The sequence below is a fragment of the Stenotrophomonas sp. C9D9 genome, from assembly GCF_056491205.1.
This window is the reverse complement of sequence record NZ_JBSZIF010000005.1, coordinates 1-56805: the sequence shown is the minus strand read 5'-3', so window position 1 is coordinate 56805 and position 56805 is coordinate 1. Positions and strand designations below refer to the sequence as shown.

The following is a 56805-nucleotide window of genomic DNA, read 5'->3' as shown; positions in this document are numbered from 1 at the left end:
TCGCGGAACCAGCGCGCTTGCAGGCGCCCAAGCAGCGTATCAATGAGGTCGGCAGCGTTCATCGTGCCGCCTCCTTTTTGGTGCGGGATTCGGTGCGATCGATCTCGATTTCCGCCGGTGCCTCGAACGCCAGGCGTACCTGGCCGTTCCTGATTTTCGGCGACAACGATGCGGATGTTCTCGCCGATGACGATGGATTCGCCGGGGCAGCGCGTGAGGATGAGCATGTGGGTTCTCCAAATTCCATGGAGCCGGCCGCCGGTGCGGCCGGCGTGTCAGACGTAGCGGGTCAGACGGAATGCCTGCTCGAGGGCGTCGAACAGTGCACCAACCTCGCCGACCTGCAGCACGAATCGGGCGTCGATCTCTGCGCGCCGGCTGTCCACGTCAGTGACATCGAGCTGATCCACAGCTCCCTCGAGGAAGCGCAGCTTGCGAACCGTCAGATCCTCACCGAGGAGGAACGACAGCCGATCTCTGAACACGAGCCCCAGTTTGGTCACCTGCTTCCCCGCGTCCAGGTGCTTGTCGATCTCGTCGCAGCGCAGCTCCTGGTTGTTGCACTTCACAACCGCGCCGCCCTGCACCGGATCGCGCAGCTCCGCTTCCTCGCCGAGGGTCATTCCGTCGGGCAGCGGCTCGCCGGCGATCCAGCCGGTCATCACGGCACGGGGGGAGACCTCAGCGTTCAGCGGCATCGCGGGGAAGGTGCCCAGAGCACCCCGGATGGCGGACATCATGTTCTCGCCGGTCTTGCGGCTGGACGTGTCTACAAACACGACGCCGCGCGCGTGGTCGAGGTACATGTCGTTCCGCCGGTAGGTCACGAACGCCTTGGGCAGCAGCTCGTGCAGCAGATCGTCCTTGATGCGCTTCCGCTCGCGGCCGCCGGGGCGGCGCCCCTCGCTTTCTTCGATCTCCGCGAGCCTACGCTCGAGCATCTGATTGATGACGGCTGCCGGAAGGATCTTCTCCTCCTCCCCGATGGTCAGCCACAGCGCGCCAGCAACTTCGTGGGAAATCGGCTGGCCATCGCGCGGCCGAAAGGCGAGACGAAGCCAGCGGAGTTGTACTCCAGCGGGCCGACCGGCTTGAGGGCCGATGCCTCGAGGCCATCCTGCAGCTCGAACATCGTGATCTGCGGTGCGCGGAACATGGTCAAATTACGAAAGAACATGCGCTTCTCCTTCTCGCCCCATCAGGCGTTTTCGTGGTCGGCCATGGCCCAGTGGATGTCTCGGCACGCCACCATGTCGGCGTGGGCTGTATGTGCGCTATCGAACTCGCGCCCCAGGAAATGCCGGTGCGCGTCGATCAGCTTCGGATTCGTGGTCATGCCCATCAGCGCTTTGGCCACCTTGGCGGTGCACTGCGCGGGGCCGGCCTTCCACTCGTCCGCGACTTCTGCGGTTGCGTAGCGCTTCAGGGCGATGCGCATGATCCGGGCATCGAACGATTCGACATGGCCAATGCGGACATCCGCCAACCGCCACATGTCGAGCACCAGCTCGGTCACAAGGCTTTCGTCCAGGCCACACTGCTCGGCCTGTTCGGTCGTGATCCCGTGGATTTGGGTTACTTCGTCGGGGATGGCCCAACCGTCGGGCTTCACGAGCACATCGATGGACGAGATCACCCTCCGGCTGGTCGCATCCACCAGCGATGCCGCGACCTGCACCAGGTGCGGCTGGTGAGGAGCGTCGGACGGCTCGCTGAACGCTGGGAGGCCGGTGGTTTCAGTGTCGTAGAAGAAAATCAGGGACATCGTTGATCTCCGATCAGGCGCGGAAGCGCCAAAGGGGTTTGAGGGAACAGTTGGATGAGGCCGCCGGGGCTGCGCCGGCTTTCTCGATGCGCTTCTTGATCGATGCGCGCTTGGTCACGGCGCCCCAGCTCCGTGCGTCTGGTGGCGGCGGCAGCCCGTTTGCTTCTGCCCAGCGCCTCGCCTCCTCGATGAGGAAGGGCTCGGCGTGCTGGCGGGCGAACGCGACCAGCAATCCCAGTGCCTGCCCGCTCCACTCGCTTTCAACCCGGTTGGCGTGGTTGACCGCGCGTTCCATCCCGAGCTGCGCGCGTTCAGACGCTGGAGTGAAATCAATCGCGAGCTGTCGGCACGCTGGTTCGTGGTTTCGCATGTGATACCTCGTGTGCGCAGGAAGGGGCTATGCGGTGGCGCCGAGCCAGACAACATCGACGCCTTTGCCGAGGTCGGGGCGCTCTTTCAACGTGCCTGCGACGATCACCGTGTCGACATGGCCTTCCGTCACCAGATGATCCATCCAATCCAACGCGTCCCCGCGCGCCAGTGGTGAAAGCACGTCGAAGCGGTCGAGCATCAGGATGCGGGCACCGGCGAGCTGCGCGATGGCGGCTGCGAACATGGCGTCAGCTCGCCATTGCTCAGATTCGGAAACCAGCGCGTAGGGGCGGCCGCCGTAGGTCAGGGTGATGTCGCGGGTGACCGCTGCGGGTCGCCAGCCGGCGACGGAAGCGGCCGCGGCAAGAGTGGCGTTCACCGGGTCCAGCGCTCGAGCCAGCAGGATCGAGGGAATGCCTTCGGGCGCCAGGTTCTCCTCGGCCAACTTCCATGCGGCCGCATCGAGGTGATGGCGCGCGGCCTGTTCAGTGCGGTGCTTCGCGCGCTCGTGCTGTGCCCGAGCATCGAGGAGGGCGCGGTGTGCGCGTTCGTGCTGTTGCAGCAACTGGTTCACATCAGCCAGCAGATCCGGTGCGCGCAGCTCCTCGTCGGTGGGAGCTTCTGGAAGGTTGGCCAGCGTGGACGCGGCGGCCTGTGCGCAGGCGAGTGCCCGGCGGGCAACCTGCAGTTGTGTGTTGGCGTCGTGGGCCCGCACCTTGGCGGCGGCGAGGTTGTTGAGCACCTTCTGCGTGTCGGTGCCGTCGGGCTCGCTGGCGACGACGAGGCGCTGCCCATCGATCCGGACCGACTTTCCGCAGCATGGGCATGGGATGCCGCCAGTAGCACCGGCCTGCAGTTGGGCCTGCAGCTTTGCAACCTCCTCAGCAGCATCGTCGTACGCCTGCTGGGCCATGGCGAGGTCGCCCTCGGCCTTGCCCTGACCGTCTGCCTGCGCCTGCAACTCCGCCAGCTTGTCCGGTGGCAGCATGGCTTCCACCTTGGCAATCGCAGCATGCAGCGGAGCCACGCGCGCCCGGAGATCAGCGATGGCAGTGGCGTGCTCGTCAATGGCAGCCTGGTTGGGCTCCTCGACCTCAACCGCTGCGGTCCAGCCATCTGCCTTGGTGGAACCATAGTTCTCACCGCTCACCGCACGCCAGGCGCCGCGCGCTTCAGTTGCCTTGTCCCGCGCGTGAGCCGCCGCCGCCTCGAACCCGGCGCGGAGGCGTGGCAACAGGTCTTGAATGATGTCAGCACGAATGCCCTGAGCCTTCATCTGCTCGGAGACAGCTTCGCCATTTGCCTTTACCCCGGCGATGGCAAAGAGCAACTTCCGGCGATCTTTGTCATCCAGTCGTGCGAACTGTGAGGCCTCGAGGCAGAGGTCGAGGTGCGGGCTTTCCGGAGCATCGCCCGTGAGCTTTGCCGTGGACACGGTGCGGCGCACCGGGTTTCCGTCGACCTCCACCTGGACATAGCCCTTGCTGGCACCCTCGGTCAGCAGCAGGTTGCGGTCCGCAACCTTGGTGACGCCTCGGGGCATTGCGCCGGTCAAGGCGAAGCGTACGGCCTGAAGCAAGCTGGACTTGCCGTCGCCATTCCCGCCAGCGACGAACAAGACAGGCTCAGTAAGCGAGTGCTGAAAGTGGGGCAGGCCAAGGAAGTTGGATACGGTAATTCCGGTGATGCGCATAATTGCTCCTGCATTTTGTAGGTTGAATATGTGAAACCTTGTGGGCGCAGTTACTCAATGATTCGTCGTGTTCTGCGCGCTTTCGGCTGTGCATCGTTGGTTGGCGCTGTGTCGGTCGGAGGCGCGAAGACTCGTCCTTCGGCGGGCGATCTTGGCTCCGCAAGATCAATGTGCGCGGCAGCGCTGCGTGCACGATCCGCAAGTTCATCAAGCAGGCCGGGCATGCCCCGGTCGTGGTCGTGTTCGATGACAGGAGAGGGGGGATTGGCGTGCGTAACCCGGAGCATTCTCGAGATAGTCCAGCTCCTCGACCGTGTGCAGACCGAGCGTCACGTCGCTGGCGTTCGTGCGGGACCAGAAGGAAGCGGCGCGATACTGGAACATCTGGTCGCGGAGCGTGTTCCACTTCGATTTCTGGCTGCCGTTATCGCGGTCCCAGCCTTCGCCGATGACCATCGCCCAGTCCACCCACGTGCCCTGCAGGACATCGCCGGTTTCGATCTCGGTCGCGTAGGCACGGCAGCCGTAGTCGCCAGTAGGCTGCCCGGTGCCGTCGTCGGGGAACCACGCCACTCGAACTTGATTCGACTGAACAGGGGGCACGCGTTGATGAGGCCGATCAGGAATGCGCCGCGCAGTCCCGGCCGGCCTTTCACCACGTCCATGTTCTGCATCAGCATCACCGGCGACACGCGCAGACGTGCGGCGTAGTCGATGGCGATCAGGCAGTTGGAGGGATTGCCCTGATACGGGGCTGGGATCACCGTGGAATCCGACAGCATGCTTGCCATCTTCACGGCCAGGTTGAATGCGTTGCCGTGGCTGAAGACGGTGTGCACACCTTCGAAGCTGGTGGCGTCCATGGCCAAACCACGCTCGATGCTGGCGGCTTCTCGGGCTGGGGAAAGCGCAGTGGATTGTGTGGAATCGGTCATGCTGCCTCGTCGGTGCCGTAGTAGGCGTAGCTGGGGAGGGAAATCTGTCGGAAGCTGGTGGCATAGCCCGGCCAGCGGTCGGTACGCAGACACTCGGCCTGGACGCGCATGCGTCGCCTACGCACCCCATGCCGCGCTGCTCGGCCATGGGATCGAGGTAGTAGGGCTGGCACACGTACGGCGGGGTGTCTTCGCAGGCCAGAAAGATGAAATGCTTCACTGGGGTGCCGCATGCGGAACCTCCCGCGCAGTAGTGAGCGGCCTGTTGGTCGTACTGATAGTTGGCGATGGAGCGTGCAAAGGCCTCCTCGCTGGCGTCACGGGTTTTCTTGAGGTCGAGCATGAACAGGCCTGGCTCGTAGTTGTCGATACGCGCCTTGCACGCGAGGCCAGTGTCATCGTCCTGCCACCGCAATGTCGCCTGGCGAATCCCGCCAACCAGTAGGCCTGCCACTTCATCAGAGTGGGAGCGAATGCTCTCGGCCATGCGCTGGCAGCGGTCGTAGTCATCAACGCTGACCAACGTGCGGCCTTCGTTGCCGGCGAGAAACATCGCCCACCAGTCGAGCGCAGCGCGGCTTTCGCGACCGGGCGACTTCGCATTGAGTTGCCGCGAAGTGGGGCGGGCGGGTGCGCCTGCAGGGATCACCGCATAGGTGCGATTGAACACGTCCGGCTCCAGCGTCGCGCAGTGGAATGCTCTACCGAACGCGAAGTCCTTGGTGTCGGCATCGGACTGAGGGTTTTCTACCCAGTACCGGAAGTGGGCGGGGGAGCGCCCGATATGGCACAGGCCGGTGTGGTTGGCCACGTCCAGGCTACGTGCGTAATACGTGCTTGGCGCCTCGTCAGGAATGAGACGAGCGCCCTCGATTGGTGGCGTCATGGTTCGCAAGGTTCAACATGTGACACCTGCGACAATACAGCTTTCCGCGAGCGTCAACCCCCCGGCTCGATTTTTCTAAATCAGATCCCGACGCGCCAGTGCCGAGGCGAAGCTGGCGAGGGTCTTGTCGGATACGTCCGGGGTGTCCATCAACACGTCATACAGGCCGGCCACTACCTGGGCCAGGTCGGCGTGCTTGCCGCTGTCCGGTAGCGCGGCGGCGAGCGCGCGCTCGAGCGCATGCGTATCCAGTCAAACGGTGGAGGCAACCTTCGCCTTCTGCGGTCCGCGTCCGCTCGAAATCCACTGGGCCGAGAAGCCAGTAACCGCCTCGATGGCGAACAGGTTGTCGTTGGTGGGGTTCTTCACGCCATCGCGTTCCCACTGGCTGACCAGCGACTTCGTAACGCTGGACCCGCCTGCCTTGTTCACCTGCATACCCAGTTGCTCCTGGGACAGGTTGGCGTTGATACGGGCGAAGCGTATGCGTTCCCCTTGGGTGCGGGGATTCGACGGCGCAGCGGTGCGCAGGGGTCGGCTCGTGGTCATAGGTAGCAACGATACGCCGGGTAAGGTGCGACATGTTGACACCTAGCGACAAGCGTGCTTTCCTTTCCGGCATGTCAACGATCCTTCGCACCTCAAATGTGCTCGCTTACTTCGGCGGCAATCGCGGCGAAGTCGCGCGCGCCTTCTCTCCACCCTTGACCCGCCAGGCCATTCGGCAGTGGGGCGAGTTCGTGCCCGAGTTGCGGGCGCGGCAGCTCCTCGAAAAGCACCCGGACCTGCAGGCAGCAGTGCTGGACCCAGATACGGGGCGGACCCGCATGGAAGCGATGCAGGACCGCCTCGGAACCCCGGTTGCGGGGAAGTGAACGCAGTGAGCAACGCATTGTTGATCCGTCGCCGAGTCCGCGACGTGTCCCAGCGTGCCGTAGCGCGCCAACTCGGGTGTTCGGCTGCCACGGTCGGCCGAATGCTGCAGGGTATCGACCAGTTCGCCGCGCTGCTGGCTGCCCTGAACATCCACGCAGTTGTGCGAGCGGAATGACATGGCTGGCGACTGGATCAAGGTACGCACCGGGCTTGGAAGGCATCCCAAGGTTGTCCGCATGGCGTCCGCATTGAAAACGGACAGGTTGCGGGTAGTTGGCGGGCTGCATGCGGTGTGGTGCCTGTTTGACGAACACACCACCGATGGCGTGCTCGAGGGCTACACGTTGGAGCTGGTGGATGAGCTGATCGGCCTACCCGGCATGGCTGGTGCCATGTTGGATGTCCGTTGGCTGGACGACGAGCAAACCGGGATGCCTTGTGCTGCCTGAGTTCGACACGCACAACGGCGCATCGGCCCGGCGCCGAGCGCAGGACGCCGACCGGAAGCGCGCCGAGCGGAGAGAGTCCGCAGGCGGTGCGGACGGAAAGCGGACCAGAGGAGAAAAGAGGAGAGGAGATTCTTCTACTCCAGATGGTAACCAGCTACCCCTTGGGGGGCTGGACGATCCGCCACCACCACCGCCACGCGAGGGCTACTTCGAAGGGCACGCGGAAGACCAGGCCCCCGTTCTAAGCCCTGCGGCGCCGATGGCCATCGCGCTCAACCGGCTTGGCTTCCGATGCACCAGCTACACACCCGACCTGATCGCAGCGGCTGCCGAAGGTGTCACGGTCGAGCACGTTCTGGAAATCGCCGGGTGGGCTGAGTGCCGCGGGAAGCCAGCGACCTATGTAGTCGCTATCGCACGGCGTGAGAACGCCGAACGCCAGAATCCACCTCCACAGGGAGTGAGCCATGCAACGAATCGGAGAGGTAGTGCCGTCGAACGGATCGAGGCGGCAGTTCGCGCGGGACGCGAGGGAGATCAGCAGCGAGGCTGGGGCGCAGACGGCTACATCGAAGGCCGCGCCGACCGTATCGAATGACCTCGTTGACTACCTGTGGCTCCGAATGGGCGGCCTGTACGGCGCAACCTGGGAGCGAGAGTACGGCGCCAACCCTCGGTCATCGGCCGGGCGTGAGTGGGGGCTGACTCTCGCCGGTATGTCGCGGCAGCAGATCGATGCTGGCTTGGAGGCCTGCCGGGTTGAAGGAAGTGACTTCCCCCCGTCCGCACCGCGATTCCGCGCGATGTGCCTGGGCGTGCCCAGCCTGGGGCGGGTGAAGTTCGAGTTGTCGAAGCAATTCAAATTCCGCTCCGCGTTCACTCGCGCGGTTTGGCGGTACCTGGATGTCTATGCCTACCGCGCTGCATCGGCACGTGACGCCGAGCGGATGCTGCGTGACGCATACGACGTGGCGAAGGAAGCGGTAATGCGGGCGAACCCCTGCCGCACGTGGTGGGCGAATTGGAAGCGCCGAAAGGCCGGCCGCACAAGCCGGCAACCAGAGAGCAGATGCGCAAGCACCTTGCTGACATCAGCGCCACGCTTGGCCTGTCGCCGAGCGAAGCTGAAAGCATGGGCAAAGATGGATTATTGCGTGCCGGCGATTCGCGTGGTGATTCTGACTGAGCACTGCTCGGTCGGTGCCACTGCGCACGGCAAATTCCAAGGAACCAACAGACAGGGGTAGTACCGTATGAACAACGCAATTGAGCACCCACCATCGTTCAAGCTCGGCAATATCTGGCTGGTCGCGGCCAACCTCGCCCGCACTGCTGCGGATCTCGGGGGCGGGGCGCCCATGGTGGTGACGATTGACGCGGATGGCATGTTGGAGGCCGTGGGCCCGGACCACCCTGACTACAGCCAGCTCCTGACAGCTCCTGGCTTTGTGTGCACGGTCAGCGCGGCATCGAGCAATGAGCGCATCGCGGGGCGTATCCGCGCAGCCGCTACCGCGTTGGAGATCAGTAGTTGATCGGTGGAAACACGATGCGAGGAGGCGCGGGCACTCGCCCGCGTCACCCGGAAGATGCGCATCAGAAAGCGTTGTTCGATTGGGTCGCGGCGGCGAGCGCACAGCTATCTGACCTGCAGTACCTGATGCACGTTCCGAACGGCGGACGGCGAGGGAAGCTCGAGGCGGTCAGGTTGAAAGCACAGAGGCGTTCGCGCCGGCTACCCCGATCTGGTTCTCGATGTGGCGCGAGGTGGGTATCACGGTTTGCGCATCGAGTTGAAGGCGACGCGAGCGGACCTGGGAAGAAAGCCCGAGGTCTCAGCGGTGCAGCGAAGTTGGTTGACCAGGTTGCAGCAGCAGGGGTACCGGGCAGTGGTATGCGAAGGCTGGTTGGCAGCACGGGAGGAGCTGCTCTTTTATTTAGCCCTCGAGGTTTAACATGCAGCACCTATAGCGAGTGGGGATCATGCGGAATTTCAAGAAGAAGCGGCGCCCTGGCAACAGGGCGATGAGAAAGTCGGAGGCTGCACGCGTCGATGAGGCAAAAGTGACGGTGTGCATTCCGTGCTTGATCTGGGCGGAAATGGGGCGCATGCCGTTTGAGCACGTGGCAACCTGCAGCGACTACAACCACGTGAAGTCGGGGAACATCCGCATCAGCCATGCGCACGGTTACGCCGGATGCCTCTGGCATCATCGCGGGCGCATCGAAGTGGATGGTTGGACGCACGCCCGGATGCGCGAGCATTTCGGCCCGAGTCTGGCCGAAGGGTCACGCACGTTCCACCAGACATTCGGCAGCGACGACTACCTCATCGCGCGCCAGACGGCGCTGTTGACGGGAGAGGCGGCGTGAGCAGGAATGTCGGAAAGACCATGGCGAGGCTCAGCCACAGTCTGCCGCTGCAGGTGGCCGGGTCACGCGGTACGGGCCAGCCGGAACTGACCGCCATCGACATCGCGAACGCGCTGGCAGTTGCCGGCGGCGATCACCGGAAAGCACTGGCAGTGGATGTGCTGTGCCTGCGGTGGTGGCCTGCGAGGATCGAAGGGCCTATGCGCGTGGTCGGCCATCGAGAGGTGAAGCGACCACTGCCACCAGTCGACGGCAAGCCCCGCTTCTACATCGAGCGAATGCCGGTAGAGAAGCCCAGCGAAACACAGGCATTCCTTGGCATCGCATCGCTACTGGCGCGGGCACTGTCCGGTCGTGCGCGCAAGGTGCTGGCGCCCAAGACCCTTGCCAAGGTGGGGGAGCCGCGTTTCTCCAACGATGGGCGAGGGCGGTCATCGATGAGTACAGGAACCCGCATCATTGCCCGGTGTGTCGCGACTTCGGCCGACCAGGTGAGGTAGCGAAGCCGGTATTGCAGGAGGGCAAGGTGGTCGGTTTCGAGTGGCATCTGTGCGAAGACTGCGAGGGCACAGGCGTGCAGCCCTGGGGAAAGCATCGCCGGGCCAAGGCCGTGCAGATCCGGGAGGCTACGTTCCGCGACGAGTTGAATCCGCTGCATGAGGGCGCTTTGGCATTGTTGCGAGAACTCGAGCACAGAGGGGCGCGCATGGTTAATGCAAAGCTCCGCGATGACTGAATGCGCGTGCGATAAAGAAAATTAGGTTTAACATGTTGACACCGCCAAAAAGGCGGCGTAGTCTGCGCAGCAAGCCCGCCACGGAGGCGGGTTTTAACAGACCATGAGGTTTAACATGTCGAACCATGAGGCTTCCCCGACTGCCGCTGCGGAACTGCTGGCAAGCATCCGCTCACAGGCCACCACCAATCACTTCCAGCACGCCGACGACGCCGCCTTCATGGCAGAGCGCGATCTCACCGCAGCGGGGAAGTACCAGATCCGTGAGCGGATCCTGATCGAGCGCGCAGTGATCCGTAAGGCGGTGTCGGACCTGATCGCCGAGGGTTACGCGATTCAGGTTCACAACGGTGAAGAACTCGCGGTGACCGGCACCCGTGACGTGGGCACGGTGATGGCGGCGATCATGCAGACCGATGAGGATCGCCTGTACCTGCTGAACATCGAAGGCCCGGCGTATGCGCCCAAGATGACCCGCGCGGGCTGGGTCCACCTTGTCTACGGCAACGATGGCTGGGACGTGATGAGCGACTACACGACCAACCTGGGCGACGCGCTGACTGGCGCGGGCGATCTTGCTGATGCACTCGGGGAGACGCTGTGATGGGCATCGCCGTCTACCTGCATGCGGAAGAGACCGCCACCATCCTCGCCGCGCTGCGTTACTACCAGAAGCATGGCCAAGGCAGCCCGGAGAACCGTAGCGACGAGATCCACGAGATCGCCACCGGTGGCGATGAAGGCCTTACCTCGCTGGATGACGAAGGCATCGATGACCTGTGTGAGCACCTGAACATGGGTGACGACAACTGGCAGACGATCATGGCGGCACGCGACCGGCTGCATGAGGTGTTGCATGACCCCGATGGCGGCGACCTTGGGGACGAATGCGATGCGGCCGGCAACCTCGTGGACGCACTCGACGCGTTCCGCGCCTCCCACGGAGATCCGTGATGACGGATGACTCGAAGGCTGCGACCTGGATCACGCGGTACGTGTGGGAGATGGCCGCGGTATTCGGCCTGATCGGCCTTGGCCTGGGCTTCGTGCTCGGCTGGGCAATAGGGGGGCTCGATGACACCCCCACCACCACCACCCGGCGCCGCCGGGATCGCTTCACCTCGCCGGGCACCGGCCCGGACCCACCATCACACGCCCATGAGGTTCAATATGCGACACCCTCCCGCGTTGACGCTCGCTCAGGCGACCAGGTTGGCCAACCTTGAGGCCGGCTTGGCACGAGCCATCGATCAATCCCACCGTGAAGGCGACGTTGCACCATTCCGCGCCTTCGAAGTGGCCCACTCGCCGGAGCTGGAACTGCTGCGCGCCGGCGCCGCCGGCGTCGACATCGACGTGCAGGAAATCGACGCGCAGCGCTGGAAAGACCAGCTCAATGTGATGCAGCCAGCCCGGCACGTGGTGCTGGACGTGGAGAACATCGAGACGTTCACCCCGCGCGAGCCTTACAGCGGTGGACTCTTCCACCGCTATGTGCGCATCGGCAGGCATTGCTACCAGCTCGTGGCCCACCAGCTCGAATCGCTCGAGAGCATGGTCAAGCGCATTAGCGACTACGAGGTGGCAAAGGCGGGCGTCGCTGCCCAGGGCGGTGCCGCATGAGCCGCAGCGGATACAGCGACGACTGCGACACCTGGCCGCTGATCTGCTGGCGCGGCGCCGTTGCTTCGGCGTTGCGGGGCAGGCGCGGGCAGCAGTTCCTGATCGAGCTGCGTGACGCGCTGGACGCGATGCCCGAGAAGCGCGTCATTGCCGAGGAGCTGCAGGATGCCAGCGGCTGCCACTGCACGCTCGGTGTCATCGGCGCCAAGCGTGGCCTGGACATGACCGGGCTGGATCCATCCGACCGCGCCGCAGTGAGCCAGGCCTTCGGGATAGCGGAGGCGATGGCGGCGGAGATCGTCCACGAGAACGATGATGGTGAGTGGCGCAGGGACAAAGAGACGCCCGAGGCCCGGTGGACCCGGATGCGTGAGTGGGTCGAAGCACAGATCACGAAGGCAGGTGAGCCATGAGTGGCCCGAACATCGAGCGCTTCGTCAACGCCATCGCTTCGGACCTCGAGGAGGGTGGGTTCCGCGAGGTCACCGGCACCAGGCTGCGCCGGAATTTGACCACCGCCGTCGAGGCGGCCCTGCCGATGTTGAGCGAACAGGCCAACGGTACTGAACTGTTGGCCACGGCCTCCCCAGCCTTACAGGCGGATCGCGCGCAGTTCGATGCGTGGATGAAGTCTGCGGGCTGCTATAGCAGCTACGGATTCAACCGCATCGAGAATATGTGGGAGGCCTGGCAGGCCGCGCAGTCCGTGGCCACTGTGCCGCAAGGCTGCGACGCATGTGATCGAACTGGTATCCGCCAGAACGATGAGGGCCGCAACATCTTCTGCCCGGACTGCGACTTGGGCAGAGCCTGCGAAGGCCTTGGCCCGCGTCAGCAGGTGGGGCAGCCCATCGGCGAAATCGTCTATTCCGGCGAAGGGGGCCTGCAGATCGAGTTCTACGATGGCAAGCCGTTGGCTCCGATGAAGCTCTACGCCGGCCCGGCCGCGCAGGCCATGGTGCTCGAACGCTACGACGCCGGCCTGCTGAGCGACGTGGGAGGGGGTGACACCGCGTGGTGGCTCGACTACCTGCGGTCGGAGCTGGCCCGCGCCCACGATCACTACCAGCACCAGGTGAACCCAGCAAAGGAGGCCGGCCATGGTTGAGTCGGCCCTGCTGCTGATCGCGGTGGTGATCGGCCCGGCCGCTGCCGGCGCGCTGCTGTACCACCTGTGGACCACCCGCCCGCGCCGACCAACGCACACGCACCAAGCCGTGGGCCAGATACCGGTGGCCCGCCGCCGCCGGCAACAGGCGCTGCGGCGCCACGTGGAGGTGAGCTGATGGACCGCGAGATCAACCTGCCGCTGTACGAGGCGGCCCGGCCCGTGCCCGAGGGTGGCTGGTACGTGACGTGGGGCTATGGGCAGAAGCCCATTGTCAGGTACGCCAGCCAAGGCCTGACCCAGTGGCGCGATGGCATGCGCGCTATCCCCATCACCCACTACGCCGGCCCGCTGCCGGAAAGGAAGACGCCATGAGCGGTCACTACAAGCTCACGACCAAGCCATACGCCTCACTCGGCAGGGCGACGCACACGATCACCTCGGCTGGCGGCATTGTCTGTGCACACGTCCACGGTGACGAGCTGCTGCCCCATGCCGAGCGACTGCTGGCCGATCTCAACGGCGTCCCGAATCCGTCCGCATCGCCGTCCGCATCCGAACCGGACGCGTCCCCTGTGTCCATCCGTGGGGTGCTGCAGGCGATGCTCAACGGGATGGCCAAGGCCCATGGTGCAGATGCACCCGCCACCCAGTTGGTGCGCAATGCCATCACCGATGCCGACCGTCTGGCCCTGGCCGCTGAGCAAGCCAAGGCCTACCTCGCCAGCAACGGCAGCGGCCCCGCACGCGACAAGGCATACAGGGATTTGCGTGCGGCCCTGCCCAGCTACAGGGGGGCGCTGTGATGGCCGGGCTGCAGCTCACGTACATGGGAATGCCGGTGCTGGTGTCCCACTTGGCGACGAAGACCGAGCCAGTCCGTCCGCACATGAAGGGGAAGCACTCGCCCAGCTACCACCGACGCATCAGCAAGAAGTGGCTCAAGCGGTTCGGTACCAAGCAGGTGCCGTGTCTCTACATGGTGGCTTCCCACCAGGTGGGGGTGCTGTCCTCCCCTGACACCGTAGTAGTTCATCCGGCCCTCTTGGACCGAGTAGCGGAGGCCGCTCGCTATGGGTAAGACCACCCTTGGTGTACCGCTACAGGATGCCGACGACGTTGATTTCATTGGAGCTTTGACCAATGGCGCCCGACTCTTTGACGGGATTCCAATGGTGATGCCGCTCGCCCCGGCGCGCGCCGACACAGGTAAACCGTTGGTGCCCACCTCACGTGTGCGCGAGGAGGCCGCCGATGAACAAGCCTGACGCCCGCCAAGGCTACGACTCGAGCAGCGCTCACACTCGCGACCTGATCCAGCGGACGGGCCTCACCTACGCAGCGGTGGCACAGCGCCTCGGTTGCAGCGTGCGGTCGCTCGAGCGATGGGCGGGGCAAGGCGGGTCCATCCCGTATCCCGAGCACTACCTGCTCGAGTGTCTGGCCGACCGCCGCGTCGCCAAGCCGAAGAAGGCAGCACGCTTGCCCAAGGGCGCACCGGCCCGCAAGGCGCACCCGCTGGCCGGTTTGCTTGGCCGGTAGGTTCAACATGCTTGACCTGGCGCACCCCTATCCATTACGTTTCCCCACGCTGGCGTAGTTCCCCCTGCTGCCAGCTTCCCCAACCCTCGGTCAGTCTGCGCTGGCCGGGGGTTTTTCTATTAGCGGGATAGAGCAGCCCGGCAGCTCGACGGTTTCATACGCCGTAGGTCGGTGGCTCGAATCCACCTCCCGCTACCACGTTCTTCGGCCAGCGCCCGGTAGTCACGGTCGCGGCGATACCCGCGCATTGGCCGTCGTGAGACGCGCCGCGTGGGTCCAGCCTCTCTCCACTCGCAAGGTGATGCACAGCTCCGCTGACGCAGCGGACCGTGCCGGGCGCTGGCCGAACTTCCTCGAGGTCCACATGAAATCCATCGCAACCTGGCTGCGGCGCTGGCAGGAGCCGGTCGTCTGGCTGCCGGCCTTGGCCGTGATCGCTATCGCTGCATGGGTGGTGCTGGGCGCACTGGACCCGGCCTCCACCGTCGATGTCGTAGCTCGCTTGATCGAGCTTCCGATCCAGACCGCGTACGCGATCGCTGCGCTCGGGCTGGCCTGGCTGGCTCGCCGCCGCCAGCGCCGCCAGCTCACCAAGGAAGAAGGCCAGGAGCTGTGGGCCGGCATCGTCGCCGGCCGTCGCGGTCCGCTGATCGTCTACATCACCGACACCATCGTGTGGATCGCATGCGTCGTTCTGCTGCTGCACTTCTTCTCGCCCTGAGCCTGGGCAGCGCGCACGGCGCGCAGCGGGTGCTCGATGAGGTGCCATCGGCCATGGTCCGTGCGCGGGAAGCGGTGCAGTCCATCGTCCCGCCGGCGCCGCTGGTGCCGGAGCAGGTGTCCGACGCGGCCGTGGCCCACATAATCCGCTGGGAGATCACCAGCGCACGTCACTACGAGCAGCGCCTGCGCTGGCCGGTGTGGCCGGGCGGTGCGTCTGGCATCACCTGGTGCGTGGGCTACGACGGCGGCCACCAGACACCGGCAGTGATCGGCCGCGACTGGGCAAAGCACTACGCGGTGCAGCGCCTGAGCACCACCGCCGGCATCACCGGCCAGGATGCACGGGCTGTCCTGCCGCGCTACCGCGACATCACCACGCCGTACAGCTACTGCGAGCAGGTGTTCCGCGCGGTGACGCTGCCGGCGTACCACCGGCTGGCGAAGCGGACGTTCTCCAACGGCTGGGATCGGCTGCCGCCGGACGCGCAAGGCAGCCTGACGGCAACCGTCTACAACCGTGGCGCCAGCATGGCCGGCAGCCGCCGCAGCGAAATGCGCGCACTGCGCGACGTGTGCGTGCCTGCGGCCGACGTGGCCTGCATGGCGCGCCAATACCGCTCCATGTGCCGCCTGTGGCGTGGGACCGTCAACGAAACCGGGCTGTGCAACCGCTATGAAGATGCGGCCCGGCTTGCAGAGGGCCGCGCCCGATGAGCGACATGCAGATCCACCGCGACATGGGCCGAATGGAAGCGACGATCAAGGCTCAGGGAGAGCAGATCACGACGCTGGTGCAGCAGCAGAAGGAAATGCAGGCCCAGGTGCAGGAGATCCACGACGTGCTCACCGAGGCGCGCGGGAGCTGGAAGACGCTGCTGATGGTCGGCGGCCTGTCGTCGTTCATCACCGGCCTGCTGTTCAAGATCGCCACGGTGTTCAGCAAATGATTGCGCGCCTCGAGGCCTGGTGGGCTGCATGGAAGTGGGTGGCGATCCTCGCCGCGCTGAGTCTGGTGCTGGCCTCGCTCAACGTCTGGCAGGCCTACCGCGCCGTGACGGCACCGATGCGGTTCGAGAACGAGGCGTTATCGGCCAGCCTGCGCGCTGTCACCGGCATTGCCGAACAGCGCACACGCGACGACGCGAAGCTGATGGCCGACCTCGAGCGCATCGCTGATCGAGGCCAGCGCATCCGCATCGAGTACCGATCCATCGCAGCCAAGCAGCCGCTGCCGGAGCAGTGCGCTCCCGGCCAGCAGCGTGTGGACGCGATCAACCGCGCCCTCAGCGGCGCAACCAACCAGGAGTCGTCACCGTGACCCCGAAGACCCGTCAGTTCCAACCCCAATACCTCGAGCAGGAACTGGAAATCGCCCGCACGGAAGCCAGCGTTGCCAACCTGGCCGCGCAGGCAAAGGAAGCCAAGGCAAAGGCATGGTTCTATCGCTCCCTCGCACTGCTGGCCTTCGTGCTGGCACTCGAGGTGCTGCTGTGAGCCGCATCACCTTGGCCGAGATCGAGGCCGAGATCGTTGGCGAGTTCTACGCCAGCGGCGCCGGCGCTTTCAGCAACAACTACCTGGCGAAGGAGCACTACAGTGCGCTCAACCAGGTAACGCTGTGCGTGCTGATCCTTCGCAACGGATGCAAGGTGATCGGCGTGAACTACGGGGCCATCGATCCGGCGGACTTTGATGCAGAGATCGGGCGCGCAGCGGCGCGCGAGGAGGCCATCGACCAGTGCTGGCCGCTGCTGGGGTTCCGTCGACGCGATCAACTCACCTCTGTCCGCAGTGCTGCGCTCGCAGCGGGCACGATGGCTGCTGCTGGCGCCGGCTACAGCTTCTCCGGCGACGTTGATATGCCGAAGGTCATCAAGCCGACCGTGGGCCGCAAGGTGTGGTTCTACCCAGGCGGCGGCATGTGGCCGGCCGGCATGCAGGCGTTCCCGACCAGCGATTACGACGCCGGCCGGCAGCAGCCCATGGATGCAACCATCGTCTACGTCCACGGCGACCGGCTGGTGAACCTGCGCGTGATCGACCACGCCGGCCATGCCTTCCCCGTCCGTGCCGTGCAGATGATGCAGCCGGGCGACGAGTGCTGCGCCGCCGGCCACCGCGCCGAGTGGATGCCTTACCAGGTTGGCCAGGCCAAGAAGGCAGGTGACGCGTGAGCGCTCCCTCGCCGCCGTGCGCGCCGCCATCCCTCGCAGCCGCCGGCATCAGCGCCGGCCGTGAGGACGTAGTAGCGCTGGTGACGCTGGACGCCCAGTTCGCCGAGAGCGGGGAAACCACGCTCAGCGCCCAGCAGGTGCAGCGCTTGGCGGACCTTGGCTGGGTGGAGGAGGGCGACGAGCCCGACGAAATCAGCATCAGCATGCTCGGTCAGGACGTGTTGGCCGAGATCGACCGGCAGGTGGCCACCATCACCCCGATCATCACCGCCGGTGCCACCGGCGAGAGCCAGGGCTGAGCCATGCGCACTGCGCTTATCGCCATCGCCGTCGCGGCGCTGCTGGCCGGCTGCGGCCGGATCACGCGCCCGGTGCCGGCGCAGTGCAACGAAATCTGCCTCCTGCCGTGCACGGTTAACGGTGACGCCGGTGTGCGGTGGGAGGCAGACCCCAACAACGCCGAGGCGTGGGACGAGCTGGGTGGGGAGGTTGTGCCCACCCTGATCGGAAAGCTGCAGACCTGCGAGGTCCGCCGCGGCGCATGCGTCCAGTGCCTGCAGCGGCTGGACAAGGCCGGAATCATCCACCTGAAATGAGGACACCCCATGGCGCTTGACGACTACACGATCCTGGTATCGGACACCCCCGAGGGCTTGGCCGCCAAGGTGAAGGGCGCTGCGGCCGCCGGATTGCTGCCGTTCGGCAGCATTGCCGTTGACGTGAGCCAGAAGCACTTCGCCCAGGCCATGGTGAAGGGCGACGTTGCTGGTGGCGGCGGTGGAGGTGCCACTCTGCCGATCACTGCCGACAACATCACCGACGCCAGCTTGGTCGGCAAGCAGGTGTTGACGGCCGCCGACCAGGCCGCAGCGCGCACGGCCATTGGTGCGGGTACCGGCACGTCCAACCTGGCTATCGGCGCGACTGCGACCACTGCAGCGGCTGGCAACCACACCCATGGTGCCGCCACCACCGCTGCTGCCGGCTTCATGTCCGGCGCCGACAAGGCCAAGCTGGATGGCATCGCAGCGAATGCCAACGCCTACTCACTGCCGGCTGCAGGCGCAGCCATCGGCGGCGTAAAGCAGGGCGTGGCTGTTGCTGATCCCACGAGCGAGACGGATGTCGTGGCGCAGGTCAAGGCCTTGATGGCGTCTCTGCGTGGGTCGGGCGCGCTGGCGACCTGATCGGCATAGGATCGACGTGAGCACGGACGTACTGGCCGGTGCACCTGCGCAGGTGATCGAGGCGTACAAGCGGCTGGGCGGGAAGCTCAAGGCGTTCGCGCTCGCCTTGCCGATGGCAGGGAGCCAGACGGAGGCAGCATTGAAGGCCGGGTATGCCGAGAAGACGGCCAAGGCCAACGCTTCGCAGTTCGCCGCGAACCCGGATGTCCGGATCGTGCACGATTACCTGGTCGGCTCCGTGGTGCGGACGGCGGAGATCACCTTCGAGCGCTGCATGGCGGAGCTGGCCAAGCTGGCATTCGGCGACCCTGCAGCGCTGTTCGGTGAGGATGGCGCGCTGCTGCCGCCCCACGAGTGGCCCAAGGATGCGGGCGCGATGATCGCGGAGGTGCAGCAGATCGACCTGTACGCCGGCGTGGGCGACGCGCGCGAGAAGATCGGCGTCACCAACAAGATCAAGTTCGCCGACAAGCATGCGGCGCTGCGCACAGCGCTGCAGCTCATCGATGCATTCCCGGACAAGAAGAAGAAGGTGGAGCACACCCACCGCGTCGGCGTGGTGGTGGTGCCGGCGAAGACGGGGCAGGGCCAGTCGGCAGGCCTGCAGGATGCGATCGAGGGCTCCGCGCAGCGCCTCGAGCAGCCGCAGCGCAAGGGCAACGCGCCGGCGTTCATGGTTCGCCGGGTGCAGTCGCTGGCACAGCAGGGCTGAGCCGTGAGCCTCGACTACCCCGCCGAGGACATCGTGTGGCAGCCCACGCCAAAGCAGTCCGATTTTCTGGCCTGCGACGACTACGAGGTGCTGTACGGCGGCGCTGCCGGTGGCGGCAAGTCGGATTCGCTGCTGATCGACGCATGGTGCCTGCCCTGGAACGGCCCCCAGCACCCGCAGCACCGCGGCATCCTGTTCCGCCGCAGCTTCCCGGAGCTGAAAGACCTCATCGACCGGTCACACGAGCTGTACCCGCAGTTCATCGAGGGCGCTTACTACGACAAGATCGAGCACCGCTGGAAGACGCCGTGGGGCGGCATGGTCGAGTTCGGCTATCTCAACGCCGACAACGACCGGTTCAAGTATCGAGGCCGCGCGTGGAACTACATCGGGTTCGATGAGCTGACGCTGTGGCCAACCGCGACCTGCTACCTCTACCTGATGAGCCGCAACCGCACCACGGCGCGGGATCTGCCCAGGTACATGCGTGGCACCACCAACCCCGATGGCGTGGGCCAGCGCTGGGTGATGGAACGGTGGGGTATCGAGGAGGACGGCGGGCCGACGTGCCTGCCGGTCTCCATGATGTTCGAAGAGGAGGACGGCGAGGGCGGCTACCGCGAGGTGCCGAGAACCTTCACCCGTCGATTCATCCCGGCGAAGCTGGCCGACAACAAGCACCTGCGCGGCACCGGCTACCGCGAGACGCTGATGATGCTGCCGCCGGAGGAGCGCGATGCGCTGCTGGCCGGTCGGTGGAGCGGAAACCGCGTCGAAGGTGCTTTCTACTTCCGCGAGCTGCAGGCAGCACGCGCGCAGCAGCGCATCGGCAAGGTGCCGTTCGTACCAGGCGTTCCGGTCAACACGTTCTGGGATCTCGGCTACAACGACTTCAATTCGATCTGGTTCCACCAGCAGATCGGGCTGACCAACCGCTTCATCCACGCGTACCAGAACAGCGGCTACGACATCTCGCACTACACCCGGTACCTACAGGCGCTGGGCACCGAGCGCGGGTACGTCTACGGCAAGCATTACGTGCCCCACGACGCGGCCAACACCTCGCTGCAGACGGGCAAAACCATGATTCAGCTCTTGCGCGAGCAGATGGCCGGGCAGAGCTTCGAGATCGTGCCGCGCGTTGACCACGTTCTGGTCGGCATCAACCAGACCCGCGCCGCGTTCGCGGGCTGCTGGTTCGATGAGGAGGAATGCGCCGATGGCCTGGCCTCGCTGGCGGCATACCGGAAGCGCTTCAACAAAGCCATCGGCGCGTTCACCGACGAGCCGATCCACGACAGCCATTCCAACTACTCCGACGCCTTCCGTCAGTACGCGCAGGGCTACAACCCTGCGGCGCTCATCACGAAGGATTCGGGCGACTGGAAGCGGCGCCTACTCGCGGCCAAGACCAAGGGCCGCAGCTACATGAGCCGCTGACCGATGAGCGACGTAACGACGAACCGCGACACCGCCCGCGACGTGTTCTGGCGGCTGGACGAGTGCTACAAGCGCGGGCATGAGGACTTCATGGCCACCGCAACGCGGCTGGACGACTACTACCTCGGCGCGGGGCGGCAGTGGGATCAAGCCATCCGGCAGGAGGTCGAGGCCGATGGCCGGCCTGCAGTTGAGGTCAACATGTGCATGCAGGCGGTGAACGCCGCCGTCGGCTACCAGATCCAGAACCGTGTGGACATGGCCTACCTGCCCAAGGGCGGCCAGGCCGATGAGCAGCGCGCCAAGGTGATTTCGAAGGTCATCAAGCACGCGCTGGGCAATACCAAGTACCGGTTCCACGAGACAGACTCGTTCCTCGACGGTCTGATCCAGCAGCGCGGGTACCTGGACCTGCGCATGAACTACGACGACAACGACGAGGGCGAGGTCAGTCTGACCACCTTCGATCCGCGCGACGTGCTGCCGGATCCTGATGCAACGTCCTACGACCCGGACAGTTGGGCCGATTGCAGCATCACGCGTTGGCTCACGCACTCGCAGATCGAGCAGAACTACGGCAAGGACGCGGCGGACGAGATCCGCGACTCATCCATGGCCTACGTCCACAACAACTGGGGCGATGAGCAGGGGATGATGCGCGACGCGTTCGGCAACATGCCGCCGAGTTACGCGATGAACATGGGCTGGTACGGCGAGGAGGGAACCTGGCGCCGCTACAGGGTTGTGGACCGCCAGAGCCATGAGTACCAGCAGACGCTGGTGGCGAAGTGGCCAGCGACCGGTGACCTTCGCATCATCGAAGGCTTCGAGCCCGAACTGATCGGCTGGCTGATCGAGCAGGGCGTGCACGTGATGCGCCGGCGCATCCGCCGTGTGCGGTGGCAGGTATGTGCACCAGAGGTGTGCGTCTACGACAAGCTGTCGCCCTACGACCACTTCACGGTGATCCCGTACTTCCCCTATTTCCGTCGGGGCAAGACGGTCGGCATGCTCGACAACGCCGCGCAGGTGCAGGATCTCATCAACAAGTTCGTGAGCCAGTACGCGCACATCGTCAACGCCAGCGCCAATGGTGGCTGGCAGGGCGAGGCCAACTCGCTCGAGAACATGACCGACGATGAGTTCACCGCGCGCGGCGGCGAAACGGGCCTGGTCCTGCTGCGGAAGCAAGGAACACAGCCGTTCCAGAAGATCGAGCCCAACCAGCCGCCGCGCGGCATCGAGAACATGATCGACTTCCTGCAGCGGAACATGCAGACGGTCACGGCGGTCAATGAGTCTGCGATGGGGCAGGGCAGCGCGGATATGAGCGGCATCGCCATCCAGTCGCGCCAATTCGCCGCACAGCAGGCGCTCGGTATTGCCCTGGACAACCTGAGCCGCACCCGGCAGATGCTGGCCGAGCGCGCTCTCAAACTGGTCCAGCGCTTCTACACCGCGCCGCGTGTCATCCGGATCGCGGAGCCCGACGAATACGGTGTGGAACGCCGAATCCCGCTGATGCTGAACATGCCGCAGGACGACGGCTCAATCCTCAACGACCTGACCATCGGCGAGTACGACGTAGAGGTCAGCGAGCAGCCCTATGCGGTCACCTTCGACAATGGGCAGCTCGAGCAGATGGAGCGGATCGTGTCGAAGATGGGCGTCCAGATCCCACCGCAGTTCATCCTCAAGGCGTCCACACTGGCGGACAAGACCGAGATCGCCAACGCTCTGCGCGAGGCGCAGGGCAAGGCGGATCCAGTTGCCGAGGCCGAGGCCGAGCTGAAGCGGGCGCAGGCGCGCCTGGCCGACAACACGGCTGTTGGCAAGGCCGTCGAGGCGCAGTTCAGCGCGCTGCGAACTGCCGAGATCATCACTGCGATCCCGCAGACCGCCGAGATTGCCGATGCGCTGCTGCGTTCCAGCGGCTTCAAAGACCAGGACGCGGCGCCGATCGTGCCGCAGCCGGCGCCGGGCGCCCTGCCTGAGCCCGAGGCGCTGCCGCCGGCATCCACCCATCCGCTCACCCCGGACAACCCGGAGGCGGGCATCACCGCCGGCATGCAGTCCCAGCAGCCGATCCAGTAACCCAGGAGTCACCACCCTATGAGCACGCAGATCCCCGACGACAGCACTCACCCGAACAACATGGACGAGGCTACCCGCCAGAACCTGTTGGCCTCCATCGATGACGACGCAGGCGATACCGACGACGCCGGCCAGACCGCTGCAGGGACCGAAGGCGCCGCCGGCGCTGCCGGTACTGGCGCTGGTGACCCCGAGGCGGCGGCGGCCGCCGCCGCTGCTGGCGTTACCAGCGGCGAGGGCGCTGGTGGTGGCGATGCAGCAGCCGGCGCAGCCGGTGCCGAAGGCAGTGGCGGGGAGGCCGGTTCCGGCGCCGCCGCAGGTGCGGCTGCCGGAGGCGCCGAGGGCGGTGCCGGTGCCGGTGGCGGTGAAGGCGGCGACGCCAGCGCTGCCGGTCAGGAGGACGACTCGAAGCCGGTCGACCGCGCGGCCTTCAACGGTGTGTTGAAGGATCTTCGCGAGACACGCGAAGAACTCAAGCAGCTCAAGGCGCAGAAACCATCCGTCGGCCAGCGGCCGGCAGATCGCGACTTCGCTGTGGAGAAGCAGGGCCTGCGGGAGAAGTGGGATGCCGGTGACATCGACACGGACGAGTACAACGAGCAGCGTGACGCGTTGGTGGTCGCCGAGGCCGAGCACCGCGCCACCCTGCGTTTCCATGAGCTGCAGGAAGCGCAGCGACAGGACACGATCCGCCAGCAGCAGGAAGCTGATCTGCAGTCCTGGAACGGTAAGGTGCAGAAGTGGGAGGCCGAAAATTCGGATTTCCTGGCCAACCCGATCCGTCGTCAGGCGGTGGCCTCATTGATGGCCCAGCTCGATGCCGAACAGGATCCGACGAAGCGCCTCAGCGACGATGCACTGCTGGATACCGTGCGCAAGCAGGCGCACGAGGCATTCAACTGGGCCCCGGCCGGCGCAGGCGGTGCTGGCAGTTCCGCAGGCGCTGGCGCGGCCAGCGTCGACCCTCGCGCAGTCGCTGCTGCGCGAGCCGCGGCGGCTGCATCGGGGACGCCGCCTCTGCCGGCCGGCGGTATGGGTAGCGGCGCGCTGGCCGGCAAGGTTAATCTGGAAGAGTTGAAGCCGGGGGAGTTCAAAAAGTTGTCTGCAGCTCAGCGTGCCGAGCTGCTGGACGGCGAGCTGTAGGGTTCAGCAGTGGAAGAAGGGCGCCGCGCCCCACGCGCGGCTCGCTCACCGAGCAGGTGCTTCGCAGCACGCGAGCTGCGTTACCAATCGCGTCCCCAGGGTGGGTACCCCACGGCTCGCAGCCCCGATCCATGGCTGCGCTTCGCGGCGACCGGCGAACAGGTCAGTCCAGACATTTCCCCATTCCGACTGATGAACCCCGCAGGGAGAACCCACCATGGGTGCAACTGACTTTGGCTCGATGGAGCCGCAAAAGAAGCTCGCGTACCGCCTGAAGGCGTACGAGGAGATGACCGACAAGTTCTTCTTCACCAAGCTGCTTGGCAAGGAAGGCTCGGGCGCGATCGAGCACATCACCGAGCTGTCCAAGAACAGCAAGGGTGAGGCCGGCGCGTTCTTCCACCTGATCTCGCGCATGACCGGCGGCGGTACCGTCGGTGACAACCGCCTGAAGGGTCGCGAGCGCACCCTCGAGGCCCACTGGCAGCGTGTGAACTTCGACCAGATCCGTAATGGTGTGGTCAACAAGGGCAAGCTGGCCGAACAGAAGTCGGTGATCCAGTTCCGCCGCCCGGCGCGTCGCTCGCTGTCCGAGTGGCTGGCCGATTCGTGGGAAGACCAGGCCATCCTGACCGCTTCCGGTATCAGCTACGGCCTGAACACCGATGGCAGCCCGCGTGTCACCCCGGAAGGCCAGGATCCGTGGACCGACCTGGACTATGCGGCCGACATCCGCCCGCCGAGCAAGAACCGCCACTTCCGCTACTCGAAGACGCTGGGCCTGGTGGCTGGCGATACCAGCGCGATCGTGGCCGACGACAAGCCGGCCTACGCCATGCTGCCGTCCATCAAGGCCAAGGCCAAGATGAAGCGCATCACCCCTCTGAACATCGGTGGCAAGGACTACTACATCCTGCTGGTGCACGAAGAGACGATGGCGCACCTGTACCGTGATGCCGACTTCCGCCAGTGCCTGGTCGGTGGCGACGTGCGCGGCGAGGCCAACAAGATTTTCTCGGGCGCCGTCGTGACCATGAACGGGCTGGTGATCCACCCGTACACCCGCACCTTCAGCACCACCGGTGCAGCCAACAGCAACAAGTGGGGTAGCTCGGGCACTGTCGACGGTACCCGCTCGCTGCTGCTGGGCGCGCAGGGCCTGGCATTGGCCGACCTGGGTGCACCGGACTGGGACGAGGAGACCATGGACTACGGCAATCGCCAGGGTATCTCCATCGCCAAGATGGGTGGCTGGCTGAAGCCGCAGTTCCCCAGCTCCTACGACGGCGGCAGCGTCGAGGACTTCGGCATCATGGCGATCGACCACGCGCTGTGATCTGAAGGTTCCACATGAGACACCATCGGCCCGCAAGGGCCGATGCTTCATCCCAACGTCTGAGAGGTACATCCAATGAGCAAGACGCAGAGCGACACCCAGTTCGGGCGCAAGGTCGTGATCGACCTGGGCGTCAAGAACATCGGCGCCGGCAACGAGATCACCGTCAAGCTGCCGCAGGGCGCGATCATCACCGCGGTGGCGCTGCTGACCGTGGTCGCGTTCAACAGCGGCACCACCGCGACGGCCACCATCAGCGACGGCACGACCAAGTTCGCTGATGCCGTGGACGTGAAGTCCATCGGCAGCGAAACGACCGCCAACGCTCCGAAGCACTACGCAGAAGGCGGCACGCTGACCTTCTCGCTGGCGCAGACCGGTACCGCTGCCACCGCTGGCCGCGCACTCGCCATCGCCGAGTACGTCGTCGTCGGCGGCGGCGACGAAATCTACGGCTGATCCACGGGGCCGCCTTCGGGCGGCCCTCTCTTTATCACTTCGGAGTCACCACCATGAAATTCCGTCACCCCGATGGCGTGCGCCTGGCCTTGTCCAGCGGACACGTCACCCTTGTCGGTCCCGACTGGCAGCCCCTGCAGGAGATGTTCCACCAGGAAGCGCTGACGAAGGGCTGCGAATGCGACCAGACCACGATCCGGACGCGAACCCTCGAGCCGGCGGTCGCCGGTCCGAATGCCGTCACCCCGCTGGATGAGCGCGCCAAGATCCGGAAGGCGTTGATCCTGATGGTGGAGCGCAACGGCGAGGGCGACTTCACCGGCAGCGGCGCCCCGAACATCAACATCGTCAGCAAGGAATGCGGCTTCCGCGCGGACAAGGGCCTCGTGCTCGAGGAATGGAATTCCATGGTGGAAGAGGCCCAGCAGGAAGAAGCTGCGCGCAAGGCTGCGGAGGCGGCCGGTGTTGCAGGCCCGGACGGCAGTGTTGCGCAGGTTGGCCAGCAGGGTGAAGCTGATGCTGGTGCCGACGGCGCGCCGGGCGCTGGCCAGTAAGCCATGAACCTGGCTGCCTTGATCGCCGAATACCGGCGGCGGGCCGATGACGAGGTGGCGCCCTTCTTCGCGGAGGGCGCCACCCTGATCGGATACGCCAACGAGGCCGTGCGGGAGGCATGCGTTCGCGCGCGCCTCCTGTTCGATGACGCGCCGCGGCCCGGCGTGACCACTTACGACGTTCAGCCCGGACAGGAGCGGGTGGAGCTGGGCGAGCTGGTGCACTGGATTGATGCGGCCAGTTTCATCCGCGCGGACGGCCGCGAGTTCGAGCTTGACCTGACCGGATTGGATTGGATCCGTGCCCACCCTGATTGGCGACGGAAATCGGCGAGCCGGCCGAAGGTGCTGGCTGATGACGGGCGCGATCGCCTGCGTATGTGGCCCACCCCCAGCGGCGAAGGAACGCTGCAGCTCGCGGTCTACCGTTTCCCGGTGAAGGAAATGGCAGCCGACGATGACACTCCTGAGATCAGCACTATCCATCACGCGGGACTGGTGGACTGGATGCTCTATCGGCAGTGGTCGCGGCCGGAGGCGGACGCCGAAGACCAGCAGAAGGCCGGCCTGGCGCTCGCACAGTTCGAGCGCACATTCGGTACCCGAGACACTGCGGACGTGATGCGCAAGCACCGCGAACGCAAGCGCGTAACCACTACCTACGGCGGCATCCGCTAAACCTGGAGCATCACCATGGCAAATACCCTTTACGACAAGGGCCGGCAGCGTTTCCTCGAAGGCCAGTTCAACTGGCTGAGCGACACCATCAAGTGCATCTTGGTGGACACCGGCGCATACACCGCAAACTTCACCACGCATGAGTTCCTGTCGGACATCCCGACCTCGGCGCGTGTAGGCACCGCCAGCGGCGTGACGCTGACGAGCAAGACCACTACCGGTGGTGCGGCAGATGCGGCGGACATCACGTTCTCCAGTGTGACCGGTCCGAGCATTGAGGCGCTGGTGCTCTACTCCGACACCGGTACCGAAGGCACCAGCCCCCTGATCGCCTACATCGACACCGCCACCGGCCTGCCCATCACCCCCAACGGTGGCGACATCATTGTTACCTGGGATAACGGTACTAACCGCATCTTCAAGCTGTGAGGGTTCGGCGATGAGCCAGAAACCCCAAACCCAGTCACTCGCGCCAGGCGGCATCGCCGCCTTTGGCGCAATGGGAACAGAGCATGCTCCTGCGATTGATCTGGCGGCCCTTTGCCGGTTGCCGCCATATCAGATGTACGTGGCCGAGCGGGAGCCGAATCACGCAGGCGCAGACGCGGAGCGCTACGCCCTGGATCGCACCGCACACGCGCAGGCTCGGGGGGAGTTGCACTGGTGGCTGGATCGCTATGTTGCCTGGCATGCGGAGAAAGGCTGCTGGTGGGGCGAAAGTCCGTTCGGCTTGACGTGATAGAGGAGACTGATTATGGCCGTGGTGGTGTCCATCAGCGACGAGCATTTCACGATGGTCGACTTCAAGACCGAAGAGCGCACGCTGGACGCCATCTATGGCCAGTGGGCGGTGGATGTGGTGGAGCCGACGACTCCGTATCCTGCGGTGGGCGGCGACGACGGCATTGCGTTGGTAGATGCTCCGGCACTGTGGTCGGGCGGTCGAGATACCATCGCTGTTGCGTACGAAGGGGGCATCGAGATTACCCCGCTGTACTTTGGCTCGAGCTCGTCGTTCACGCCGAACCTTGCCTCAAACGGCATTGACCGATACCAGAGCATGAACACCGGGCGCAGGCTTGCGCTGATCTATCACCCCGTAGGTGTCGACTCAGGTCTTTCCGAATTCTCTGGCATTCACAATTCCGGCGCGGCGCTGTTCCGTGGCGCCCACAACCGCACCGGAGAGGGCGTCAAGTTCGTTGCGCGAGTGGTACGTGGTCAGCGAATGGAGATTGCGGTTGACAACACTGCTGCCGCTGCTGGGGTCACAGTGAAGGCCATTGTGTTTGATGGAACCACCGTTGTTTCAGTGGTGAACGTTGGCACGATCCCTCGAGGCTCACGCTATCTGATTCAAGTGACGACTCGGGGCGGAACCGTGTCCGGTACGGTCGTTGACCAGGCCGGTGCGCCAGCGGCGCGCCGGGTAGTGATACATGATCGCGAGACCGGGGGCGTCGTTGGTCGAGGAATGAGCGGCGCGGATGGCCGCTACTCGATCGACGTTTCGCTCCTGCCTGGAAAGGTGATGTATGTGATTGCACTGGACGATGAGGTGGCGCCTCTGACCAACGCAGTGATCGCTGATCGCGTCGTGCTGCAGTAGCCATGCCCACCGAGGTCGAACTCCGATTTGACAGGCTGCCGACCGGGTACATCCCGGCGGATAGCCGTGTGCTCGATCTCGGTGGCGGCGGCCCGCTGGCGAATCCGCCGCCTGGCACAGTCTCCCCGTGGGGTATTGGGCGACTGCCGCTGCCGAGTGGCGCGACTGTGGTGCGTACGGTCCTACCGGATCCGAAGGTTCGAGTTGATCTCGACTTCGGCACTACGCTGCCCGGCTACATCGGTCCGCCCAGCACCGACGTTCCGCTGTCGTTCCAGCCCATCGGTGGGGTAGACCTGGGGATCTTCCCTGGCGGTGAGGTCTTCACCGTGTTGGGGCAGCCGCTGGTGCGCAACCAGCAGATGCACGTAGGCCCTGCAGGGTTCCTCGCAGGCGCTGTCGGCACTGGTGTGGTGCGGAACCATCTGACCTATGTGCGACCTGCAGGCGCAGATCAGGCCCGCTACGGCCGGCCGTTGGTAGTCAACGGCTTCCCGCAGGCATTTCCGGTAGGCATCCCGCCGAGCGGCACCGGTAGGCCGACGGTATTCAACTTCAATCAAGAGGTGCGACCGGCTGGCCTGAGCGCCTTCCGTGGGTTCGGTGAGCACTGGGTCAGCTTGGGCATTCGACGGGTCACACCGGCGGGGCTGGTGGCCACGCTGTGGGGCACGCATGCCTTCGCGGGTGGGGTGCGTTGGATCGACCTTTCCAATCGCGGTATCAATTCGGCTGCGTTTGGCAGTGCAGTTGCCTGGTTCTTCGAGCGGCAGGTGTTTCCGCTGTGGTTTGTTGCGACGCGGTATGGCAATGCACGATTGGATTTCAACCACGACGTGATCCCCGAAGGGATCGTGCCCGGCAGCGTGGGAAACCACGAGGTGCACGTCCCCCGCGTGATCGTGGACATTGCTGGACGAGGTATGGCGCCGCCACCCATTCCGATGCACCGGTTGGACAACTTCGTCCAGCGTGCGCAGCCGATCGGTTGGATGGATGGCGGCCCCAGTGAACCGGAACGCTTCGGCCGCGGCGAGGTCATCAACAGGCTGCAGTTGATCCTGCAGCTCTTCGCGCCTTCCCCCAGCGATGGTGGAGTGTTCGGATCCTTCACGCGCGTGGACAACCGGAACAAGCTCGTGCGCACGGAGGGGCGCAATCACGCGGTGATGGGTGGACCCTCGGTGGTCAACAAGGCGCGGGTCGTCCGGACCCTGCCGGATCAGGACATGGCGCGGTGGGGCGTGACGCTGGTAGCGGACCGGATCCGCAGTGTTAGGCCGCGAGGTGGGGATTCTCTGGCGTGGGGCAGCCCGCTGGGCAACATCGTCTACAACGCGGCGCGCGTGATAGCTCCTGCAGGCTGGCGGTCTGAGGCCTTCGGTCAGCACGGGCCGGTGTGGAGCAACCGCCAGTGGTTCCGCCACATGGGCGTAGACCAATCCGCGTTCGGCAGGGGAATGGTGTCGTTCCGGGTTCGTGCTGTCGCCGCATTTTCACTGCCCAACCCGCCGCCTTTCGGAGCGACGGTTGTGCAGCACCTACAGCGAACGTTGAAGGCTGAAGGCTGGGCGTCGTTCCGTCACGGGTTGGCCACGCTGCATCAGCGCTTCAACATCATCGCTGCCTGGGCAGTTCTGCCGCCGGCAAACCAGATGGGCAGCAATACCGTGCGCAACGTCACCCCAGAGCTGAAACAGATGGGGGCAGTGGCCACTCTTTGGGGCGACGCACGGGTCTATCACCGGTGGCGTTCCTTCGACATGCAGGGATTCAACGCCCAGGCCTTCGGTACGCATGTCGTAAAGGACCGGCGGCAGCCAGTGTTACCCGGTGGTATTGCACCGCGGCCGATTTCGCAAACGCATGCTGTCCGCAATGTGCTTCCGGATCCACCTGCAACGAGAACGCTCGGTGTGGTTGGGTGGGACAGCGGTGAGCGCAAGGTAGGTACGCCGATCGTGCGCGAAAATGCGATCCGGCCGGAGGGCTTCATCGCTACCCAGCACGGTATGCAACTGCTCGAGTACATGGGCATAGCGCCCATTGGCATCCCACCGCCGCGCGAAATCGGTGGTAACCAGTTCGGAACTCCTTCCCTCAATGCCTGGCGGACCATCGCGCCGGTGGGTGTGGTCGCGCCGGTTCCTCCTGTTGCAGACGTTGGGCCGCGCTACGTGTGGGCTCCGCGCGGCTATCCCTATAACACCGGCTATTGGAACGAGCTGGGCCACATCATGGATTTCTACAGTCTTTTCAATGCCAACGGCCAGCTCACCACGGAGCGTCCGGTGTGGGGCCAGGCTGGCGTGAGCCATTTCCATCGGGCGGTCACTGCTGTAGGTGTCAATGCGGGGGCGCTGGGATTCCCAGCGCTTCGGGTCAATCCCCAGTACATCCGGATGGAGGGCAGCCGATTCCAGCGTTTCGGATTCCCGAAGGTGAACGCGGGTGGTGTCGTGGAAGCCGTTGGCAAGGACCAGGCAGAGTTTGGCAGGGCCATCATCATCGAGGCCGACTATGGGCCGCGAACGGCCAAGCCGTCTGGGATCGACGGGCTCAGCTTCGGGCTTTCCGAAGTCCAGCTCTTCCATCGCCAACTGCTGGCGCGCGGCTGGGACAGCTTCACGATCAGCTCGCCGGCGGAGCCATCATGGCCGCGGAGGTCGCACTGGGTAAGCCACGCATACCCGCCGTTCAACGCGCAGGGCGCGGACATGGCGGTTTACGGATTGCCATGGGTCAGCAACGCGATTCGCTCCGTTTCGCCAGCCGGATTTGGAGACGGGGCGGTAGCTGAGTACACGCCAGGCCACTTCGCGGCGCGCATGCGTGTGCGCCGTACCGGGCGGGTTGTCGGCGCTTCGGTCGGGCCTGCCGGCAGCGCGGGTTGGCCGTCGATAAGCATGGGTACACGCTACGTCTGGCCCCGAGCGCTGGCGGCAGGTGGAAGCGGGGTTCCGCTGCTGGCGAGCACCTCCATTCTGCGCCCGAGTGGATTGCAGGCCGGCGAATTCGGAGACATCGATCGGTGGGAGGCCGGACGCGCCAAGGTGCACGGTACCGATATGGGAGCGAGCGGGAACGCGATCATTCTGCGCGGGGTGCGCACCGCCGGGTTTGCCGGGACGGTCGGCGCGCCGAGAGTTGGCCGTCCCGTCGCGCCGCACACATTCCGGGCCGACGCAGTGGGGGTGCCGACCGCCGTCGCACGCTGGTGCGGCAACAAAGCAATGGCCGCGCAGGGAAGCGCACACGGCCGAGTAGGGATTCCGAGAATTGACACAGGACAGGTGAGCCCATGACTACTCCGCTCGGCCCGTGGCCGCTGGGGATGGACAACGTGAGCGCGTCCAGCACGCTCAAGCGAGACGAGGAGGGGCGGCAGGTTGCGCTGGCCGATGCCGCGAATGTCGACATTGACCGAGACGGCAGGCCTGGGCGGCGCCGCGGCGCACGCTTGGTGCATGCGCGCGCGGACCTCCACAGCATCTGGTCCGGAAACGCCGGGGCGTTCGCGGCCGCTGGGGCAGAGCTACTTTCTGCCCCCGACCTGCAACCGATCGCGCTGCTGAACAGTGCCGACCCATGTACCTATGCAGAGGTCAATGGGGAGGTGATTGTGGGAAATCGGACGACATTGCTGCGCGTCAAAAACGGCCGCGCAGCGCCCCTCGGCGTCCCTGATGCGCCTCCGCCGGCAGCTTCTGCAGGTGAGGGCGGAGGCATGCGCATGGGGCGCTACGGCGTCGCTGTGGCTTTTGTCTCCGATCAGGGTGAGGGGGGCCTTTCATCGCTGCGGTTCGTAGACGTGCCCGACGGAGGCGGAATCATCCTGACCGCGCTGCCGACTGCGGGCGATGCTACGGCCCTGCGCATCTACCGGACCCATCCGAACGGCGAGGAGCTGTACCGAGCGGCTGAGATCCCTCTCGGCTTCCCCCGCTACCACTTGGGCAACGGGGGGCTGGACGCCGCCGCAGACACCCGAAACCTGCGTCGCATGCCCCCAGGGCAGCATGTCGCCTCGTTCCAAGGCTATCTGCTGGTAGCGCACGGAAACGTGCTCCGGTTCAGCGAACCCCTCCGCTACGGCCTGCATTCGCCGCGGCACGGTTTCGTGCAATTCCCGCACCGAATCACGATGCTTGCTGCCGTCGGGAGGGCCGTGTTTGTAGGGACGCGCGCAGGTGTCATAGTCCTGCGAGGGCCCCGCCCTCGCGAGTGGTCCCAGGACATGACGGGCGCGCTGGCGCCGATCGAGGGCGCTGTTGCTGTCGTCGCGTCCGGGGCACTACGCACTGAGCAGCCAGGCCAACGGATGGCCGTGTGGCTGGCGCCCAACGGCTACGTGCTCGGCACTGAGGATGGGACCGTGATCGAGCTGCAGGCAGATCGGATTACCGGTCTGATCCACGCTGGGGGCGCCCTGTGCGTTCACGGACGGCGCGTCGTCGCCGCAGTCGCGTAGTACGATTGCAGTCGATGGCTGGGCATAGGCCCGGCCATTGTTGTGGCTGCAAGGTTCCACATGTAACACCATCAATCCACCAAGGAAACCGCCATGACTTCCAAGCTCGAACCGTTGATCCATACCGCCACCAAGAAGATGCGCAACTGGCTGCGGCGCTGGGATCGCCACCTTGCCGACGCTCTGCGCCAGGGCAACTTCCGTGTCACGCCCGAGGGCATCGTGGTCTTCGATGACAAGGTGCTGTGTAACGCCTACTTCCATCGGGTTGTAGGGCGTGATGACGACTACACGGTTGACCACAACCTGCTTGTTGATCAGGGAATCATGAAGGCGCTGGGTGTCATGTTCTTCACCGATGCCAAAATTCCGGCCTGGTATCTGACCATGGGCAACGGCGCGGCCAATCCGGGTGCGGGCCTGACCGCTGCCAACTTCGCCTCGACACTGGGCGAGATCACCTCCACGACGGAAGGCTGGAGCAATACCACTCGACCGAAGTGGAACCCTGCTGCGCCGGCCGCGAACGTCATCAGCAACGTGGCCAACAAGGCACAGTTCAACATCGTTTGCGCGACCAGCATCAAGGTCACGTGCGGCATGCTCGTTTCCAGCGATGTACGGGGCGGAACTGATGGCACGTTGTGGTCGGCGGCGCGATTCAGCAACGAGCGCGAGCTGTACAACGGCGAGGTGTTCGAACTGGGCTACCAGACCAGCCTGACCGGTTGATGTGATCCCCATGCGCTACGGGCCCGCCCGCGTCGTGTACAGCGGCGACAAGGAACGTGCGCAGGCCTTTCTGCCGAAGGGCCTGCAGCTCCTGCGCAATGCCCAGGAGCGCCAGCGGCTGGGTGGATTGAACGTCCTGCGCGATTACCAGGTTCTGGACGACGACAGCTACTGCTACGTGATACTGGGCGGCGGCATGGCCGCAGTGCATATCGTCGCCGGGTACGCACCCTCGGTGGGCGAAGTCGAGGTGGAGCGCAATGTCATCCCGGACTTCGTTTCCGGGGTCATTCGCAACGGGTACATCGAGTCCGCTTCGCGCTGGGAGGGTGACAGTCGACAGGTGCTCTCTCAATTTCATCCCACCTTCCGTTGCGCGGAAACCTACAGCCTGTGGGGGAAGAAGGTGGAGGTTCCTTCCTACGGTTATCAGGAGCTCGAGCGCCTGGCTGTGGAGCCCCTGCAGGGCTTTCCCGAACTGCGCAACCCTACAACAAGCGGACAGGCGGCCGAGCGCGTCTATTCGCAGTACACGCTGCTGCGTCCGACGATGTACTCCGGTGCGATGCGGGGGCTTGTGCAGGCACTGATGGGCTTCGGCCGCCAGCGCCGTCAGCCGCCCGCGAAAGAGGGACAGGCACGCGGGCGGGAAGTCAGCCTGTACGAGGAGATCCGCAGCGAGCCAGCGCAGACCGACGTGGACGGCGGTACCCCGCCATCATCCCGCTCCAAGTCCACATACCTCAGGGAGGTGGCCAATGAGGGGCTGCAGGTTCGCTACGATTGGAAGTTCTACCGCACGCACGGTCTGACGCGGGCAGCGGATGGCCGCTGGTGGTTGGTGGAGATCAGTGGCAGTGCGGGAGTGATCGCGATGCCGCTGCCGCTGCATGACGCCACGTTGAGCAGCACCTTCCGTGAGCTGCTCGAGCAGCGCGGAGACGTTGACGCGCTCCACCTCCTCGAGCAGTTCGGAGGCTTCCCGACAGGCGAGCCGTTTCCAAAAGCAGGATCATTGGAATCATGGATCCGCGCGGGGCGAGTTGTGCGCCTCGCGGCGCGAGCGGACCTCGCTGACTTCTATCGTCACAGTCCCTACTCATCGGACATGGGCTGGGCGTTCAATCTGCGTGGCGACGAAGCGCACAACACAGCATGGCGCTTTGGGGATGATGATCTGCAGCGGGGCGTGCACTACGCGATCAGCCTGCAGATCGGCGCTGTTCGGCCAGTCATAGAGACTGCCGACAGTCTGTTGTTGAAGCGCCTCGAGCGCATGCGCGACGCTGGCTTGTTCCCAGATGGAATCGACGCGGCAATCTGGAAGGCTGCGCGTATGACGGCAAAGCAGCGTGCCTTGGCGACAGGTACCGATGAGGCGGTGTTCCGCTATGTCGACGCATTGGTGTTGGAGCCGATCGCCGTGGGGGGCGCTCGAGTGAGCAGGGTAAGCGAGGGCTTCCTGTGGTTCTCCCCGGCGGCCAAACAGGACAACGGGAACATCATCAGGTTCCCCGAAACGCTGCTGGGCCACCTGGTCTCCCACTCCATGCAGCCTGCGTCGCGGTTGGCGGAGCAGCCGGCCCTCTGCCACACGACCATGCACGTCTTCTTCGCCGGAAATGACCTGAAATGGGTCAAGTTCTACTGGGTGCGGGACTCAAACGCTCCTGCACAGAACACCAGCGACCTTGAAGACTGCATGTACGTCGGTCAGTGGAGTGCGCACGACGAGGTGGGCACGCGGCGTGTTCCGATGATGTTCTACACGAATGATTTCGACCACCGCGACGAGCTGCCTGCCGGGACCGCAGACACCGACATCGTGAGCAAGGATCTTGGCTACTCGAGCGTCGACGTGATTGATTTCGGGCCGCCCTACGCGAATGAGGGCACAGTGACGCGTACCAAACGATTCCTTCGCCGTACCGATGTGAGGCGGGTTTCATCGCCGGACCTCGGTAGCGGCGTGGCGGTACCCTTCGGCGATCGCGAGAGCTACTACTACGCCTGGCGCCGCAGCCACGCCGGCACCGAGCGTGAGGTTCAGCACGAGTATCGCTATTTGCTTGACCCACACCACTACGAGCACTGGCGGAACCGCGCTCCGTGGTCGGGCGGAGAGTGGTCAAGCGGCGTAGGCTGGCCACCGAGCGAGGGTGAGGAACCCGGTACCAGCTACTGGATACGCCTCGAACAGCATCCAACCGGCTACGGCCCGGTGACTCAGCGCACTGTGTGCACGCCCGGCGTCCGCCACGCGCACTACAACTGGCTCGCCGGCACGGCCTGGCACGACGGCAACAGCTACAGCCCCTACGACTGCGGCGATGCCGCCGATGAGGGACCGTGGCTTTCGGGCGGCGAGCATGCGACTTCACTGGCGTACTCCGTCCCTGAACCCCCGCTCCCCGCGCCGGTTAGGGAGTTGTCACCGCCGGGAGGCGAGTACGAGGTGTGGTGGATCAGCAGCTCGACTTTGGGGCAGATACGCACGCACCGCGAGGAGGAGCTGGGGTTCGGCCTTTGGGCTACCCCGTCACCGACGGTGGATACCAACCTGACCCAGTACATCGAAGCGACCTACAACTGCCTGGGCGAGGCCACGTCTGCGCGGTATGGCCTGAATCTCAACGGCGGAAGCCGAGCGGTGGGTGTACCGCAGTACCCAGGCATGGAGAGCCGCCCCCTCACCTACATCGGAGTAATCGACGGTGGCTGAACATCAGTGCCTCATGCTGGAAGACGGGATCTACCATTCCGAGCAGTGGCTGATCGCGAGGAATGACTTGCTGGCCGACGCTGGGAGCGTGGTAGAGGCATACTCTTTCGGCCTGTCCGTGTCGCTGCGCGACTCTGCCTTGGTGCTCGAGAGCTACATTGGAATTCGAACTCTGGGGCTTGCTGAGGCCGGGACGTGGCAGGAGGTCTACCGACCGGTCGCCTTGCCCGAAGCTGTGCTGCTGGACCGTGGAAGGATCGGCGAGCGGTGGACGACGCGGCGGTCGGTCACGATGTCGGACGCCGGTGCCTGGGGAGAATCGTACGGCGGCAACAGCCGGCTGGCGATGCAGGAGCGCGGTGCATTTTCCGAGCAATACATGCCGACCGGATCGCCGTCCGCAATGCTTGCGGACATCGCCAAGGGGGTAGAGCGGTACTCAAGCGCCCGCACCGGAGGCTTGGCCGAGCTTGGTCATTGGGACGAGCTCTTCACTGCAACGCGTAGCGCGCTTCTGGCCGATGCTGGGCGACTCGGTGAGATCCTCTCGGCGGAGGCCAATGCGATCGTGTTCATCCGCGAGCGCGGCGTGTTGGCTGACCAGTTCACGGGAATTGGACGGCCTCGCGGAACGCTGGTGGATGCTGGATGGGGTGAGGAGCGATACCTGCCATCGCCACCGATGCCGGCCGGGGATGGGCATACCGCGCGACGCGTCGGAATGACCACGGCCTGGACTGCAAACACCGACACCTGGGCCATGAGCCGCTACACCGATCTTCCGATGAATTCGCTGGCGGTGATTGACGGCGTGTTGTACGGCGCCAGCGATGCCGGACTGTTTCGCCTTGAAGGCGAGGACGACTTCGGGCTGCCGATCAATGCGCACGTGCGGACTGGCAAGCAGGCCCTGACCGGCGAGCAGACGGCGACGATGCGAATGGTGTACGCCGGCGCAACCACCGATGGCCGGTTGCAGTTGACGGTGGATGCCGCCCCCAAGGGGGTGCCTGTGTTCTACACCTACGATTTCGAGCAGCGCCTGGCTGAAGACCTGGCGCCCCAGCGGGCAAAGTTGGGGCGAGGCCTGAAGTCTCGCTACTGGCAGGCGACCATCGGCAACAAGGCCGGTGCTGACTTCACGATTGACAGCGTGTCGGTGCTCGATAGCGCCGGCCAGAGGAGGGTTTGATGGACAACTCGATCGCACCGTCGAATGACACGAAGAATGCCTATCAGGAGGCCATTCGGAACGTCAACAACGCCATGGAATACATGATGGGTGCGGCCGGCGAGTGGCTGGGCCGGACCGAAACCAGCATCCACAACCTTGGACGCTGGACGCCGGCGCAGGAGCTGACGCCACCGGATATACGGCCCAGTGAGGTCGTTGTTGGAGATATGCCGACCTTTACCCCGCCCGATCCGAACTTGCTGGGGGAGGTGGGGGAGGTTGTGCCGCCGCCCTACGAGGATCTGCTGCACCTTATCGATGATCTTGATCTCGATGATCCTGGTCCGTTCCAGCCGAGCGTTGGCTTGCCGGTGATGCCGGCTACTCCGGCGCCGCTGAACCCTGGCGCCGCCCCCGAGCGGCCGGCGGTGAACCCGGTCGAGTTGCCGGTTGAGCCGGATCTGACCTTGCCTGCGGCGCCCTCGCTGGAAGCGCTCACGTTGCCGCCCGTGCCACAGGTGGACATTCCACCGTTCGATGTGGAGGAGGTGCCCACGTTCAATACCGATGTTCCGAGCCTGCGGTTCGACTGGCAGGAGCAGGAGTATTCACCGATGGCGCTCAACGAACTGTCGGCCAGCATCAAGAAGATGCTCGCCGGCGGTTTCGCGATGCCACAGGCGGTGCAGGAGGCGCTATGGGCGGCCGCAGTGGAACGGGAGGATGCGACCGCGCGTAAGGCGATCAGCGCGGCGGCTGATGACTGGGCGGCGCGGGGGTACACCATGCCGCCGGGCATGCTTGTGGAGCAGGTGAACGCTGTTCGGGAACAGGCGGCGCTGAATGCCAATGGTCACAGCCGGGATGTGTTCTCGAAGGCTGCAGAATGGGCGATTGAGAATCTTCGAACTGCGGTTGCGCAGGGTATCGCCTTGGAATCGATGTGGTCGCAGCATTGGCAACAGACCGCGCAGAGGGCCTTCCAAGGCGCCGAGGTGGTGCTCGGTGCGATGAAGGATGAGTTCAACCTCCATGCCGCGGCATTCGGCCTGCGGCTGCAGAGCATCCAAGCCAAGCGGGAGGTGTTCGAAGCGCGGCTGCGTGCGGAGTTGGCCAAGCTGGACATTCTGCGTGCGCAGATCGAAGCGGAGCAGTTGAAGGGCACGATCAATGAGCAGAGGGTTCGGATCTATACCAGCCAGCTCGAGGGAGTGAAGGTGCTGGCCGACATGTTCAGTACGCGGCTGCATGGGGCAAAGATCCGGTCGGAGATCGAGCGCGACAAGATCGACGCCTACAAGGTGGATGTGGAGGCCTGGGATGCGCGCCTGAGTGCGGAGAAGACCCGGTTTGAGGTGTACGACTCACAGGTGCGAGGTGAGGTGGCCAAGGTTCAGGCCTTCGAAGCCGAAGCGCGGGCCTATGCCGCCACTGTCTCTGCCGCCAGCGATCGCAACAACTCAAGACTGCGCGTGATCGAGGCGAAGCTGAGCGCCACGGATGCCAGTGTGCGGAAGTTCCTGGGCCTACTGCAGTCTCAGACAGCGGTAGTCGCCGCGCGAAAGGACGCGATCACTGCGCGGGCTCAGACCTATGCCGCTGATACGCAGCGATGGGGCGAGCAGATGCGGTATGCCGGCCAGGCTGAGGAGATCCGGGTGCGCGCCCAAGAGGCATCGGTGCGCAACAACATCGCGTACTTTGAGGTGGTCAGCCGCCAGTTCGAAGCACGCATGCAACGTCTGCAGCAGGTCGCGCTGGCCCTGAAGGACGCGATGAGTTCGGCGGGCCAGATGTCCGCTCAGATGGCCGCCGGTGCGATGAGCGCTATCCATGCCTCCGCATCGATCAGCGGCAGCGGCAGTGCCAGCGATTCGACTTCGGTCAGCCGCAGCTACAACTATTCCGGCGAGATCGCCGACGCCTCGTAACCACGAAAGGAACCGCCATGGCAAACGACCAACAGAAGCCGTATCCGCAGGTCAGCAGCAACTTCGCGCCTGCAGCGACGGCAAATCTCACTGGCGCCGACTACCGCGTAGGCCGGGGCCTGAGCGGCGGCGCGGTACCGTCACTCCAAGCGGCGGCCGGGCAACCGGCGGCTGCCGCAGCACCCGCGCCAGCGGCGGGAACGCGGTTTGGCCGTGGGCTGCGCAACTGGGCCGACGAAACCGAGAAGGTGCACCGTCGAACGGTGAATGCCGGGCTGGGGGCAGCCGAAGGTCTGGCCAACGCCGCTCTGGTGCCCGGCCGCACGCTTGGCGGCTTCGCTCGAGACGCCGTGAGCGGCTTCAATGGCACTGAGCACCCGGATGCCGGCAAACCGCTCAACCTGCGGGTCACGCTGCCCCGATTGAGCGCAGCGGCGGCCGCGCCAGCGGCGGGCGCCGTTTCAGCGGACAGCCCGGCAGCACCAGCCGCTACGAGCGCAGCGCCTGGCCCGGTGGGAGCTGCTGCGGCATCGCCGCAGGGTCCGACGGTGATCGTGAACGATGGCACGGTTGGGGCGCCGGAGAACCCCTACCTCAAGGCCGATCCGAAGGCTCTCGTTCCGGGTATGCGAACGCTGGACGGCCAGCCGGGCGGAGTTGCCTCGCGCATCGGTGAACACGGCGAGAACGTGTACGACAACGCGAGCCTGGCCCGCCTTGGCCAGAACGAGAATCGCAACACGCTGGGCGCATTCGACGCGCGCACCGTTGGCGGACTGCCCGCCAGCCTGCCCGTGGTCGGCGCCGGGGCCGCCGGTACCGGCGCGGCGGGCGCGGTCATCGGCATGCCCGGTGAAGCTGAACGGCGAGCGGCAATGCGGCAGAGCGAGCTGGCCACCGATCTGCGGACCAAGGGGCGCGGCAGCCCGAGCATGCGCCGCGCGTTGATGGATCAGTACCAGGCGGAGCAGGGCAACGCGGTCAGCATGGCGAACAACGCCGCCAAGATTGCCAGCGATGAAGGGCTGGCCGGTGCGAACCTCGCCGCGCGCTCCGCCGAGGCTGGCGCTGATCGGCAGCTTCGCGGGCTGGGTCTGGCGGCAGACATTGCGCAGCGCAACCAGCAGGGCCAGCAGGTGGCCCGCATGCTGACGGGTGCCGATGGAAATGCCTATGGGCTGACCAACGACGGCACCGTGCGGCAGATCACCGGCGCCGATGGCAAGCCATTCCGTGGGGCGGCCGACGCTGCCGGGGCGATCACCCCGAAGGTGCGACTCGACTTCCTCGGCGAGCAGCGCAAGAGCATCAACGATTCCTTGGGGCTCAGTGCCGAGGAGAAGGCATCAGCGCTGGCTGACGTGGATGCCCAAATTGCTACACTCCTCGGCGGCAATCAGGTTCCACAAGGCGGACCTACGCCGCCGGAGGCGGCCATTGCCCAGTTGCGAGCCAATCCTGGCACGCGCGCCCAGTTCGACGCCACGTTCGGCGCTGGCGCAGCGGCCCGTTACCTGGGGAAATAACCGATGTCGCAGGACAAGAACCCTTACGAGCAGTACGTTCAACATGCGGCACCAGAGGATGCGGCGAGCAACCCTTATGCCGAATACGCCCAGCCTCGCCGGCTGAGCGGCGCGGCGGCGACCGAGCCGAAGGCGGCCGGTTTCGGCGAAGCCGCTTTGCGCGGCTTCAAGCGCAGCCTGCCAGAGACGAAAAGCCTGCTGTACGGCGCAGCGGCCGCCACCGGCGGTTTGGTTGGTGCCGATGGCCTGCGCGACTGGGGATTGGAGAACTACCAGCGCGTGCAGCGTGAGGAGGTTGAGCCGCTGCAGAACAACTCCTCGTTCAAGGGCTCGATTTCGGGCGACGCGTCCTTCGGTGAGTGGGCTGGCGATACCCTGGGTAACTTCGGTGGCCAGGCCCTTCAAAGCCTGGCCGTTTCTGCGGCCGGCGCCGCTGCAGGTGGTGCTGCCGGCGCTCCTGCGGGCGGTGTTGGTGCTGCGCCCGGAGCGGTGGTCGGCGCCGTGGGCGGCTTGGTCGCCAAGACCGGCGCCAAGAAGATCATCAACGCAGAAGTGCGCAACCTTGTGGAACAGCAGTTGGCCAAGGGCGTCGGTCTCGAGGCGGCGGAGCTGGCGGGATCACAACTGGCGAAGAAGCGCCTTGCACAGCTTGGCGGGGGCGCCCTTGCCAACACCGGGTTGAACGTCGGGCAGGAAGTGGGAATCGCGTACACGGGCCGAGCGGATGATGCCGCTGAGGCCGGCGAGGCTTTGACCAGCGGAGACGCCGCGCGCGCGATCGCTTGGGGTGTACCGGCCGGCCTGGTGGACTCTGCGGCCGAGGGCCTGATCGCGGGCCGGCTGTTCCGAGGCGCCTCCGCGAGCCCGCAGATGGGGCGCCGCATGCTGACAGGTGCGGTGGAGGGGGCGATCACCGAAGGTGCCACCGAGGGCGTGCAGGCGGTGATGGAGCGCGCTGGCGCGCGGCAGGCGCTGACTGGTGCTGAGGCCTACGACGACTACCTCGAGAACGTCGCCGCCGGTGCGCTGGGCGGCAGCGTGCCAGGCGCCGCGTCTGGCTTCCGCCGCAGGCTGCCGCAGAACGCGCCGGAGGAGCAGTCCAGCGTTCCGCAGCAAGCTCCGCTGGCGCTGCCCCCGCCGGAGGCGGTCACCGTCGACCCCGAGGGGCAGGCGGTCACTGCGGCCCAGGCGTATGCGCGCGACGCGGCTGATGCGGCATTTGCTCAGGAGCGGCAGAACATCGGCCTGACGCCGGATGTAAATCAGGCGCGCGCTCAGCACCCTGCGGCCGCGCCGGTAGCCACTCCGACGCTGCCGGATGGAAGCCCGGTACCGGACGCCTCGAATGGCCCCCTGTCGCGCGCAGTGAATGTTGCCGTGAACAACGGCGCAGCGCAGGCTGCCGCCGACGTGCAGGCTATGACGGCCGCATTGCAGGGCGAGCCCGTGCCCCCGCGCCAGGGCGAATTGATCGAGAGCACCGCGCGTCGCTTGCCGTCCGCGCCGCGCGGCGTGGATCCGGCAACCGGGGAAGTGCTGCAGCGGCCGGGTGCTGATGAAATGCGCTCCTTCCTGCATCGGCAGATGGAGACGAATGGACGCATGCCGGCCGTGAGCACGCTGGCGCGCGCCATGGGTGTTGATGCGCCCGAGGCCCAGCAGGTGGTGAGCGATGTGTTCGCTGATCGCCGTGCCCTGAACGAAGAGGCGAAGACCAATGCACGAGCTGCCGGACGATCCGAAGCCGGACGAGGCGACCTGGCGCGCGGCGCTGTGGAAGCTGGCGGGGTTCCAGTCGAAGGTGTCGCTGTTCCGCAGCCTGTTTCTGGCGCAGAAAGCACCCGCAACGCCCCCGCCACCGCGGCAGTTGAGCGGGCGGCGACTGAGCCCCTGAGTGCTCCGTCGGTCGTCCAGGCCGCCGCAGCAGAGGCTGCGACGAGCCCGGCGAACGCGCGTCCCGAGCCGACCGAGGCGCAGAAGGAGGCCGGCAACTACAAGAAGGGCCATGCGCGTGTGGCTGGCCTGGATGTGTCGATCGAGAACCCGGCCGGCACCAGCCGCCGCCCCGAGTGGCCGCCGCTGCAGGACCACTACGGGTATTTCAAGGGTTCCAAGGGCGCCGACAAGGACCACGTGGACGTGTTCATGACGGACCGGGCAGAGGACGAGAGCCTGCCCGTTTTCGTGGTGGACCAAGTGAACAAGGATGGCTCCTTCGATGAACACAAGGTGGTCATGGGGGCGCCGTCGGAAGCGGACGCCCGACAGACCTATCTGCGCAACTACGAGCCGGGCTGGGATGGCCTGGGCGGTATCACGCAGATGTCGCAGGAGGAGTTCCGCCGCTGGGTGAAGGATCCGAGCAGGACGACCGTGCCCGCTGCTGTCCAGCAGGATCAACAAGCGGCACCTGGTCGCGCCGCGATCGACACCCGCGAAGTAGATCGAGTCATGGGCGCAAAGGCGTCCGAGCTGACCACCGTGCGCAACGTCCACGGCGAAGCCTTCAAGGTGCGCAAGAAGGATCTGGAAGGCTCCCGCGTGCTGCTGCCGACGTACGACGCCAGCGGCAAGCCCCGTATGACCAAGCAGGGCGTAACGCGCCTGCACCGGGACAACATCGCCAGCGATGAGCAGGTGGCCACCTTCAACGCGGGTGCGAAGACGATCACGCGTCACGGTGCCCGCAATACGAAGGAAGAGGGTTTTTCCAAGCCCGAAGTAGTGCAGCGCGAGATCAAGCGGCGTGGGCTCGATCCGGCCAACTATGAGGTGCGCAAGCACTTCGGCGGCTATGTGGGGGTGCTGAAGGAGGCCCCGGACACCGCGATCAAGAGCCAAACGCCGACGGCCGGCAACGAGGGCCGGGGTGCCCAGCCGACCAGCAAGGGCGACGGCGCCGCGCGCACGGAAATCCATCGCAAGATCGACCAGGAGTTCGCGGAGAACCTCGAGGCCATCGCAGAGGAGGGCATCGGCGCCGGTGACACCGTGAAGTTCCGCTCCGGCGATGAGACCCTGGCTGCGGAGGTGATGGAGATCGACAACGAGCAGGGCACGCTGCAGGTTCGCCTCGAGAACGGTGCAATTCGCATCGTTCCCGGTCGGGTTGCGGTGAAGCCCGGTGGCGACGCCGCGCCGACGGGCAAGCCGGAGAAGAAGGCCAAGAAGGCCGCGCGCGCTCCCGAGGCAAGCGCGAACACCATTTTCACGGAAGATGCGGCCGAGAGGGCGCGTGCGACTCTTCGTTCCAAGCTGAGCCAGCTCAACTCCGGGATCGATCCTGAGATCCTGCAGGCGGGCATCACGCTGGCCGGGTACCATATCGAGAAGGGCGCCAGAACCTTTGCGGCGTACGCCCAGGCGATGCTGGCCGACCTTGGCGAGGGCGTGCGTCCATACCTGAAAAGCTGGTACATGGGAGTCAGGTTTGACCCGCGCGCAACCGATTTCGAAGGGATGGACAGTGCGGCCGCCGTTGAATCGGCCGACGTGGACGCAATCGCCGCTGCTGCGGCACAGACCGAGTACACCGAGCAGGGGAATGCTGATGAGCAACCGACTGGACCCGAACTGGGTGCGGCAGATCAAGCAGGAGCACAAGCGCCTGCAGGCCGACGAGGACGTGATGCACAACCAGGAGCTGCATCGGCGGATTCTGGCAACGTGGAAGGAAACCAACCCGGAACTGCTGGCGAGCCTGCAGCGCGAGGGGATGGCCGACGCACTGGCGTACGTGCTGCAGCAGAGAATGTGGACGGAGCAGGACGAGCTGATGGCAGCCGGGCTACCGGTGACCGACGCGCGCGAGCAGGCCGAGCGGAACAACCTGATGCGGGATCCCAGCGCCGCGGCGTAGCGAAGTCGCCGGCGGAGGTCAGCCCGGCCAATCCTGGGCCGGGGAACTTCCACATCGCGGATCCGACGGCAATCGCTGGTGGTGGTCCGGTGGCTCGCTTCAAAAAGAGCCAGGCCGCGATCGAGCTGTTCAATGAGCTGTCTGCCGTGGGGCGAGAGCCCACGATTGAGGAGCAGGCTGTCCTTGCTGGCTACACCGGCTGGGGCTCCTTCGGCCAGGAACTGTTCCAAGGCACGTGGGAGCGCCCCCGACCGAAGGCCGGATGGGAGCAGCGCGACGCGTGGCTGAGGGAGAACCTTGGCCGTGAAGCATGGGAGAGCGCGCAGCGCTCGATCACGAATGCTCACTACACGGACCCGCCGACGGTTGCCGCCATGTGGGACATGGTGAAGACCATGGGCTTCCAAGGCGGCCGCGTGCTTGAGCCGGCAATGGGCATCGGCAACTTCTTCGGGCTGATGCCGCAGGCACTGCAGCGGCGCAGCCAGCTCGCCGGCATTGAGCTGGACCAGACCACGGGCGGCATGGCCAAACTGCTGTACCCAAGCGCCAACGTGCGGGTGATGCCGTACCAGGAGTCGAAGACCCCCGACAACTTCTACGACCTGGTGATCGGAAACTGGCCGTTCGAGAACACTGTGATTGCGGACCGGCGTTACCAGCGCCTGAACCCGCACCTGCATGATTACTTCTTCCTGAAGGCCCTTGACCAAACCCGGCCGGGCGGCCTGGTGGTGGGCATCACGTCCGCCGGCACCATGGACAAGAAGGGGTTCGGCGTCCGCGCAGAGCTGGCCAAGAAGGGCGAGCTGTTGGCCGCATTCCGCCTGCCGTCCGGAGCGTTCGAGGAATACGCCGGCACGCAGGTGGTCACGGACATCCTGATTCTGCGCAAGCGCGACGTGCCGTTGGCGCAGGCGATGGACGCCGGATGGATTGAGTCGAAGGAGCTGATGACTCCGGCCGGCGAGCCGGTACTGGTCAACGAATACTTCCACGCCAATCCTGACCACGTGGTGGGGAAGATCGACCACGGGCAGGGCGCCAACAGTGCTCGGCCTGGGATGCTGGTGCGCCGGCCGGCCGACATGGGCGCCGAGCTGCAGCGCATTGCCCGCCTCGTGCCGAAGGGGGCGTACCAGATGGATGCGCGCCCGGCGCAGGTCAGCTACATCACCAACCACACGGCCGATCGCGAGAACGCCCTGACCAAGACGGAAAAGGGATTCTTCATCGTGCGCGGCGAGCACCTGGCACCGGCCAGCGAAGTGATTGCCTACGCCGTCAAGGATCCGGCCAAGACGGCCGCGCGCGAGCGCCAGCTCTCGAGCCTGATCGACATGCGGCAGCAGTACGCGGCACTGATCGAGGCGGAACGAGCCGGTACCGACGCAGATCAGGCGCGCACGGCGCTTCGGGCCCTCTACGATGGCTTCGTGCAGGAGCATGGCCGGCTTGGAGCGAGCTACGGGCTGCAGTACCTGCGGAAGGTGGACGATCCGTTCTATCCGGCGCTGGCGGCGCTCGAGGTTCCGGATGGTCGGACGCAGGGCTTCCGGCCCGCCCGGATCCTGACAGAAAGCACCACGCGCGGCGCTCGCCGCATTGAGAACCCCAGCGTGGCGGATGCCTTCGTGCTGGCCCGCAATCGATCGATCAACCCCAGCGCCGCCGAAATCGCCGAGATCGCCCGCCGCCCCGAGGCCGAGGTCAAGGCCGAGCTGATCGAGCAGGGCGCCGTGTTCGAGCTTCCTGGCGGCGACATCGTGCCTTCGGACATCTACCTATCGGGTAATGTCCGCGAGAAGCTGCGGCAGGCGCAGGCAGCCGTAGCGGAGGGCATGGGACACATTCAGCGCAACGTGAATGCGCTGAAGGACGTAGTGCCTGCGGACATCCCCTACTACAAGATCGAGACGCAGCTCGGCGCCACTTGGGTGCCGGTAGATGCCTACCGCGACTACATCGCGCACATGCTCGGTACCGAGAGTGCACAGGGCGTTGAAGTGTCCTTCTCGGCCGGCCGCTGGCGGGTCCGAATTCCCGATTCGATGAAGGGAAGGGCGGAAGCCCGGACCAACTTCGGCACCGACAAGGTGCCGTTCCAGCGCCTGATGAACGCGGCGATCTCGAATCAGACCATCACGCTGCATCGCCCTGCCAGAGACGGCGGAGGCGTGGATGTCGACGCAACGAAGGAGGTGACGGAGAAAATCGCCAACATCCGCGGTCGCTTTGCCGAATGGTTGTGGAGTGACGCCGAACGCAAGGTGGCGGTGGAGCGCGAGTACAACGAGGTCCGCAACGCCTACGCAACGCCTAAGTTCGACGGTTCCTTCCTGAGCTTCGAGGGTATGGCGCTGTCGTTGGGCAGCGGCCCGTTCGACCTGCGCGACCACCAGCGGAACGCCATCTGGCGAGGCCTGGTGATGCGCAAGTCCATCAACGCCCATGAGGTGGGTACCGGCAAGACGTTCACCATGGGCGGTATTGCCGTTGAATCGCGGCGCTACGGCATTGCCAAGAAGCCCTTGCTGCTGGCGCACAACGCCAACAGCGCCAGCGTCGCTGCCGAGATTCAGATGATGTACCCGGCTGCGAAGGTTCTGTATGTGGACAACCTGTCGCCGGCGACCGTCGATGTGAAGCTGCGCCAGATCGCCAACGACGATTGGGATGCCGTGGTACTGCCTCATTCCCTGATGGATCGCCTGACGTTCCGGAAGGACACGCTGATGGGATTGGCAGCGGAAGAGATCGCCCAGCTCGAGGAGGCCGCGCACGAGGCCGCCAGCGATGATGGAACGAAGCTCACGCCCGAAATGCTGGCGGACGAGGATGAGCTGAAAAAGCTGCGCTCGCCAACGGCGAAGGAGCTGGTGAAGATTCGCAATCGCATCCTGAACTCGATCCAGATCCAAGCCGACCGTGCGTCGCGGCCCGGCGCCATCCCGTTCGAGGAACTGGGGATCGACATGGTGCTGGTGGATGAGGCCCACGAGTTCAAGAAGCCGCCGTTCACCACCAAGATGCGCATGAAGGGCTTGCAGACCCAATCCTCAGCGCAGTCGATTGGACTGAACTTCCTCACGCGCTACGTCCGCACCAACAACAACGGCAACAACGTGCACCTGTTCACGGGCACCCCGGTCACCAACACCATGACCGAGGTGTTCCACCAGATGCGGTACGTGATGGCGGAGGAGATGGAGGCGGCCGGCGTCGACCAATGGGACGGCTGGTTCGGATCGTTTGCGCGCGAAGTGCAGGATGTCGAGCTGAACGCCGCTGCCGAATACGAGGCGGTCACCCGCCTGGCCGCCTTCATCAACGTGCCCGAACTGCGCCGGATGGTCGGGCAGTACATGGACGTGGTGTTCGCCGATGACATGCCGGAAATGCGCCCGCGCCGTACGGCATCTGGCAAGCGCCTGGGCGACAAGACGCTCACCGAGGCCGAGAGTGCCGAGCTGCTGAACGGCCGAACGGAGGGGGCAAAGGATCGGCCGTACAAGAAGGTGGTTGTCGAGACGGCAGACCTGACCGCGCCGCAAAAGGCTGCCTTCGAGCGTATCCAAGGGTATGCCCGCTCCTGGCGGGGCATGAGCAGCAAGGCCCGAAAGGAGGCCATGCTCGCCGGTTTGCCGGAGTCGCCCATCATCACCGAAGGGCTGGCGAACAAGGCAAGCCTGGATGTGCGCTTGCTCGACGGCGAGAAGTTGGCCGGCCGAGAGGGCCGTGTGGAGGATGACCCGAACAGCAAGGCCAGCCGACTGGTGCGTAACGTCGCGGATCTCTACCGCAGCCATCCGGAGGCGAACCAGGTCATCTTCACCGAGCTGGGGATCTCGACCACCGCCACCCGCAAGGTGGGCCCGGTGGGGGCGCGCATGGACCAGCGCTACAAGGTGTTCTCCACGATCCAGGACGTGGTGGCTCGTCTGGTCGAGCAGGGCATCCCGCGCGAGCAGATTGCCCTGGTGGATGGGTCGACCAGCAAGGAAAAGCGCAAGGAAGTTGCCGACCGCATGAACCGGTCGGAAATCCGTGTGGTCATTGGCAGCACCGCGTCGCTGGGTGTCGGCGTCAACATGCAACGCAATCTGCGTGCCACGCACCATCTGGACGCACCGTGGATGCCCGGCGACCTCGAGCAACGCAACGGGCGCGGTCATCGACAGGGCAACCAGTGGAACACGGTGCTCGAGTATCGCTACCTGACGGACCGACTCGATGGCCGCCGCTGGCAGGTGCTCGCGGTGAAGGATCGCTTCATCAAGGCGTTCCTGCGCTCCAAGGGCGATGAGCGAGTGATCGAGGGAGAGGCGGCAGCGGAGGAGCAGAGCGACATCCTGCAGACCTTTGCGGAGGCGGCTGGCGATCCGCGCATCCTGATCCGGGAAAAGCTCCGCAAGAAGATCGAAGGCCTGCAGTCGAGGGAGCGCCTGCACAGCCGCGGCATTGCTGATTCGCAATCGAAGATTCGCTCGATCAGCAACCGTGCGGACCGCAATGAGGTGGTGCTTTCGAAGATCGAGAAGGCCGGCGCGGTTGACGCCGTGGACACCTTGGTGGCGATGAATGCCGGCAAGGGCTTCTCCATGGACGTTGACGGCGGGGTCCATGCCGACCGGAAGGAAGCGAGCGAGGCGATCGGGAAGTGGATCTCGGCCAACATGCGTGTTGGTGACGGCCCGGAGCGAGTGGCCACCTACGGCGAGTTCCCGGTGAAGGCCATGTGGGACCGCTACGCGGAGGTGCCGCACCTGGTGCTGGATGTGCGCGGCGTCGAGATCACGTCGAACCAGCCCACCGTGGCGAGCCTTGAGGCGGCGCTGCGCCGATACCCGGTTGAAGTGCGGGAGCTGGCCGAAGGCATTGCCGAGGATCGGGCGACGGCGGAGCGGTTGCGCAAGGCCACGACGGAGCCGTTCCACATGGGCGACCAGCTCAAGGCGGCCGAGAAGGCGCTGGTGGAGCTTGAGCGCGACATTCAGGCCAACCCGGTTCCACCGCCGGCATGGCTCCGCAGCGGCGCGCCCGTCGAGACTGAGGTGGTTTGGAACGGCAAGACGTTCGAGGTGACCGGCCACCGGTGGACCGCTGACGGCTGGTTCGTGGTTGGCCGCGACGCACGCGGCGAGGTGGCCATTCCGTATGCGGAGGCGACCGACGGGCAGGGCATGCCGTTGTATGAGCCGCGCACCTTCGAATCCCCGGTGCTGGTGGACAAGAAGGCGGCACCGGCTGAGGCCGTGAAGCTGTCACGACCGGCTGAGGTCGCCACCCGCGGCATCTCGGCGGCCCAGGCCAAGAAGGCGATCAGCACGGTTACTGCGAAGTGGGGCGGCGAGGCGCCGGCAGTGGTGGTGCTGGAAAGCCATGCCGATCTGCCAGCGCGGGCAAAGAGCGATCCGGAGTACGTGAGCGCGGAGGGTTTCTACGACGACTCGACCGGGACCGTCTACCTGGTGGCCAACAACCTGAGCAGTCCGCAGCGCGCCCTGCAGGTGCTGTCGCATGAGGCGGTGGGGCATTTCGGTATCGAAGCCATCACTGGCGACCGGACGTGGGCGGACATTGCGCGGACGATTGACCGCATGCGAGCCGGAGGAAAGCATGCCGCCCTGTTTGCAGAGATCGACCGCCGCTACCGTGGCGCGAATCGGGAAATCGGCATCCGCGAGGCCGTGGCCGTGATGGCCGAAAAGGGCGTCCGCAACAGCGTGATCGATCGAGCCATCACGGCGGTGCGCAACTTCCTGCGGCAGCTCGGGTTCACGCTGCAGTTGAGCGAAGCGGAGCTGAGGCAGCACGTGGTCGCGGCATCGCGCTATGTCCGAGGCGGAGCGCGCCCGCGCGCAAGCAGCGCAGGCGCCGGCCTGGCCTTCTCCCGCACTGCCGGCGATCCCAACCAGTCCATCCCGGTAGTCGATGTCACGGTGGGCGACATTCCGCCGGATCTGCCGCCGAAGGAGGCCCGTCGCGTAGCCCGCGACTACCTGGTGCGCATGCGCGATGCCGGCACGGTGATGCACAACGACGACAAGGGCTGGGACATCGGCCTCACCCGCCGTTCGATCAATGAGCTGGTGAGTTTCCGGCCCGAGAAGCTGCTGCTGGTTCCGGCGCTGCCGCAGATCACGAAGGCGGCGGTACTGGGGCGGTCACGCCCGAACGCGGACACATCTGCGGTGAACCCGTCTGGCGATTCGGTGGTGGCCTATCACGACTTCTACGCACCGGTCCGGATCGGCGGCGAGCTGCGTGTGGCCCGCGTGGTGGTGCAGGAGCAGCGCAACGGGAAGTTCGCCTACGACCTGCAGCAATCGGATGTTCTGGAAAACGTAAGCCCCGCAGAAGCCGTGCGCGAACCCGGTCACATCCAAGGCGCGTCACGGCCCACAACGGGGCTCACGGCGCTGACCCTATCGCAGTTGCGGGATGCGGTCAATTCCGTGGATCGCCCCGGTTGGGTTATGTCAAGGCCCGATCAGGTCCGCAGCCCCGAATTCAGGGAATGGTTCGGTCGGTCGCAGGTGGTCGATGCCAGCGGCGACCCCAAGGTCGTGTACCACGGTACCGGCGAGGAGTTCTGGTCGTTCGATCCGGCCAGGCTGGGCCGTTCAACTGGGCACATGACGGCCCCGCTGGGGTTCTTCTTCGATGAAAGCAAGGCGAAGGCGACGCGGTACGCCGAGAAGGCAGCAGACGGCGTGCCCGCCGATGAGCGCGTGATTGACGCGTATTTGTCGCTGCAGAATCCGAAGGCCATGACACTCGATCAGTTCCTCGCGGTCGATTCCTTCGAGGAGGCGAGGGCGCTTCGCTCGGCCCTCAAGGCCGAAGGGCACGACGGTATCCACGTGGCCGAAATCGGCCAGTGGATTGCGTTCGATCCGGGCCAAGTGAAGTCGGCCACCGCCAACACAGGCGCATTCAACTCGCGTAACGCGGACATGCGCTATTCGAAGCCCGATCCGGCGGCCACTGTCGCGGCCGTGGACGCCGCGTTGGGTGGACCGTCGAGCCGGGTGGCGGACAAACTGAAGGCCATGTTCCGGGGGCTGAAGCCCGAGAATCTGCGCGAGAACACTCGGCCGGCCTGGCTCGGTGCGCTGACCCTGCGGCATCTGGCCGAGTTGGGCAACGACCTGCACCTGCAGCAGGTGGCGGCCTACGCGGACCGTGTGCAGCAGATGGCCACCGACCGCAACATCATGCAGGAGGAGGCCGCAGGAACCGCCGATTCTTGGGAGAAATTCCAGCGCAAGGACCGCGCCGGGGCTGATGCGACCGCGAACCTGATGCACGACACCACCATCGAGGGTGTCGACCCGTCCCAAGACTATGTGCCGTTGCGTACCGGCGCCACCCGCCGCGGTCCCGACGAGATCGTCACCCCCGCCAGCATCGAGCGCCGCAAGGCCTCGGTGGCAGAGGACATGCGCCAGGCGCGATCGTCGGAGGCAGTGGGCCGCCTGGAGGCCGAGCTGCAGGCACTGGATGACTTGCTCGCACAGGAGCAGGCTCGAAAGGCGGTCTACCCCGAGTTGGTCCGGCGCTTCCTGGCGCTGCCGGCCGCCGGCCAGCAGCTCTACCGCACCGCCAAGCAGGCCTACGTTCGCCAATCGGAACAGATGGAGCAGGCCCTGATCGACCGCATTGAAGCACTGCAGGCCGACCGGAAGTCCAAAGCGACGATGGTGAGCCAGATCCGACAGCAGTTCGAGTCGGCGCGTTTGAATGGCCCCTACTTCCCGCTGCAGCGCTTCGGTCAGTTCTGGATCTCCGCCACGGACGCTGCTGGCGAGCCCGCCTTCCTGATGTACGAGAAGGTTGAGCAGTGGCGGGAGGCACAGCGGGAGCTGCCCGCGCGCGGCTTCACCGTGAAGAAGGCGGGCCGCAAGCTCGATGAGGCCCGCAGCCTGGCCGGTGCCAGCGGCGGTTTCATGGCCGACCTGCAGGAGCTGCTGGCCAACGCCGGCATTGACGAGAGCACACGCGACGACGTGTACCAGCTCTACCTGCGCACGTTGCCGGAGCTGTCGGTGCGAAAGCACCAGATCCACCGCAAGGGCACGGCCGGCTACAGCGCTGACGCCCTGCGGTCGTTCTCGTCAAACCTCTTCCACGGCAGCTTCCAGGTCGCGCGGCTCCGCCATTCCCACGAGCTGGACGCCGATCTGATGGACATGAAGGCAGCCGTTGACCGGTTGACCGAGAGTGATCCGGAGCGGGCGGCAAAGGGGGCGGCGCTCTACAGCGAAATGAACAAGCGGCACGAGTGGGTGATGAACCCCAAGGACTCCAAGACGGTCAGCGGGCTGACTTCGCTGGGCTTCGCGTGGTACCTGGGCACCACGCCGGCGGCCGCACTGGTCAACCTGTCGCAGACGGCCATCGTTACCTTCCCGGTGCTGGCCGCCCGCTTCGGGGTCGGCAAGGCGTTCTCGGCCCTGTCGTCCGGGATGGGCCTTGCGCTGCGCACCGCGACGGGCGACATCACCGGCAACCTCAATGCGGAAGAACGTGCGGCGTACCACGTCTGGCGCACGTCGGGCGCGATCGACAAGTCCCAGGCACACAACCTGGCTGGCCTGTCGGAAACGGACACCCGCGCCTTTAACCCTGCGGTGCGCAAGGGCATGCAGGTGATCTCCTGGCTGTTCCACAAGGCGGAGGTAGTGAACCGAGAGGCAACCGCGTTGGCGGCCTTCCGCCTTGCGCGCCAAGGTGGCCAGACGTTCAACGAGGCGGTGAAGTACGCCGGTGATGTGGTGACGGAGAGCCACTTCGATTACAGCAACGCCAACCGTGCGCGCTTCATGCAGAGCAACGCAGCGAAGGTGCTACTGCTGTTCCGGCAGTACAGCCTGAACATGACGTGGTTCCTGTGGAGAAACCTGTACCAGTCGATCAAGGGCCAGGCACCGGAGGTTCGCCGCGAGGCGCGCACGAAGCTGGGTGGGGTGCTCGGCATGACTGGCCTGTTCGCTGGCCTGATGGGCATGCCGCTGACCTCGGTGATGTTCGGACTGGCTGATGCCGCGGCGTCGGCGTTCGGCGATGACGACGACGAGCCGTTCGATTCGGAGGTGGCATTCCGCAACTTCCTTGCCGATCTGCTGGGCGCCGATGCGGCCAGAATCTTGGCAAAGGGGCCGGTCGACTATTTCACCTCGGCCAGCATCGGCAGCCGCGTGAGCCTCAACGATCTCTGGTTCCGCGAGCCCAACCGGGAGCTGGAAGGCAAGGAAATGGCCGACTATCTGCTCGAGCAGGCTGGCGGCCCGTTGTTCGGCGGGATGCTGGTCAACACGCTGCGCGGCCTGGCACAGGTCCAAGAGGGGCACACTTGGCGCGGCGTCGAGACGATGATGCCCAAGGCGGTCAAGGACGGCATGAAGTCGGTCCGCTACACCACTCAGGGCGTCAACACCCTGCGCGGCGACCCTGTGATCGAGGATCTTGGGGTAGGCGGTTCACTGTTGCAGCTCGCGGGATTCTCGCCTGCGAGCCTCAACGAGCGGTACGAAGGCATCAACGCGGCCAAGAACTACGAAAAGCGCCTGCTTGACCGCCGCTCATCGCTGCTGAATGCCTACGCGATGGCGTGGCGGGCGGGGGACGCCGATACGGTCACGAAGGTGTTGGGCAAGATCCGCTCGTTCAACGAGGCTCAGCCGGAGCTGGCGATCAACACGTCCACCATCCGTGACTCACTGCAGGCCCGCATGCGTTACAGCTCCCGAGCTGAGGGTGGCGTTGTGCTGAACCCGAAGATCGCGGACAAGGCGCGGGAGGAGGCGCGCTTCGCCGAGTAGTCAGCGCCTGGGGCGGAGCATCCTCTCGGCAATGATCGGGAGGGTGCATTGCCTGGGGTCGGCAGGATGCCCGACGTAGCCCGTCGGGCACCCGCCGAAGAAGCCGCGCTTCACGAACTGCGGCACGTCCTTTTCACAGCGATCCACATTCGCCGCCGGCGCGTGCTGCCCGTCGGGGCACAGCTTGAAGCACGACTTGCCGACCGGCTTGAAGCCTGCAGCGCACTGCGGCTGCGCGTAGCGCGCATATGGGTTTGGTTCTTCGGCAGCCGCAGCGGTGGCTGCCAGAGCCAGAGCGAGCGCGGCGATGATGCGGAACATGACGATCCTCCTGATGTCAGGAGCGAATGATCGCCGGGCGCGGCCGGCGTGTCGAATCGTTCCGCTACAGCGGCGCTGGCAGCGCCTCAGTGGTCAGCTCCTCGCCGGACCGCCATTCGCCGGTCTGCCGGTCAACGTGCAGCACCCGCGTGCTGCCGCGCTTGGCCACCAGCACCAGATCGATGGTTCCTTTCCATGACCGGGTTTGGACGGGCTCAATGCCGCGGTGGTAGATGGCGATTCGCTCGAATGTATCCGCGACCATCTGGCGAGCCTTGATACGGGCGTCATAGTCGAGCGCACGCACACCCTCCACCAGATCGGCCCAGGCCTGTGCCAGCGCCGGCGGCGGCGAGATGGCAGCGCTGGCCAGCTCGTGCTCGAGGGCGTCCACCTCGGCCTGCTGGCCGGCCAGCGTCTCTTCCAGCTCGCGGGCGCGGCGCATGAATGCAGCCGGGGCCTGACCAGCGGCCGCCGAAAGCAGGGCATCGGTCACTTTTTCGATCTTGGCGGTGGTGTCGGCGACGGCCGCGCGGGCCACTGCGAGCTGACCACTGATGCTGGCCTCGCGATTGCCCCCCTCGTGGAGCCGGGTCAGGTTCATCTGGTCGGCGCAGAAAGTCATAAGCGCGTGCTCGATCGGCACCACACTGCAACTCCCGGAAACTGCGCAGCCCGAGCCCTGGGAGTTTCCGACGCAGATCATGCGGCGGTGCCCATGCTGCGGTTGGCCATCCGCCCGACGACCGCGATTCATCAGGTTTTGCGCAACCATGGCCGAGCCACAGTACCCGCAGTAGGTGACACGCATGCCGGCGATCAGGCTGGGGATCTCGCTGGTGCCCTTGCGGCGGATGCGCTGGCCGGCGACGTGCTGCAGGTCGGCAAACTCCTCTGCCGTCAGCAGGGGCGGGTAGTAGCCCGGCAGCCGGTACTCCTGCCCCTCCACCTCGAGCACCTTCTCGCCCACCAGCGCCCGGTTGCGGACGATCTTGTAGAGCTGGCCGGCGGGGTTGCCCCCGTTGGTGATCTGCAGTCCCTGCTCCTCGAGGGCGCGCATGATGGTGACCGCGCCGTTGCCCTCGCGGAACATGCGGACGGCCAGCCGAACGGCCTCGGCTCGATCCGGCACCAGCTTGAACTCGCCGGGCTTGGTCAGTTCCAGCCAGTGCGGGTCACGCCCGTTCCGGATGACCCCGCGCCAGGTGCCGGCGATCCAGCCCTGGCATTGCCGGTGGATCGCCGCGCGCACGCGCTTGCTCTTGGTATCGGACTCTTCGTGGGCCCGGATCATCACCAGGAGGCTGTAGACAAGATCCATGGGCTGGGCCTTGAGCCCGGCCCTGTTGTACTCGCGGCCGTCGCTGGCGGTCACCACGGTGATGCCGGCGTTGATGATCTGTGCCAACTGGGCCTGCGCCTGAATGGGCTCGGCGCGGCTGAGGCGGTCCAGGCCCTCCACGATCAGCACAGACCCGGAGGGGATCCGTCCCTCATCTATGGCCGCCAGGAACACCCCGAGGGCGCCCTTTTTCACGTGGCGCTGGTGGTAGGCGGAAAGGCCCTCATCCTGCATGGAGAGGGCCGAATCCAAGGTCATTCCGTGCTCGGAGGCCCAGCGGCGAGCGTACTCGAGCTGGCGGTCGGCACTGCTGCCGGCCGCCTGCTTGGGGTCACTGAAGCGCAAGTAGCTGTAAACTCTCGCCTTTGTAGCCATAGAGCCAGGTGTCGCAGTGTCGGATCGCAGGAGTATAGGGTTTATTTCTTTAGGGTGC

The 56805-nt window shown here is 65.4% G+C and carries 54 protein-coding genes, 1 tRNA gene and 2 pseudogenes (1 of these 57 only partly in view); 48 read left to right on the top strand and 9 right to left on the bottom strand.

Annotated features, from left to right (window positions below; all coding sequences use genetic code 11):
* The 7 genes and pseudogenes from ACXI0D_RS15430 to ACXI0D_RS15400 all read right to left on the bottom strand — a co-directional run.
* Nucleotides 1-227, bottom strand: partial view of a carbon storage regulator gene (locus tag ACXI0D_RS15430; RefSeq protein WP_479642766.1) — the 5' end (the start) only. Its footprint begins 277 nt before the window's first position; 227 of the gene's 504 nt are visible here — the first part of the coding sequence; the start codon lies at nt 225-227; its stop codon lies beyond the left edge, outside the window.
* A gap of 48 nt (nt 228-275) precedes the next feature.
* Nucleotides 276-1177 (bottom strand): annotated as a pseudogene (locus ACXI0D_RS15425) (recombination-associated protein RdgC).
* 21 nt (nt 1178-1198) lie between these two features.
* On the bottom strand, nt 1199-1765 hold the full coding sequence (locus ACXI0D_RS15420; RefSeq protein WP_479642765.1) for a 3'-5' exonuclease: 567 nt from the start codon (nt 1763-1765) through the stop codon (nt 1199-1201).
* Nucleotides 1766-1778: 13 nt separating this feature from the next.
* Nucleotides 1779-2135, bottom strand: coding sequence for a hypothetical protein (locus ACXI0D_RS15415; protein ID WP_479642764.1), 357 nt, complete (start codon nt 2133-2135; stop codon nt 1779-1781).
* 27 nt (nt 2136-2162) lie between these two features.
* Nucleotides 2163-3830 (bottom strand): AAA family ATPase, encoded by a 1668-nt coding sequence (locus tag ACXI0D_RS15410; RefSeq protein WP_479642251.1) that lies wholly within the window; start codon nt 3828-3830, stop codon nt 2163-2165.
* A 207-nt stretch (nt 3831-4037) separates the two neighbouring features.
* The gene (locus ACXI0D_RS15405) at nt 4038-5651 is read right to left on the bottom strand and encodes a PD-(D/E)XK nuclease-like domain-containing protein (protein WP_479642763.1); all 1614 of its coding nucleotides are present in this window, start codon (nt 5649-5651) and stop codon (nt 4038-4040) included.
* 252 nt (nt 5652-5903) lie between these two features.
* On the bottom strand, nt 5904-6200 hold the full coding sequence (locus ACXI0D_RS15400; protein ID WP_479642762.1) for a helix-turn-helix domain-containing protein: 297 nt from the start codon (nt 6198-6200) through the stop codon (nt 5904-5906).
* 32 nt (nt 6201-6232) lie between these two features.
* On the opposite strand from ACXI0D_RS15400, the gene ACXI0D_RS15395 reads away from it, so the two are divergent.
* The 48 genes and pseudogenes from ACXI0D_RS15395 (at nt 6233) to ACXI0D_RS15160 (ending at nt 54709) form a co-directional block, all read left to right on the top strand.
* The gene (locus ACXI0D_RS15395; protein ID WP_040007332.1) at nt 6233-6526 is read left to right on the top strand and encodes a Cro/CI family transcriptional regulator; all 294 of its coding nucleotides are present in this window, start codon (nt 6233-6235) and stop codon (nt 6524-6526) included.
* 177 nt (nt 6527-6703) lie between these two features.
* Nucleotides 6704-6976, top strand: a complete 273-nt coding sequence (locus ACXI0D_RS15390) for a hypothetical protein (RefSeq protein ID WP_479642761.1) — start codon at nt 6704-6706, stop codon at nt 6974-6976.
* A gap of 259 nt (nt 6977-7235) precedes the next feature.
* Nucleotides 7236-7574, top strand: coding sequence for a hypothetical protein (locus ACXI0D_RS15385; protein WP_479642760.1), 339 nt, complete (start codon nt 7236-7238; stop codon nt 7572-7574).
* Nucleotides 7575-8229: 655 nt separating this feature from the next.
* Nucleotides 8230-8511, top strand: a complete 282-nt coding sequence (locus ACXI0D_RS15380; protein WP_040007336.1) for a hypothetical protein — start codon at nt 8230-8232, stop codon at nt 8509-8511.
* Nucleotides 8512-8703: 192 nt separating this feature from the next.
* Nucleotides 8704-8931 (top strand): annotated as a pseudogene (locus ACXI0D_RS15375) (VRR-NUC domain-containing protein); the annotation flags it as partial.
* A 28-nt stretch (nt 8932-8959) separates the two neighbouring features.
* The gene (locus ACXI0D_RS15370) at nt 8960-9349 is read left to right on the top strand and encodes a Ref family recombination enhancement nuclease (RefSeq protein WP_236494369.1); all 390 of its coding nucleotides are present in this window, start codon (nt 8960-8962) and stop codon (nt 9347-9349) included.
* Nucleotides 9346-9849: a hypothetical protein gene (locus ACXI0D_RS15365; RefSeq protein ID WP_479642759.1), complete on the top strand. Its 504-nt coding sequence runs from the start codon at nt 9346-9348 to the stop codon at nt 9847-9849. Before ACXI0D_RS15370 ends, ACXI0D_RS15365 begins: the two co-directional genes overlap by 4 nt.
* Before the next feature lie 26 nt (nt 9850-9875).
* Nucleotides 9876-10085, top strand: coding sequence for a hypothetical protein (locus ACXI0D_RS15360; RefSeq protein WP_479642758.1), 210 nt, complete (start codon nt 9876-9878; stop codon nt 10083-10085).
* A gap of 115 nt (nt 10086-10200) precedes the next feature.
* A complete protein-coding gene (locus ACXI0D_RS15355; RefSeq protein ID WP_479642244.1) occupies nt 10201-10689 on the top strand; it encodes a hypothetical protein in 489 nt (162 codons plus the stop codon).
* On the top strand, nt 10689-11039 hold the full coding sequence (locus ACXI0D_RS15350; protein WP_479642243.1) for a hypothetical protein: 351 nt from the start codon (nt 10689-10691) through the stop codon (nt 11037-11039). The genes ACXI0D_RS15355 and ACXI0D_RS15350 overlap by 1 nt, the downstream gene beginning before the upstream one ends.
* Nucleotides 11039-11311, top strand: a complete 273-nt coding sequence (locus tag ACXI0D_RS15345) for a hypothetical protein (RefSeq protein WP_479642757.1) — start codon at nt 11039-11041, stop codon at nt 11309-11311. Before ACXI0D_RS15350 ends, ACXI0D_RS15345 begins: the two co-directional genes overlap by 1 nt.
* 7 nt (nt 11312-11318) lie before the next feature.
* Entirely contained in the window at nt 11319-11708 is a 390-nt protein-coding gene (locus tag ACXI0D_RS15340; protein WP_479642241.1) for a hypothetical protein, read from the top strand.
* Nucleotides 11705-12121, top strand: a complete 417-nt coding sequence (locus ACXI0D_RS15335; RefSeq protein ID WP_479642240.1) for a hypothetical protein — start codon at nt 11705-11707, stop codon at nt 12119-12121. The genes ACXI0D_RS15340 and ACXI0D_RS15335 overlap by 4 nt, the downstream gene beginning before the upstream one ends.
* Nucleotides 12118-12816: a hypothetical protein gene (locus tag ACXI0D_RS15330; RefSeq protein WP_479642239.1), complete on the top strand. Its 699-nt coding sequence runs from the start codon at nt 12118-12120 to the stop codon at nt 12814-12816. The genes ACXI0D_RS15335 and ACXI0D_RS15330 overlap by 4 nt, the downstream gene beginning before the upstream one ends.
* Nucleotides 12809-12994 (top strand): hypothetical protein, encoded by a 186-nt coding sequence (locus ACXI0D_RS15325; protein ID WP_479642238.1) that lies wholly within the window; start codon nt 12809-12811, stop codon nt 12992-12994. Before ACXI0D_RS15330 ends, ACXI0D_RS15325 begins: the two co-directional genes overlap by 8 nt.
* Complete coding sequence (locus tag ACXI0D_RS15320; protein ID WP_479642237.1) at nt 12994-13191, top strand: hypothetical protein; 198 nt, start codon at nt 12994-12996, stop codon at nt 13189-13191. Before ACXI0D_RS15325 ends, ACXI0D_RS15320 begins: the two co-directional genes overlap by 1 nt.
* On the top strand, nt 13188-13622 hold the full coding sequence (locus ACXI0D_RS15315; RefSeq protein WP_479642236.1) for a hypothetical protein: 435 nt from the start codon (nt 13188-13190) through the stop codon (nt 13620-13622). The genes ACXI0D_RS15320 and ACXI0D_RS15315 overlap by 4 nt, the downstream gene beginning before the upstream one ends.
* Before the next feature lie 267 nt (nt 13623-13889).
* The gene (locus ACXI0D_RS15310; RefSeq protein ID WP_479642235.1) at nt 13890-14084 is read left to right on the top strand and encodes a hypothetical protein; all 195 of its coding nucleotides are present in this window, start codon (nt 13890-13892) and stop codon (nt 14082-14084) included.
* Complete coding sequence (locus ACXI0D_RS15305; RefSeq protein WP_479642234.1) at nt 14071-14358, top strand: hypothetical protein; 288 nt, start codon at nt 14071-14073, stop codon at nt 14356-14358. The genes ACXI0D_RS15310 and ACXI0D_RS15305 overlap by 14 nt, the downstream gene beginning before the upstream one ends.
* A gap of 121 nt (nt 14359-14479) precedes the next feature.
* Nucleotides 14480-14556 (top strand) — tRNA-Met (locus ACXI0D_RS15300).
* A 166-nt stretch (nt 14557-14722) separates the two neighbouring features.
* The gene (locus ACXI0D_RS15295; protein ID WP_479642233.1) at nt 14723-15079 is read left to right on the top strand and encodes a hypothetical protein; all 357 of its coding nucleotides are present in this window, start codon (nt 14723-14725) and stop codon (nt 15077-15079) included.
* A complete protein-coding gene (locus tag ACXI0D_RS15290; RefSeq protein ID WP_479642232.1) occupies nt 15043-15795 on the top strand; it encodes a lysozyme family protein in 753 nt (250 codons plus the stop codon). The genes ACXI0D_RS15295 and ACXI0D_RS15290 overlap by 37 nt, the downstream gene beginning before the upstream one ends.
* A gap of 5 nt (nt 15796-15800) precedes the next feature.
* The gene (locus ACXI0D_RS15285) at nt 15801-16028 is read left to right on the top strand and encodes a hypothetical protein (protein ID WP_157635931.1); all 228 of its coding nucleotides are present in this window, start codon (nt 15801-15803) and stop codon (nt 16026-16028) included.
* Nucleotides 16025-16399, top strand: a complete 375-nt coding sequence (locus ACXI0D_RS15280) for a hypothetical protein (RefSeq protein ID WP_479642231.1) — start codon at nt 16025-16027, stop codon at nt 16397-16399. The genes ACXI0D_RS15285 and ACXI0D_RS15280 overlap by 4 nt, the downstream gene beginning before the upstream one ends.
* On the top strand, nt 16396-16575 hold the full coding sequence (locus ACXI0D_RS15275) for a hypothetical protein (protein WP_479642230.1): 180 nt from the start codon (nt 16396-16398) through the stop codon (nt 16573-16575). Before ACXI0D_RS15280 ends, ACXI0D_RS15275 begins: the two co-directional genes overlap by 4 nt.
* Nucleotides 16572-17255: a Gp49 family protein gene (locus tag ACXI0D_RS15270; protein WP_479642229.1), complete on the top strand. Its 684-nt coding sequence runs from the start codon at nt 16572-16574 to the stop codon at nt 17253-17255. The genes ACXI0D_RS15275 and ACXI0D_RS15270 overlap by 4 nt, the downstream gene beginning before the upstream one ends.
* Nucleotides 17252-17554: a hypothetical protein gene (locus ACXI0D_RS15265; RefSeq protein ID WP_479642228.1), complete on the top strand. Its 303-nt coding sequence runs from the start codon at nt 17252-17254 to the stop codon at nt 17552-17554. The genes ACXI0D_RS15270 and ACXI0D_RS15265 overlap by 4 nt, the downstream gene beginning before the upstream one ends.
* Before the next feature lie 3 nt (nt 17555-17557).
* Complete coding sequence (locus ACXI0D_RS15260) at nt 17558-17851, top strand: hypothetical protein (protein ID WP_164085148.1); 294 nt, start codon at nt 17558-17560, stop codon at nt 17849-17851.
* Between the two features lie 9 nt (nt 17852-17860).
* A complete protein-coding gene (locus ACXI0D_RS15255) occupies nt 17861-18442 on the top strand; it encodes a head fiber protein (RefSeq protein ID WP_479642227.1) in 582 nt (193 codons plus the stop codon).
* A 16-nt stretch (nt 18443-18458) separates the two neighbouring features.
* Nucleotides 18459-19154 carry a terminase small subunit gene (locus ACXI0D_RS15250; protein WP_008268771.1) on the top strand — a complete coding sequence of 232 codons (696 nt, stop codon included), beginning with the start codon at nt 18459-18461 and terminating at the stop codon, nt 19152-19154.
* Nucleotides 19155-19157: 3 nt separating this feature from the next.
* Nucleotides 19158-20594 carry a terminase large subunit domain-containing protein gene (locus ACXI0D_RS15245; RefSeq protein WP_479642226.1) on the top strand — a complete coding sequence of 479 codons (1437 nt, stop codon included), beginning with the start codon at nt 19158-19160 and terminating at the stop codon, nt 20592-20594.
* A 3-nt stretch (nt 20595-20597) separates the two neighbouring features.
* Nucleotides 20598-22688, top strand: a complete 2091-nt coding sequence (locus ACXI0D_RS15240; RefSeq protein WP_479642225.1) for a portal protein — start codon at nt 20598-20600, stop codon at nt 22686-22688.
* A gap of 18 nt (nt 22689-22706) precedes the next feature.
* Nucleotides 22707-23831, top strand: a complete 1125-nt coding sequence (locus ACXI0D_RS15235; RefSeq protein ID WP_479642224.1) for a hypothetical protein — start codon at nt 22707-22709, stop codon at nt 23829-23831.
* 217 nt (nt 23832-24048) lie between these two features.
* On the top strand, nt 24049-25167 hold the full coding sequence (locus tag ACXI0D_RS15230; RefSeq protein ID WP_479642756.1) for a phage capsid family protein: 1119 nt from the start codon (nt 24049-24051) through the stop codon (nt 25165-25167).
* Nucleotides 25168-25242: 75 nt separating this feature from the next.
* Nucleotides 25243-25626, top strand: coding sequence for a hypothetical protein (locus tag ACXI0D_RS15225; RefSeq protein WP_201116952.1), 384 nt, complete (start codon nt 25243-25245; stop codon nt 25624-25626).
* Between the two features lie 53 nt (nt 25627-25679).
* Nucleotides 25680-26180 (top strand): hypothetical protein, encoded by a 501-nt coding sequence (locus ACXI0D_RS15220; RefSeq protein ID WP_479642221.1) that lies wholly within the window; start codon nt 25680-25682, stop codon nt 26178-26180.
* Nucleotides 26181-26183: 3 nt separating this feature from the next.
* A complete protein-coding gene (locus tag ACXI0D_RS15215) occupies nt 26184-26858 on the top strand; it encodes a phage adaptor protein (RefSeq protein ID WP_479642220.1) in 675 nt (224 codons plus the stop codon).
* A 15-nt stretch (nt 26859-26873) separates the two neighbouring features.
* The gene (locus ACXI0D_RS15210; protein WP_479642219.1) at nt 26874-27287 is read left to right on the top strand and encodes a hypothetical protein; all 414 of its coding nucleotides are present in this window, start codon (nt 26874-26876) and stop codon (nt 27285-27287) included.
* A 10-nt stretch (nt 27288-27297) separates the two neighbouring features.
* Nucleotides 27298-27597, top strand: coding sequence for a hypothetical protein (locus ACXI0D_RS15205; RefSeq protein ID WP_479642218.1), 300 nt, complete (start codon nt 27298-27300; stop codon nt 27595-27597).
* A 15-nt stretch (nt 27598-27612) separates the two neighbouring features.
* Nucleotides 27613-28467, top strand: a complete 855-nt coding sequence (locus ACXI0D_RS15200; RefSeq protein WP_479642217.1) for a carboxypeptidase-like regulatory domain-containing protein — start codon at nt 27613-27615, stop codon at nt 28465-28467.
* 2 nt (nt 28468-28469) lie between these two features.
* Nucleotides 28470-31772: a hypothetical protein gene (locus ACXI0D_RS15195; protein ID WP_479642216.1), complete on the top strand. Its 3303-nt coding sequence runs from the start codon at nt 28470-28472 to the stop codon at nt 31770-31772.
* Nucleotides 31769-32938: a hypothetical protein gene (locus tag ACXI0D_RS15190; RefSeq protein ID WP_479642215.1), complete on the top strand. Its 1170-nt coding sequence runs from the start codon at nt 31769-31771 to the stop codon at nt 32936-32938. The genes ACXI0D_RS15195 and ACXI0D_RS15190 overlap by 4 nt, the downstream gene beginning before the upstream one ends.
* A 93-nt stretch (nt 32939-33031) precedes the next feature.
* The gene (locus ACXI0D_RS15185) at nt 33032-33670 is read left to right on the top strand and encodes a hypothetical protein (RefSeq protein WP_479642214.1); all 639 of its coding nucleotides are present in this window, start codon (nt 33032-33034) and stop codon (nt 33668-33670) included.
* 10 nt (nt 33671-33680) lie between these two features.
* Nucleotides 33681-36392, top strand: coding sequence for a hypothetical protein (locus ACXI0D_RS15180; RefSeq protein ID WP_479642755.1), 2712 nt, complete (start codon nt 33681-33683; stop codon nt 36390-36392).
* Nucleotides 36385-37584, top strand: a complete 1200-nt coding sequence (locus tag ACXI0D_RS15175; protein ID WP_479642754.1) for a hypothetical protein — start codon at nt 36385-36387, stop codon at nt 37582-37584. Before ACXI0D_RS15180 ends, ACXI0D_RS15175 begins: the two co-directional genes overlap by 8 nt.
* A complete protein-coding gene (locus tag ACXI0D_RS15170) occupies nt 37584-39497 on the top strand; it encodes a hypothetical protein (RefSeq protein WP_479642753.1) in 1914 nt (637 codons plus the stop codon). The genes ACXI0D_RS15175 and ACXI0D_RS15170 overlap by 1 nt, the downstream gene beginning before the upstream one ends.
* A gap of 17 nt (nt 39498-39514) precedes the next feature.
* Nucleotides 39515-41023 (top strand): hypothetical protein, encoded by a 1509-nt coding sequence (locus ACXI0D_RS15165; protein ID WP_479642752.1) that lies wholly within the window; start codon nt 39515-39517, stop codon nt 41021-41023.
* 3 nt (nt 41024-41026) lie between these two features.
* The gene (locus ACXI0D_RS15160; RefSeq protein ID WP_479642751.1) at nt 41027-54709 is read left to right on the top strand and encodes a PLxRFG domain-containing protein; all 13683 of its coding nucleotides are present in this window, start codon (nt 41027-41029) and stop codon (nt 54707-54709) included.
* Here the strand turns inward: ACXI0D_RS15160 and ACXI0D_RS15155 are convergent, their stop codons facing one another.
* Both ACXI0D_RS15155 and ACXI0D_RS15150 read right to left on the bottom strand, forming a co-directional pair.
* On the bottom strand, nt 54710-55030 hold the full coding sequence (locus tag ACXI0D_RS15155; RefSeq protein WP_479642750.1) for a hypothetical protein: 321 nt from the start codon (nt 55028-55030) through the stop codon (nt 54710-54712). It abuts the gene before it with no gap.
* Nucleotides 55031-55094: 64 nt separating this feature from the next.
* Nucleotides 55095-56805: recombinase family protein (locus ACXI0D_RS15150; protein WP_479642749.1), on the bottom strand; the 1711-nt coding region annotated here is incomplete at its 5' end.

What these genes read in the sequence shown, in the direction of transcription:
- ACXI0D_RS15255 (WP_479642227.1), top strand. Translation starts at nt 17,861, where the DNA reads ATGGCGCTTGACGACTACACGATCCTGGTATCGGACACCCCCGAGGGC.
- ACXI0D_RS15345 (WP_479642757.1), top strand. Translation starts at nt 11,039, where the DNA reads ATGACGGATGACTCGAAGGCTGCGACCTGGATCACGCGGTACGTGTGG.
- ACXI0D_RS15215 (WP_479642220.1), top strand. Translation starts at nt 26,184, where the DNA reads ATGAACCTGGCTGCCTTGATCGCCGAATACCGGCGGCGGGCCGATGAC.
- ACXI0D_RS15315 (WP_479642236.1), top strand. Translation starts at nt 13,188, where the DNA reads ATGAGCGGTCACTACAAGCTCACGACCAAGCCATACGCCTCACTCGGC.
- ACXI0D_RS15385 (WP_479642760.1), top strand. Translation starts at nt 7,236, where the DNA reads ATGGCCATCGCGCTCAACCGGCTTGGCTTCCGATGCACCAGCTACACA.
- ACXI0D_RS15225 (WP_201116952.1), top strand. Translation starts at nt 25,243, where the DNA reads ATGAGCAAGACGCAGAGCGACACCCAGTTCGGGCGCAAGGTCGTGATC.
- ACXI0D_RS15235 (WP_479642224.1), top strand. Translation starts at nt 22,707, where the DNA reads ATGAGCACGCAGATCCCCGACGACAGCACTCACCCGAACAACATGGAC.
- ACXI0D_RS15170 (WP_479642753.1), top strand. Translation starts at nt 37,584, where the DNA reads ATGGACAACTCGATCGCACCGTCGAATGACACGAAGAATGCCTATCAG.
- ACXI0D_RS15330 (WP_479642239.1), top strand. Translation starts at nt 12,118, where the DNA reads ATGAGTGGCCCGAACATCGAGCGCTTCGTCAACGCCATCGCTTCGGAC.
- ACXI0D_RS15185 (WP_479642214.1), top strand. Translation starts at nt 33,032, where the DNA reads ATGACTTCCAAGCTCGAACCGTTGATCCATACCGCCACCAAGAAGATG.
- ACXI0D_RS15405 (WP_479642763.1), bottom strand. Translation starts at nt 5,651, where the DNA reads ATGACGCCACCAATCGAGGGCGCTCGTCTCATTCCTGACGAGGCGCCA.
- ACXI0D_RS15160 (WP_479642751.1), top strand. Translation starts at nt 41,027, where the DNA reads ATGTCGCAGGACAAGAACCCTTACGAGCAGTACGTTCAACATGCGGCA.
- ACXI0D_RS15410 (WP_479642251.1), bottom strand. Translation starts at nt 3,830, where the DNA reads ATGCGCATCACCGGAATTACCGTATCCAACTTCCTTGGCCTGCCCCAC.
- ACXI0D_RS15310 (WP_479642235.1), top strand. Translation starts at nt 13,890, where the DNA reads ATGGGTAAGACCACCCTTGGTGTACCGCTACAGGATGCCGACGACGTT.
- ACXI0D_RS15380 (WP_040007336.1), top strand. Translation starts at nt 8,230, where the DNA reads ATGAACAACGCAATTGAGCACCCACCATCGTTCAAGCTCGGCAATATC.
- ACXI0D_RS15325 (WP_479642238.1), top strand. Translation starts at nt 12,809, where the DNA reads ATGGTTGAGTCGGCCCTGCTGCTGATCGCGGTGGTGATCGGCCCGGCC.
- ACXI0D_RS15230 (WP_479642756.1), top strand. Translation starts at nt 24,049, where the DNA reads ATGGGTGCAACTGACTTTGGCTCGATGGAGCCGCAAAAGAAGCTCGCG.
- ACXI0D_RS15220 (WP_479642221.1), top strand. Translation starts at nt 25,680, where the DNA reads ATGAAATTCCGTCACCCCGATGGCGTGCGCCTGGCCTTGTCCAGCGGA.
- ACXI0D_RS15290 (WP_479642232.1), top strand. Translation starts at nt 15,043, where the DNA reads ATGCGTCGTTCTGCTGCTGCACTTCTTCTCGCCCTGAGCCTGGGCAGC.
- ACXI0D_RS15210 (WP_479642219.1), top strand. Translation starts at nt 26,874, where the DNA reads ATGGCAAATACCCTTTACGACAAGGGCCGGCAGCGTTTCCTCGAAGGC.
- ACXI0D_RS15285 (WP_157635931.1), top strand. Translation starts at nt 15,801, where the DNA reads ATGCAGATCCACCGCGACATGGGCCGAATGGAAGCGACGATCAAGGCT.
- ACXI0D_RS15355 (WP_479642244.1), top strand. Translation starts at nt 10,201, where the DNA reads ATGTCGAACCATGAGGCTTCCCCGACTGCCGCTGCGGAACTGCTGGCA.
- ACXI0D_RS15305 (WP_479642234.1), top strand. Translation starts at nt 14,071, where the DNA reads ATGAACAAGCCTGACGCCCGCCAAGGCTACGACTCGAGCAGCGCTCAC.
- ACXI0D_RS15155 (WP_479642750.1), bottom strand. Translation starts at nt 55,030, where the DNA reads ATGTTCCGCATCATCGCCGCGCTCGCTCTGGCTCTGGCAGCCACCGCT.
- ACXI0D_RS15205 (WP_479642218.1), top strand. Translation starts at nt 27,298, where the DNA reads ATGAGCCAGAAACCCCAAACCCAGTCACTCGCGCCAGGCGGCATCGCC.
- ACXI0D_RS15320 (WP_479642237.1), top strand. Translation starts at nt 12,994, where the DNA reads ATGGACCGCGAGATCAACCTGCCGCTGTACGAGGCGGCCCGGCCCGTG.
- ACXI0D_RS15335 (WP_479642240.1), top strand. Translation starts at nt 11,705, where the DNA reads ATGAGCCGCAGCGGATACAGCGACGACTGCGACACCTGGCCGCTGATC.
- ACXI0D_RS15240 (WP_479642225.1), top strand. Translation starts at nt 20,598, where the DNA reads ATGAGCGACGTAACGACGAACCGCGACACCGCCCGCGACGTGTTCTGG.
- ACXI0D_RS15420 (WP_479642765.1), bottom strand. Translation starts at nt 1,765, where the DNA reads ATGTCCCTGATTTTCTTCTACGACACTGAAACCACCGGCCTCCCAGCG.
- ACXI0D_RS15295 (WP_479642233.1), top strand. Translation starts at nt 14,723, where the DNA reads ATGAAATCCATCGCAACCTGGCTGCGGCGCTGGCAGGAGCCGGTCGTC.
- ACXI0D_RS15180 (WP_479642755.1), top strand. Translation starts at nt 33,681, where the DNA reads ATGCGCTACGGGCCCGCCCGCGTCGTGTACAGCGGCGACAAGGAACGT.
- ACXI0D_RS15260 (WP_164085148.1), top strand. Translation starts at nt 17,558, where the DNA reads ATGCGCACTGCGCTTATCGCCATCGCCGTCGCGGCGCTGCTGGCCGGC.
- ACXI0D_RS15165 (WP_479642752.1), top strand. Translation starts at nt 39,515, where the DNA reads ATGGCAAACGACCAACAGAAGCCGTATCCGCAGGTCAGCAGCAACTTC.
- ACXI0D_RS15390 (WP_479642761.1), top strand. Translation starts at nt 6,704, where the DNA reads ATGGCTGGCGACTGGATCAAGGTACGCACCGGGCTTGGAAGGCATCCC.
- ACXI0D_RS15400 (WP_479642762.1), bottom strand. Translation starts at nt 6,200, where the DNA reads ATGACCACGAGCCGACCCCTGCGCACCGCTGCGCCGTCGAATCCCCGC.
- ACXI0D_RS15395 (WP_040007332.1), top strand. Translation starts at nt 6,233, where the DNA reads ATGTTGACACCTAGCGACAAGCGTGCTTTCCTTTCCGGCATGTCAACG.
- ACXI0D_RS15370 (WP_236494369.1), top strand. Translation starts at nt 8,960, where the DNA reads ATGCGGAATTTCAAGAAGAAGCGGCGCCCTGGCAACAGGGCGATGAGA.
- ACXI0D_RS15190 (WP_479642215.1), top strand. Translation starts at nt 31,769, where the DNA reads ATGACTACTCCGCTCGGCCCGTGGCCGCTGGGGATGGACAACGTGAGC.
- ACXI0D_RS15350 (WP_479642243.1), top strand. Translation starts at nt 10,689, where the DNA reads ATGGGCATCGCCGTCTACCTGCATGCGGAAGAGACCGCCACCATCCTC.
- ACXI0D_RS15280 (WP_479642231.1), top strand. Translation starts at nt 16,025, where the DNA reads ATGATTGCGCGCCTCGAGGCCTGGTGGGCTGCATGGAAGTGGGTGGCG.
- ACXI0D_RS15195 (WP_479642216.1), top strand. Translation starts at nt 28,470, where the DNA reads ATGCCCACCGAGGTCGAACTCCGATTTGACAGGCTGCCGACCGGGTAC.
- ACXI0D_RS15200 (WP_479642217.1), top strand. Translation starts at nt 27,613, where the DNA reads ATGGCCGTGGTGGTGTCCATCAGCGACGAGCATTTCACGATGGTCGAC.
- ACXI0D_RS15415 (WP_479642764.1), bottom strand. Translation starts at nt 2,135, where the DNA reads ATGCGAAACCACGAACCAGCGTGCCGACAGCTCGCGATTGATTTCACT.